This is a genomic window from Streptomyces sp. UW30 (assembly GCF_008042075.1).
In the GTDB taxonomy this organism is placed as follows: Bacteria; Actinomycetota; Actinomycetes; order Streptomycetales; family Streptomycetaceae; genus Streptomyces.
Genome location: NZ_RDBN01000037.1, coordinates 1,879,842 through 1,936,257 on the forward strand (window position 1 = coordinate 1,879,842; position 56,416 = coordinate 1,936,257).

51 protein-coding genes and 4 pseudogenes (1 of these 55 running past the window's edge) are annotated in these 56,416 nt (G+C 71.6%); 28 read left to right on the forward strand and 27 right to left on the reverse strand.

Features of this window, described 5'->3' with window-relative positions; all coding sequences use genetic code 11:
• Nucleotides 1–582, reverse strand: a pseudogene (locus tag EAO75_RS46075) (peptidoglycan-binding protein); the annotation flags it as partial.
• Between the two features lie 133 nt (nt 583–715).
• Nucleotides 716–2,026 (reverse strand): phosphoribosyltransferase family protein, encoded by a 1,311-nt coding sequence (locus tag EAO75_RS27345; protein WP_147997661.1) that lies wholly within the window; start codon nt 2,024–2,026, stop codon nt 716–718.
• A gap of 183 nt (nt 2,027–2,209) precedes the next feature.
• On the opposite strand from EAO75_RS27345, the gene EAO75_RS27350 reads away from it, so the two are divergent.
• The 3 genes from EAO75_RS27350 to pqqB all read left to right on the forward strand — a co-directional run bounded on the left by EAO75_RS27350 (nt 2,210) and on the right by pqqB (nt 5,073).
• Nucleotides 2,210–3,451, forward strand: a complete 1,242-nt coding sequence (locus EAO75_RS27350; RefSeq protein ID WP_147997662.1) for an acyl-CoA dehydrogenase family protein — start codon at nt 2,210–2,212, stop codon at nt 3,449–3,451.
• Between the two features lie 148 nt (nt 3,452–3,599).
• Entirely contained in the window at nt 3,600–4,001 is a 402-nt protein-coding gene (locus EAO75_RS27355) for an SseB family protein (protein WP_147997663.1), read from the forward strand.
• 220 nt (nt 4,002–4,221) lie between these two features.
• Nucleotides 4,222–5,073 carry a pyrroloquinoline quinone biosynthesis protein PqqB gene (pqqB, locus tag EAO75_RS27360; protein WP_147997664.1) on the forward strand — a complete coding sequence of 284 codons (852 nt, stop codon included), beginning with the start codon at nt 4,222–4,224 and terminating at the stop codon, nt 5,071–5,073.
• 94 nt (nt 5,074–5,167) lie between these two features.
• On the opposite strand, the gene EAO75_RS27365 is transcribed toward pqqB, so the two are convergent.
• The 6 genes from EAO75_RS27365 to EAO75_RS27390 form a co-directional block, all read right to left on the reverse strand.
• A complete protein-coding gene (locus EAO75_RS27365) occupies nt 5,168–5,557 on the reverse strand; it encodes a MarR family winged helix-turn-helix transcriptional regulator (protein ID WP_147997665.1) in 390 nt (129 codons plus the stop codon).
• Nucleotides 5,558–5,642: 85 nt separating this feature from the next.
• Nucleotides 5,643–5,993 carry a VOC family protein gene (locus tag EAO75_RS27370; protein ID WP_147997666.1) on the reverse strand — a complete coding sequence of 117 codons (351 nt, stop codon included), beginning with the start codon at nt 5,991–5,993 and terminating at the stop codon, nt 5,643–5,645.
• Nucleotides 5,994–6,144: 151 nt separating this feature from the next.
• Nucleotides 6,145–7,176, reverse strand: a complete 1,032-nt coding sequence (locus EAO75_RS27375; protein WP_147997667.1) for a LacI family DNA-binding transcriptional regulator — start codon at nt 7,174–7,176, stop codon at nt 6,145–6,147.
• Entirely contained in the window at nt 7,173–8,081 is a 909-nt protein-coding gene (locus tag EAO75_RS27380; RefSeq protein ID WP_147997668.1) for a carbohydrate ABC transporter permease, read from the reverse strand. The genes EAO75_RS27375 and EAO75_RS27380 overlap by 4 nt, the downstream gene beginning before the upstream one ends.
• Nucleotides 8,078–9,001 carry a carbohydrate ABC transporter permease gene (locus EAO75_RS27385; RefSeq protein WP_147997669.1) on the reverse strand — a complete coding sequence of 308 codons (924 nt, stop codon included), beginning with the start codon at nt 8,999–9,001 and terminating at the stop codon, nt 8,078–8,080. Before EAO75_RS27385 ends, EAO75_RS27380 begins: the two co-directional genes overlap by 4 nt.
• Nucleotides 8,998–10,314, reverse strand: a complete 1,317-nt coding sequence (locus EAO75_RS27390; protein WP_147997670.1) for an ABC transporter substrate-binding protein — start codon at nt 10,312–10,314, stop codon at nt 8,998–9,000. The genes EAO75_RS27385 and EAO75_RS27390 overlap by 4 nt, the downstream gene beginning before the upstream one ends.
• Nucleotides 10,315–10,496: 182 nt before the next feature.
• Here EAO75_RS27390 and EAO75_RS27395 point away from each other — a divergent pair, with 182 nt between their 5' ends.
• From EAO75_RS27395 to EAO75_RS27405, 3 genes are all read left to right on the forward strand, one after another.
• A complete protein-coding gene (locus tag EAO75_RS27395) occupies nt 10,497–12,518 on the forward strand; it encodes a beta-galactosidase (protein WP_147997671.1) in 2,022 nt (673 codons plus the stop codon).
• A 123-nt stretch (nt 12,519–12,641) separates the two neighbouring features.
• Nucleotides 12,642–14,210: an arabinogalactan endo-beta-1,4-galactanase gene (locus EAO75_RS27400; protein WP_147997672.1), complete on the forward strand. Its 1,569-nt coding sequence runs from the start codon at nt 12,642–12,644 to the stop codon at nt 14,208–14,210.
• A gap of 182 nt (nt 14,211–14,392) precedes the next feature.
• The gene (locus tag EAO75_RS27405; RefSeq protein ID WP_147997673.1) at nt 14,393–14,680 is read left to right on the forward strand and encodes an ArsR family transcriptional regulator; all 288 of its coding nucleotides are present in this window, start codon (nt 14,393–14,395) and stop codon (nt 14,678–14,680) included.
• Nucleotides 14,681–14,739: 59 nt separating this feature from the next.
• Here the strand turns inward: EAO75_RS27405 and EAO75_RS27410 are convergent, their stop codons facing one another.
• Nucleotides 14,740–15,228, reverse strand: a complete 489-nt coding sequence (locus tag EAO75_RS27410) for an SRPBCC family protein (RefSeq protein ID WP_147997674.1) — start codon at nt 15,226–15,228, stop codon at nt 14,740–14,742.
• Between the two features lie 274 nt (nt 15,229–15,502).
• Between EAO75_RS27410 and crcB (EAO75_RS27415) the strand changes: the two genes are divergently transcribed.
• The 11 genes from crcB (EAO75_RS27415) to EAO75_RS27465 all read left to right on the forward strand — a co-directional run bounded on the left by crcB (EAO75_RS27415) (nt 15,503) and on the right by EAO75_RS27465 (nt 26,458).
• Nucleotides 15,503–15,964, forward strand: a complete 462-nt coding sequence (gene crcB, locus EAO75_RS27415; protein ID WP_147997675.1) for a fluoride efflux transporter CrcB — start codon at nt 15,503–15,505, stop codon at nt 15,962–15,964.
• Nucleotides 15,961–16,341, forward strand: coding sequence for a DUF190 domain-containing protein (locus EAO75_RS27420; RefSeq protein WP_147997676.1), 381 nt, complete (start codon nt 15,961–15,963; stop codon nt 16,339–16,341). The genes crcB (EAO75_RS27415) and EAO75_RS27420 overlap by 4 nt, the downstream gene beginning before the upstream one ends.
• Entirely contained in the window at nt 16,338–16,712 is a 375-nt protein-coding gene (gene crcB / locus EAO75_RS27425; protein WP_147997677.1) for a fluoride efflux transporter CrcB, read from the forward strand. The genes EAO75_RS27420 and crcB (EAO75_RS27425) overlap by 4 nt, the downstream gene beginning before the upstream one ends.
• A 94-nt stretch (nt 16,713–16,806) precedes the next feature.
• On the forward strand, nt 16,807–17,643 hold the full coding sequence (locus tag EAO75_RS27430; RefSeq protein ID WP_147997678.1) for an undecaprenyl-diphosphate phosphatase: 837 nt from the start codon (nt 16,807–16,809) through the stop codon (nt 17,641–17,643).
• Nucleotides 17,644–17,805: 162 nt separating this feature from the next.
• Nucleotides 17,806–18,483: a FadR/GntR family transcriptional regulator gene (locus EAO75_RS27435; protein WP_147997679.1), complete on the forward strand. Its 678-nt coding sequence runs from the start codon at nt 17,806–17,808 to the stop codon at nt 18,481–18,483.
• Entirely contained in the window at nt 18,480–19,919 is a 1,440-nt protein-coding gene (locus EAO75_RS27440; RefSeq protein ID WP_147997680.1) for an amino acid permease, read from the forward strand. Before EAO75_RS27435 ends, EAO75_RS27440 begins: the two co-directional genes overlap by 4 nt.
• A gap of 49 nt (nt 19,920–19,968) precedes the next feature.
• Entirely contained in the window at nt 19,969–20,985 is a 1,017-nt protein-coding gene (locus tag EAO75_RS27445; RefSeq protein WP_147997681.1) for an asparaginase, read from the forward strand.
• A 118-nt stretch (nt 20,986–21,103) separates the two neighbouring features.
• Nucleotides 21,104–22,507 carry an aspartate ammonia-lyase gene (aspA, locus tag EAO75_RS27450; RefSeq protein ID WP_147997682.1) on the forward strand — a complete coding sequence of 468 codons (1,404 nt, stop codon included), beginning with the start codon at nt 21,104–21,106 and terminating at the stop codon, nt 22,505–22,507.
• A gap of 50 nt (nt 22,508–22,557) precedes the next feature.
• The gene (locus tag EAO75_RS27455) at nt 22,558–23,496 is read left to right on the forward strand and encodes a glutaminase (protein WP_147997683.1); all 939 of its coding nucleotides are present in this window, start codon (nt 22,558–22,560) and stop codon (nt 23,494–23,496) included.
• A gap of 218 nt (nt 23,497–23,714) precedes the next feature.
• Nucleotides 23,715–25,109: a polyprenol phosphomannose-dependent alpha 1,6 mannosyltransferase MptB gene (mptB, locus tag EAO75_RS27460; RefSeq protein ID WP_147997684.1), complete on the forward strand. Its 1,395-nt coding sequence runs from the start codon at nt 23,715–23,717 to the stop codon at nt 25,107–25,109.
• The gene (locus EAO75_RS27465) at nt 25,106–26,458 is read left to right on the forward strand and encodes a glycosyltransferase 87 family protein (RefSeq protein WP_147997685.1); all 1,353 of its coding nucleotides are present in this window, start codon (nt 25,106–25,108) and stop codon (nt 26,456–26,458) included. The genes mptB and EAO75_RS27465 overlap by 4 nt, the downstream gene beginning before the upstream one ends.
• Nucleotides 26,459–26,541: 83 nt before the next feature.
• On the opposite strand, the pseudogene EAO75_RS27470 reads toward EAO75_RS27465, so the two are convergent.
• From EAO75_RS27470 to EAO75_RS27485, 4 genes and pseudogenes are all read right to left on the reverse strand, one after another.
• A pseudogene (locus tag EAO75_RS27470) lies at nt 26,542–27,381 on the reverse strand (D-alanyl-D-alanine carboxypeptidase family protein); the annotation flags it as partial.
• Between the two features lie 91 nt (nt 27,382–27,472).
• The gene (gene rho / locus EAO75_RS27475; RefSeq protein ID WP_147997686.1) at nt 27,473–28,609 is read right to left on the reverse strand and encodes a transcription termination factor Rho; all 1,137 of its coding nucleotides are present in this window, start codon (nt 28,607–28,609) and stop codon (nt 27,473–27,475) included.
• Between the two features lie 242 nt (nt 28,610–28,851).
• Nucleotides 28,852–29,679: a class I SAM-dependent methyltransferase gene (locus tag EAO75_RS27480; protein ID WP_147997687.1), complete on the reverse strand. Its 828-nt coding sequence runs from the start codon at nt 29,677–29,679 to the stop codon at nt 28,852–28,854.
• Nucleotides 29,680–29,780: 101 nt separating this feature from the next.
• Nucleotides 29,781–30,179 carry a nuclear transport factor 2 family protein gene (locus tag EAO75_RS27485; RefSeq protein ID WP_147997688.1) on the reverse strand — a complete coding sequence of 133 codons (399 nt, stop codon included), beginning with the start codon at nt 30,177–30,179 and terminating at the stop codon, nt 29,781–29,783.
• A gap of 70 nt (nt 30,180–30,249) precedes the next feature.
• Between EAO75_RS27485 and EAO75_RS27490 the strand changes: the two genes are divergently transcribed.
• The 3 genes from EAO75_RS27490 (at nt 30,250) to EAO75_RS48295 (ending at nt 32,057) form a co-directional block, all read left to right on the forward strand.
• Entirely contained in the window at nt 30,250–30,807 is a 558-nt protein-coding gene (locus EAO75_RS27490) for a PadR family transcriptional regulator (RefSeq protein ID WP_147997689.1), read from the forward strand.
• A 5-nt stretch (nt 30,808–30,812) separates the two neighbouring features.
• A complete protein-coding gene (locus EAO75_RS27495) occupies nt 30,813–31,595 on the forward strand; it encodes a class I SAM-dependent methyltransferase (RefSeq protein ID WP_147997690.1) in 783 nt (260 codons plus the stop codon).
• A gap of 324 nt (nt 31,596–31,919) precedes the next feature.
• Nucleotides 31,920–32,057 (forward strand): hypothetical protein, encoded by a 138-nt coding sequence (locus tag EAO75_RS48295; protein WP_315987411.1) that lies wholly within the window; start codon nt 31,920–31,922, stop codon nt 32,055–32,057.
• On the opposite strand, the gene EAO75_RS27505 is transcribed toward EAO75_RS48295, so the two are convergent.
• The 4 genes from EAO75_RS27505 to EAO75_RS27520 form a co-directional block, all read right to left on the reverse strand.
• Nucleotides 32,027–32,770, reverse strand: a complete 744-nt coding sequence (locus EAO75_RS27505) for a GntR family transcriptional regulator (protein ID WP_147997691.1) — start codon at nt 32,768–32,770, stop codon at nt 32,027–32,029. The two genes, EAO75_RS48295 and EAO75_RS27505, sit on opposite strands and share 31 nt — an antisense overlap.
• A 130-nt stretch (nt 32,771–32,900) precedes the next feature.
• Nucleotides 32,901–34,067 carry a serine hydrolase domain-containing protein gene (locus EAO75_RS27510; RefSeq protein ID WP_147997692.1) on the reverse strand — a complete coding sequence of 389 codons (1,167 nt, stop codon included), beginning with the start codon at nt 34,065–34,067 and terminating at the stop codon, nt 32,901–32,903.
• 109 nt (nt 34,068–34,176) lie between these two features.
• The gene (locus EAO75_RS27515) at nt 34,177–34,581 is read right to left on the reverse strand and encodes a nuclear transport factor 2 family protein (RefSeq protein WP_147997693.1); all 405 of its coding nucleotides are present in this window, start codon (nt 34,579–34,581) and stop codon (nt 34,177–34,179) included.
• Nucleotides 34,582–34,590: 9 nt separating this feature from the next.
• Nucleotides 34,591–35,559 carry an acetylxylan esterase gene (locus tag EAO75_RS27520; RefSeq protein ID WP_147997694.1) on the reverse strand — a complete coding sequence of 323 codons (969 nt, stop codon included), beginning with the start codon at nt 35,557–35,559 and terminating at the stop codon, nt 34,591–34,593.
• A gap of 103 nt (nt 35,560–35,662) precedes the next feature.
• Here EAO75_RS27520 and EAO75_RS27525 point away from each other — a divergent pair, with 103 nt between their 5' ends.
• The gene (locus tag EAO75_RS27525; protein ID WP_147997695.1) at nt 35,663–37,042 is read left to right on the forward strand and encodes an 8-oxoguanine deaminase; all 1,380 of its coding nucleotides are present in this window, start codon (nt 35,663–35,665) and stop codon (nt 37,040–37,042) included.
• A 225-nt stretch (nt 37,043–37,267) separates the two neighbouring features.
• On the opposite strand, the gene EAO75_RS27530 is transcribed toward EAO75_RS27525, so the two are convergent.
• Together EAO75_RS27530 and EAO75_RS27535 are read right to left on the reverse strand one after the other, a co-directional pair.
• On the reverse strand, nt 37,268–38,032 hold the full coding sequence (locus tag EAO75_RS27530) for a ferredoxin reductase (RefSeq protein WP_147997696.1): 765 nt from the start codon (nt 38,030–38,032) through the stop codon (nt 37,268–37,270).
• On the reverse strand, nt 38,025–38,630 hold the full coding sequence (locus EAO75_RS27535) for a sulfite oxidase-like oxidoreductase (protein WP_147997697.1): 606 nt from the start codon (nt 38,628–38,630) through the stop codon (nt 38,025–38,027). The genes EAO75_RS27530 and EAO75_RS27535 overlap by 8 nt, the downstream gene beginning before the upstream one ends.
• A gap of 309 nt (nt 38,631–38,939) precedes the next feature.
• On the opposite strand from EAO75_RS27535, the gene EAO75_RS27540 reads away from it, so the two are divergent.
• Entirely contained in the window at nt 38,940–39,755 is an 816-nt protein-coding gene (locus EAO75_RS27540; protein ID WP_147997698.1) for a putative protein N(5)-glutamine methyltransferase, read from the forward strand.
• A 30-nt stretch (nt 39,756–39,785) separates the two neighbouring features.
• Here EAO75_RS27540 and EAO75_RS27545 read toward each other — a convergent pair whose 3' ends face one another.
• Nucleotides 39,786–40,544, reverse strand: a complete 759-nt coding sequence (locus EAO75_RS27545) for a hypothetical protein (RefSeq protein WP_147997699.1) — start codon at nt 40,542–40,544, stop codon at nt 39,786–39,788.
• A 510-nt stretch (nt 40,545–41,054) separates the two neighbouring features.
• Between EAO75_RS27545 and EAO75_RS27550 the strand changes: the two genes are divergently transcribed.
• Complete coding sequence (locus tag EAO75_RS27550; RefSeq protein ID WP_261989423.1) at nt 41,055–42,446, forward strand: family 2B encapsulin nanocompartment shell protein; 1,392 nt, start codon at nt 41,055–41,057, stop codon at nt 42,444–42,446.
• The gene (locus tag EAO75_RS27555) at nt 42,433–43,719 is read left to right on the forward strand and encodes a cysteine desulfurase (protein ID WP_147997700.1); all 1,287 of its coding nucleotides are present in this window, start codon (nt 42,433–42,435) and stop codon (nt 43,717–43,719) included. The genes EAO75_RS27550 and EAO75_RS27555 overlap by 14 nt, the downstream gene beginning before the upstream one ends.
• A gap of 118 nt (nt 43,720–43,837) precedes the next feature.
• Here the strand turns inward: EAO75_RS27555 and EAO75_RS27560 are convergent, their stop codons facing one another.
• Nucleotides 43,838–45,916 (reverse strand): SpoIIE family protein phosphatase, encoded by a 2,079-nt coding sequence (locus EAO75_RS27560; protein ID WP_147997701.1) that lies wholly within the window; start codon nt 45,914–45,916, stop codon nt 43,838–43,840.
• Between the two features lie 269 nt (nt 45,917–46,185).
• On the opposite strand from EAO75_RS27560, the gene EAO75_RS27565 reads away from it, so the two are divergent.
• Both EAO75_RS27565 and EAO75_RS27570 read left to right on the forward strand, forming a co-directional pair.
• Nucleotides 46,186–47,058, forward strand: a complete 873-nt coding sequence (locus EAO75_RS27565) for a hypothetical protein (RefSeq protein ID WP_147997702.1) — start codon at nt 46,186–46,188, stop codon at nt 47,056–47,058.
• Between the two features lie 121 nt (nt 47,059–47,179).
• Complete coding sequence (locus EAO75_RS27570) at nt 47,180–47,560, forward strand: hypothetical protein (RefSeq protein ID WP_147997703.1); 381 nt, start codon at nt 47,180–47,182, stop codon at nt 47,558–47,560.
• Between the two features lie 40 nt (nt 47,561–47,600).
• Here the strand turns inward: EAO75_RS27570 and EAO75_RS27575 are convergent, their stop codons facing one another.
• Complete coding sequence (locus EAO75_RS27575) at nt 47,601–48,761, reverse strand: M20 family metallopeptidase (protein WP_147997704.1); 1,161 nt, start codon at nt 48,759–48,761, stop codon at nt 47,601–47,603.
• Between the two features lie 178 nt (nt 48,762–48,939).
• Here EAO75_RS27575 and EAO75_RS27580 point away from each other — a divergent pair.
• A pseudogene (locus tag EAO75_RS27580) lies at nt 48,940–50,550 on the forward strand (FAD-dependent oxidoreductase); the annotation flags it as partial.
• A 178-nt stretch (nt 50,551–50,728) separates the two neighbouring features.
• Here EAO75_RS27580 and EAO75_RS47645 read toward each other — a convergent pair.
• The 4 genes and pseudogenes from EAO75_RS47645 to EAO75_RS27600 all read right to left on the reverse strand — a co-directional run.
• Nucleotides 50,729–51,211 (reverse strand): annotated as a pseudogene (locus tag EAO75_RS47645) (universal stress protein); the annotation flags it as partial.
• A 4-nt stretch (nt 51,212–51,215) separates the two neighbouring features.
• On the reverse strand, nt 51,216–52,475 hold the full coding sequence (locus tag EAO75_RS27590) for an SLC13 family permease (RefSeq protein ID WP_147998101.1): 1,260 nt from the start codon (nt 52,473–52,475) through the stop codon (nt 51,216–51,218).
• Between the two features lie 270 nt (nt 52,476–52,745).
• Entirely contained in the window at nt 52,746–53,585 is an 840-nt protein-coding gene (locus EAO75_RS27595) for a DUF2993 domain-containing protein (protein WP_147997705.1), read from the reverse strand.
• 37 nt (nt 53,586–53,622) lie between these two features.
• Complete coding sequence (locus EAO75_RS27600; protein ID WP_147997706.1) at nt 53,623–54,282, reverse strand: TetR/AcrR family transcriptional regulator; 660 nt, start codon at nt 54,280–54,282, stop codon at nt 53,623–53,625.
• A 120-nt stretch (nt 54,283–54,402) separates the two neighbouring features.
• Here EAO75_RS27600 and EAO75_RS27605 point away from each other — a divergent pair, with 120 nt between their 5' ends.
• Nucleotides 54,403–56,163, forward strand: a complete 1,761-nt coding sequence (locus EAO75_RS27605; RefSeq protein ID WP_261989424.1) for an MFS transporter — start codon at nt 54,403–54,405, stop codon at nt 56,161–56,163.
• 125 nt (nt 56,164–56,288) lie between these two features.
• Here EAO75_RS27605 and EAO75_RS27610 read toward each other — a convergent pair whose 3' ends face one another.
• Nucleotides 56,289–56,416: the 3' end of a TetR/AcrR family transcriptional regulator gene (locus tag EAO75_RS27610; RefSeq protein ID WP_147997707.1), read on the reverse strand. 514 nt of this gene lie beyond the right edge of the window; the window shows 128 of its 642 coding nt (coding positions 515–642); its start codon lies beyond the right edge, outside the window; its stop codon occupies nt 56,289–56,291.

Sequence of the window (56,416 nt, forward strand, 5' to 3'; positions counted from 1 at the left end):
GGGCGTACCGGGGGAGGGCGTCGAGGTGCGTGACGGCGATGCGGCGGGCACGGCGGCGGAGCGGCCTTCCGGGGATGTGCCGTCCTCCACGGTGCCGTCCGGGACGGGTGCGCGGACGTCGTCGGACACCGAGCCGTCCCGCGTGGGGCTCTCGTACGTGAACAGTCCGCCCAGGAAAGCGCCCGTCAGCAGGACGGCCAGGGTCACGCCCGCCCCGGAGACCAGAAGGGTGCGGTGCCTGCGCCGGGAGCCCCCGTGGGCGTCCGTGTCGGCGAGGTCCGTCTCGCCAGGTGTCTGTTGCGCGGAGGGCGGGTGCGGTTGCGTGGGTATGGGGTCCGTGGCGGCCAAGTCCCCTTGTTCCCGCGGCACTTCGTCCCCGGAGCGGTCTGCCCCTGTGTCCTCGCCGAGCTCCACGAACGGCCGTATCCGCACCGGATCGAAGTCCTCCGCGGCCGCCCGCTCCGCCGCGCGCGCGTCGCGGCGGGCGTCGGAGGCCCGGCGAGCGCACGAGCAGGCGGGGGTGGCGTCGGCTGCCCGGGGTGTCCCGCACTCCGGGCAGACGGGGCCGTTCGGTTCACTCACGTAGGGGTCCCTCTCCATGCAGGATCCAGAGTCTAGGCATAAGTTGAACACTCAATCTCCATGGCCCCGGAGGTTGACGGAACAGGCGCCCCAAGGCCGTCCGAAACCGGTCGCACCGGCCCGGGTACGTCCCTCACGCCGAGCGACGTGGCGGCGTCCCCGTGGTGGGCCGGCCGAGGTGGGCGGTGAACCAGTCGCGGGCCAGTTCCGCGACGGTCGTGAGAGTGCCGGGCTCCTCGAAGAGATGGGTGGCGCCCGGGACCACGGCGATCCGGTGCTCGCAGTGCATCCGGTCCGCGGCCAGGCGGTTGAGGCTGAGCACCTGTGTGTCACGGCTGCCGACGATGAGCAGGGTCGGCGCCCGCAGCCGCGCCAGCGCCGCCGGCGTGGCCAGGTCGGGGCGACCGCCGCGCGAGACGACCGAGCGGACGTCGGAGCCGGACAGAGCGGCCGCCTCCAGCGCGGCAGCGGCCCCGGTGCTGGCCCCGAAGTAGGCGACGGGCAAGCCGGTTTCCTCGCGCAGCCACACCGACGCGGCATGCAGACGCCGGGCGAGCAGCAGGATGTCGAAGACGTTGTGCCGGTCGTGCGCCTCGCCGTCGGTGAGCAGGTCGAGCAGCAGCGTGGCCAGCCGGGCCCGGTTGAGGGCGGTGGCGACGTACTGGTTGCGGGGGCTGAGCCGGCTGCTGCCACTGCCGTGCGCGAACGCCACCGCCGCCGCGGCCCCGTCGGGCACGACCAGCCGGGCACCCACCCGCGCTCCCGCCGCCGGGATCAGCACCTCACGGTCCGACGGCGACGCCGATCCGGATCCCGCAGCCGCGGCGAGCAACGAGGTGACCTCGGAGTCCGGCACCTGACCGAAGTCCCGGTACCAGGCACCCACCGAGCCGAGGATCTGATGCGTCTGCGGGCAGACGACGTCGTCGGCGACCTGCCGCAGCCGGGCCACGCTGTGCGCCGGTCCGACGGGCACGGCGAGCACGACCCGGGCCGCGCCCTGACCTCGTACGACCCGGCAGGCGGCCTCGGCCGTGGCACCGGTGGCGAGCCCGTCGTCCACCACGAGCGCGGTGCGCCCGGCCACCGGCAGCGCCTCGCGCCCCTGCCGGTAGCCCCGCACCCGCCGTTCCAGCTCGGCACGCTCGGCCGCCTCCACGGTCCCCCGCTCGGCCGAGGTCAGCCCGGCCTCGCCGATCACATCCCGGTTGAGGACGCGCACCCCGTGCTCGCCGATCGCCCCGAACCCCCACTCCGGCTGGTCGGGCACACCCAGCTTCCGCACCACCAGCACATCCAGCGGGGCGTCGAGCCGCCGGGCCACCTCCGCCGCCACGGGCACCCCGCCGCGCGGCAGGCCCAGCACCACCACATCCTGACCGCGCAGCTCCTCAAGCCCCTCGGCCAGCAGCCGCCCGGCCGTCCTGCGGTCGTCGTAACGCATACGTGCCTCCCGTGCCCACGAGGACGGGAGCTGTCCCTTCTCTTCAGGCTACGACTGTTCGCGGGAGGCTTCGGCACTTGGCGATTTCGGGTCGGTACCCCCGAGGCGGTTGCCGTGTTCAATCACTCGTATCGCGTCACGCATCACGGCACGAACGGACGTCCCCACACGTCAGGAGGCATCGTGATCGCCGCTCCCGAGCCCCGACCGACCGAACGCGACATCGTCGAACGCGCCGTGAACCTGCGGCCCGTGCTGATCGAACGACAGCCGGAGACGGAACGGCTGACGCACTACCCCAAGGACACCCACGACGACTTCCTGCGGGCCGGCTTCTACCGGATGCTCCAGCCGCGCCGCTACGGCGGCTACGAGTTCGGCCTGCCCGCCTTCTACCGCGTGGTCACCGAGATCGCCCGCGGCTGCCCCTCCACCGGCTGGGCCCTGTCCCTCACCGCCGCCCACGTCCTGCAGGTCGCCGGCGTCTTCGAGGAGAAGGCACAGGACGAGATCTTCGGCGCCGACGGCGACTTCCGCGCCGCGTCCACGGTCGCGCCCATCGGCGTCGCCCGGCCCGACGGCGACGACCACGTCGTCCTCGACGGCACCTGGCCGTACTCCTCGGGAGCCCCCTACTCCACCCACTACGTCGGCCAGACCCTGCGCGCCCCCGACCGCCCCGGCGGCCCGCCCGGACCACCGGTGCTGTTCGTCGCCCCGCGCTCGGTGTGGACGGTGCTCGACGACTGGCACGGCGTCCTCGGCCTGCGCGGCAGCGGCTCCCACAGCATCCACATGGAGCAGGCCCGCATCCCGGCCCACCTCACCCGTGAGGCGAGCCTGCTCGACCTGCCCGTCGAGGGCGGCAGCGTCGGCTCCGCGCTGCACGGCAACCCCATGTACGCGGGGCGGGCACCGAGCTTCTTCCACGGCGAGCTGGCCGCCATCATGATCGGCACCGCGTATGCCGCCGCCGACGAGTACGCCCGCGTGATCGCCGAGCGCCCCCTCATCCTCGAACCCGACCGCACCCGCGCGGAACTCCACGACTACCAGCGGCATCTCGGCGAGGCCCTCGGCGTGATCCACACGGCCGAGGCGGCGCTGCTGCGCACCGCCGAGGAGTGGATGGAGACCTGCCACCGCAACGCCACCGGCGGCGCCCCCTTCACCCTCGCCGACGACAACCGCCTGGCGCTGATGTTCCTGAACGCCGGCCGCATGACCTGGGACGTTCTCCAGGGCACCCTTTTCCGCACGGCCGGTTCCCGGCACGCCCGCGACGGCGAGCGGATGCAGCGCTACTTCCGGGACGCGGCGACGTACTGGACCCATGTGGGCCCCAGCATGGCCGAGCCGCTCACCCGCCGGGTCGGCCGCGATCGCTTGGGGCTCCCGTCCGATGACATTCCGTTGATCCCCTGACCTGCGGACAACGGATGCCCTGACCTGTGGGGAGCCATAGGAATGCTCCCGTCCGGATCGGGTACGCGAGCAGGGCCGCGCCGGGGCCGAGTACCCCGCGACCATGCCCCGGGCGGACCGCAATACCGTCGCTGACAGGGGATCTGCCATGGACACACCCGCGAACGACTACACCGCCACACCGGCCCGGCGGGCGCTGGACGCGCTGGCCGACAACACGGAGGACAGGGCGGCGCTGGACACGCTCGCGAGCAGCGACGTCCTTGTCCCCGTGCCCGACGACGTGGAGGATCAGGACGCCACCGACCCCGCCGCCGTGGCGCTGCCGGTCATCGAGCGGCCGGGCGGCGAGCCGGTCGTCCCCGTCTTCACCTCCGAGCCCGCGATGGCCGAGCTGCTGCCCTACATCTCCCGCTACCGCCTGGTGCCGCTGGGCGCACTGGCCTCCCAGTGGCCGACCGAGGACCTGGCCCTGACCATAGACGCCGGCTCCGCACACCCCCTGACCCTGACGTCGGAGGGCGTACGGACCCTGCTGGCGCGACCGTAGCGCGACAGAGCGACCCGCGAAGGGGATGAGCGGCCGCAGCCCGGCCGCTCATCCCCTTCGCGCTGTCCGTCCCTCTCCGAGGACGGCCGCCGCGGTCCTGGACCGCCTCGCGGACCATGGGGAAAGGTCGGCCGGAACTGCTCCCCGCCGCAGGGTGGTTCGGCCGTACGGAGAGGGAAGATCCCACCGGGAGGGCCGACGCGAAAGGGTGGGGGTCGTCTTGAGGGTCGTCCTGCTGGGCACCGCAGCCGGAGGCGGTTTCCCCCGCTGGAACTGCGCCTGCGTGCGCTGCGACGCCGCCCGTGACGGGAAGCTGCCCGCGCGCGGCTCGGAGTGCGCGGCCGTCACCGGCAACTCCCGCGACTGGTGGCTGCTCAACGCCTCACCGGACATCCGCGCCCAGCTGGGCGGCGCCGCCGCCCTGTGGCCCGGGCCCCGGCACACCCCGGTGCGGGGCGTGCTGCTGACCGACGCCGAGGCCGACCATGTGGCGGGCCTGGCCGTACTGCGCGACGCCGCCGGACTGAAGACGTACGCCACCGCGCCGGTACTGGCCGCCCTGGCCCCGGCGAGGGCTGGCCTGGACCGCCACGCCCCGTGGGAGTGGGCGGACAGCCTCACGGAGGGCGGGTTCGTGCTGGCCGGAGGGCTGGTCGTCACGGCACATCCGGTTCCGGGGAAGGCACCGGCGTACGTGCCGGGCAAGAGCACGGACCGCCGCTGGGTGACGGTGTACCGCGTCGAGGACCTGGCCACCGGACGCGTCCTCGTCTACGCACCCCGCGTGCGGGCCTGGTCCCCGCTGCTGGAGGACCTGGTCGCCACGGCGGACTGCGTCGTCCTGGACGGCACGCACTTCGCGGCCGGCGAGTCGACGGACGCCGGACGGCACCTGCCCGTCTGCGGACCGGCCGGCAGCCTCACCGCCCTGGCCCGCCACCCGCACGCCCGCCGGATCTACACCCACCTCGCCGACACGAACCCGCTGCTCGATCCGGCCTCGGCGGCTCGCGCCCAGGTGGCGGAGGCGGGCGTGGAGGTCCTACCGGACGGGGTGGAGTTCGCGCTGTAGGCGGACTGACGGCATCGCCCTCAGGGGCGCGGGGAACCGCGCGACAAGCCACGACGGCGTCGCAGTCGAACGACGACCCGCCGCGGCACTGCCGTCAAGCGCTCAGCATGCGCGCGAGCGCACCCCGCTGCAACGGCAGGACCTCGGCGTGCAGGTCACGGCCCTTGCGGGTCAGGGTGACATACACGCCGCGCCGGTCCTCCACACAGACGGAACGCTCCAGCAGTCCGTCCTTCTCCAGCCGGCCGATGAGCCGGGACAGCGCGCTCTGGCTGAGATGGACCCGTCCGACGAGGTTCTGCACCCGACACTGCTCGCCCTCCTTGGGCGTCGCCGACGCGAGGATGTCGAGCACCTCGAAGTCGCTCGCGCCCAAACCGTGCGGGTGCAGTACGCGGTCGATCTCGCACATCGTGCGCGCGTGCACGGACAGGATGTCCCGCCACCGTTCCTCGAGCCCCGCGTCGGCCGTCTTCACTGCCATACCGGCACCGTAGCACCGATTCGGCCAATTGTTGTACGTGCAACTAGTGCGCGCGCAACAGAGGCGTCACCGACGGGGCGGGCCCTCAGCCGGTCGGGTCCTGGAGCAGCCCGACGAGATTGCCGTCCGCGTCCTTGACGGAGGCGATCAGCCTGCCGCCGCCCACGTCGTGGATGTCCTGGAGCGCCTCGGCACCCGCTGCCAGCAGGGCCGCGTGGGACGCCCTGATGTCGGTCACGTGCCAGTAGGGGACCGGGCCGGTCAAGCCCTTGGAGTGCCCGTTGGGGTCCAGACCGACGTCCTGCCCGGCGTCCTTGAAGCCGACGTAGTACGGCTCGTCCGCATACGGCTCCGTCTCCAGCAGGGCGCTGAACAGGGCCTTCGCCCGGGCGAGGTCCTTGACGGGGTAGATGATCGTGCTGACTCCGGCGGTCATGACGTCCTCCTTGGTGAACCGGGGGCCGGCGGTTTCGCCGGTGGTCTCACGCTAGGACGGGGGAGCGGCTCATGACTTCTCGAATCCTGACCGTTCGCGAGCCGAGGGCGCGCCGCCGGCCGGATCGCCGCACCCTCCTGCCCTCAAGTCGTCACGTCGACTGCCGTTTCACCAGCTCCGTCGGCAGGATCACCGCCGCCGGGTCCTCACCGCCGATCTGGGCGAGCAGCAGCCGCACCATCTCGGCGCTGATCCGGTCGTAGGGCTGGTGGATCGTCGTCAGGGCGGGTGTGGCCTCCGTCGCCGCGGCGGAGTCGTCGAAGCCGCCGACGGACACGTCCTCGGGCACCCGGCGCCCCGCCCGGTGCAGCGCCACCAGGGCACCCTGTGCCATCAGGTCGGACGCCACGAACAGGGCGTCCATGTCCGGCGCCTGCGCCAGTAGCCGCTGGGTGCCCGCCTCGCCGCTGGCCCGGCTGTAGTCGCCGGAGACGATCAGCTGCTCGTCGATCTCGACGCCCGCCTCCGTGAGCACCTCCTTGTACCCGGCGAGGCGGTCGACACCGCCCGGGGTGTCCAGCGGACCGCTCACCACGCCGATCCGGCGCCGGCCCAGCGACAGCAGGTGGCGCACCATGTCGCGGGCGCCGTCCCGGTCGTCCGCCGCCACGTAACTCACCTTGGAGCCGGGCCCCATGGGCTTGCCGCACTGGACGAGGGGCACACCCGCCTCGCGCAGCTCCTCGGCGACCCGGTCACCGGAGTGACTGGACACCAGCAGCACCCCGTCGACATGACCGGCGGTGATGTAGCGCGTGATGCGCCGCCGTTCGTCCTTCGTGCCCGCCAGCATCAGCAGCAGCGGGATGTCGTGCGCGGCGAGGGCCTGGGTGCAGCCGCTCAGCAGGACGTTGAAGTTGGGGTCCTCGAAGAACCTCTCCTGCGGCTCGGTCAGCAGGAAGCCGATCGAGTCCGAACGCCCCGTGATCAGCGAGCGGGCATGCCGGTTGACGACGTAACCGGTCTTGCGGATCGCCGCGTTGACCGCCTCCTGGGCGGTGGGGCTGACGTAGTGCCCGCCGTTGAGCACGCGCGAGACGGTGCCCCGTGAGACTCCGGCCTCGCGCGCCACGTCGTGGATCGTCGGCGGTCTGCGTCGGCCCCCCGTGTTGCTCATGGTCATGACTTTACGGCTCCGGAGAGCAGATCCAGACTCCAGAACCGCTGGATGACCAGGAAGAGCGCGACCAGCGGAATCACCGCGAGGAACGCGCCGGTGATCACCAGCGTGTACAGCGCCGGGGTGTTGGCGCCCTGTTCGAGGAGCGTGTACAGGCCGAGCGTGATCGGGAACCGCTCGTCGTCGCTGAGCATGATGTACGGCAGCAGGAAGTTGTTCCAGATCGCCACGAACTGGAACAGGAACACCGTCACCATGCCGGGCACCATCATCGGCAGTGCGATCCGGGTGAAGATCCGCCACTCGCTCGCCCCGTCCATCCGCCCGGCCTCGACCACATCGGCCGGGACGGCGGCGGTCGCGTAGATCCGCGAGAGGTAGACGCCGTACGGCGACAGGAGCTGCGGCAGCAGCACGGACAGGTACGAGTCCGTCAGATCGGCCTTCGCCAGCAGCAGGTACTGCGGGATGGCGAGGATGACCGGCGGCATCAGCACGCCCGCCAGCAGGACATTGAAGATCGTCTCGCGGCCCGGGAAGCGGTAGATCGCCAGCGCGTAGCCGCTGAACGCCGAGACGACCGTCGACAACAGGGCGCCGAGACCGGCGTACAGGGCGGAGTTGCCCATCCACTGCCAGTAGACGCCGTCGCGATAGGCGCTGAGGTCCGCGACGTTGTCGGCGAACCCCGTGCCCGGCAGGAAGGTGAACGTGGAGAACAGTTCGCTGCCGGACTTCGTCGCCGCGATCACCACCCAGGCCACCGGCAGCAGGCAGTAGAGCGCGCCGAGCAGCAGTGTGACCGTCGGGATCAGTGCGATCCGGCGGCGCAGCGGCGGGCGGTTCCGAACGGTCCCGGGCCTGCTGCCCGTCGCCGTCTCGGCCTTGCTCACGGCAAGAGAACTCACGGTGCCGCCTCCTGCTTGTTGCGTCGGTTCGCGGCCCGCAGGAAGCCGAAGGACAGCAGCAGCGTGGCCAGGGCGATGATCGTCGCCTGGGCGGCCGCCGCGTAGATGTCGCCCTTGCCGAAGGCGTCCTGGTACACCTTCATCAGCGGACTCCACGTCGTGGACACGGAGTTGGTGAGCGGCTTCAGGGTGGTCGGCTCGTTGAACACCTGGAGCGTGGCGATGATCGAGAAGAAGAAGGTCAGCACCAGGGAGGGTGCCACCATCGGGATCTTGATCCTGAGCGCGATCTGCAGCGGCGTGGCACCGTCCAGCTTGGCCGCCTCGTACACCTCGGCCGGGATGGCCTGGAGCGAGGTGTAGATGACGATCATGTTGAAGCCGGTGCCGCCCCAGACCGCGATGTTGGAGAGAGCGAGATACAGCGGACCGCCGTCGAGCAGGTCCGGCTGCGGCAGGCCCAGCTTCTCCAGCACGAAGTAGAACGGGCTGACGTCCGGCAGGTACAGGAAGCCCCACAGCAGCGCGGCCACCACACCGGGGATGGCGTACGGCAGGAAGATCGCGAGCCGCGTGACCGGCGCCAGCCGCACCTTCTCGGAGTCCAGCATCAGCGCGAACAGCAGGGCGAGGCCCAGCATCACCGGCACCACGATGCAGCCGTAGCCGAGCACACGCAGCGCGCCGTCGACCAGTTCGCTGTCGGTGAGGGCGTCGGTGTAGTTCTCCAGCCCGGCCCAGACCTCCTTGCGGGCACCCGCCCCGAGGCCGAGCCCGGAGACCTGCACCTTGCGGAAGCTGAGCCAGACCGCGTAGCCGATCGGTAGCGCGAAGAACAGTGCGAAGAGGATCGTCGCGGGGAGGAGGAAGGCGTACGGGGCCCCCTTCACCCAGTACGCCTTCCGGCTTGTGCTGGTCACTCGGAGACCTCGAAGCCCTGCTTCTTCAGGTCGGCGACCGTGTCGTCCTGCATGGTGTTCAGGGCGGCGACGAAGTCCGACTTGTCCTTGGCGGCCTTGCCGAAGGCGTCCTTGAAGGTCGTGTAGGCGACGTTCACGTTCGGGCCCCAGGCGGACGGGGCGGTGGTCTTCGCGATCTCGGCGGCCCCGGTGTAGAAGTCCGACTGGTTCGAGAAGTAGTCCGGCGGGGTGGCGAAGGCGCCGCTGGTCTGGGCGTTCGTGGCGGCCGGGTAGATGCCGCTCTCCTTGGCCAGGGCCTGCAGGGCGTCGCCGTCGGTGTTCAGCCAGGCGGCGAACTTCGCGGCGGCGGCCTTGTGCTCGGAGTCCGTGGTGACGGCGGTGGAGGAGCCGCCCCAGCTGCCGGTGACGTTCTCCGACGGCGACCACTGGGGGAGCGGGGCCATGGCCCACTTGCCCTTGGTGTCGGGCGCGGCCGTGGTCAGCGTGCCCGGGGCCCACACCGCGGAGACCCAGGCGATCTGCTTGCCGGTGTTGAGCGCCTTGTTCCAGGCAGGGGTGTACATCGGCTGGTTGTCGACGGCGCCCTCCTTGACGAGGTCGCCCCAGAACTCGGCGACCTTCTGCGAGGCCGCGTCATTGATGCCGACCTGCCACTTGTCGCCGGAGGTCGTCCACCACTTCGCGCCGGCCTGCTGGGCGAGGCCCGCGAAGAGACCGGAGTCGTTGGCGGAGAAGGTCGTCAGATCCGTGTCCGGGGCCTTCTTCTTGAGCGCGCGGGCCGTCTGCGCGAACTGCTCCCAGGTGGTCGGGACCGTCAGGCCGTACTTCTTGAACAGGTCCTCGCGGTAGTAGAACATCATCGGCCCGATGTCCTGCGGGACCGCGTAGACCGCGTCCGTGCCCAGCGTGGTCTGCTGCCAGACTCCGTCGGCGAACTTGCCCTTCGCGTCGCCCACTTCACCGGCTATGTCCGCGACGGCGTCATTGCTGACCAGCGTCGGCAGCGCCTGGTACTCGGCCTGGACCAGGTCGGGGGCCTTGCCCGCCTTGTGCGCGGTGAGGATCTTGGTGACCAGTGTGTCGCCGGACGCCTGCTTCTTCACCGTGACCGTGATCCGGTCCTTCTTGCCCGGACCCTTGTTCCACAGGTCGACGACCTTGTCCATGCCGGGCGTCCAGGTCCAGTACGTCAGCGAGACCGGCCCCGACGGGTCGTCGCTCGCGTCTTCGGTGCCGCAAGCGGCGAGGGCGGTGGCGCAAAGAGCCACGGCGATGGTGGATGCCACGAGGCGAACGCGCTTCGTGTTGGGCATGGATCTCTCCCCTGACCTGGGTCCCCGCCCGCTGCGAGGACCTGCCACGCTTCTGTGAGCGTTCACAGTAGAGAAACATCCCGGACACTTGTCAATGGTTGTTGCTGTGCGGTTATGTTGGGCTCGCACCGCCGATTGTGTGTGTGCACGTTCCCAAATGATCAACAAAACGGGAGAGATCCATGCCGGAGACCAACCCCAGGGGCCTCACCCGGCTCGCCTTCGGTGGGGACTACAACCCCGAGCAGTGGCCGGAAAGCGTCTGGCAGGAGGACGTCCGGCTGATGCGGGAGGCCGGCGTCACGATGGTGAGCGTCGGGATCTTCTCCTGGGCCCTGCTGGAGCCCTCACCGGGCGTGTACGACTTCGGCTGGCTGGACCGCGTGTTGGACCTGCTCCACGAGCACGGCATCCGCGTCGACCTGGGCACCCCCACCGTCTGCCCGCCGGTCTGGTTCTACCGCGCCCACCCCGAGGCCCTGCCCGTCACGGCCGAGGGCGTGCGCCACGAGTTCGGCTCGCGCGCCGCGATCTGTCACAGCAACGCCGACTACCGCACGGCCGCCGCGGCCATCACCACCAAGCTCGCCGAACGCTACGGCGACCACCCGGCGCTTGCGATGTGGCACGTGCACAACGAGTACGGCGTCCCCGTCTCTGCCTGCTACTGCGACTCGTGCGCCGCGCACTTCCGCCGCTGGCTGGCGTCGACGTACGGGACCGTCGAGTCCGTCAACGAGGCCTGGGGCACGGCCTTCTGGGGGCAGCGCTACTCCGACTTCGACGAGATCAACCCGCCGCGGCTGACGCCGACGGCCGTCAACCCGGCCCAGGCGCTGGACTACAAGCGCTTCGCCGACGCCACCATGCGCGAGAACTTCCGTATGGAGCGGGACATCCTGCACCGCCTCGCGCCCGGGGTCCCGGTCACCACCAACTTCATGACCGCCCTCAGTCAGTGCGACTCCGTCGACTACTGGGCCTGGGGCCGCGAGGTCGACATCGTCACCAACGACCACTATCTGATCACCGACGGCCGCCGCACCCACGTCAACCTCGCCATGGCCGCCGACCTCACCCGTTCGGTGGCCGGGGGAGCGCCCTGGATCCTCCTGGAGCACTCCACCTCGGGCGTCAACTGGCAGCCCCGCAACCCCGCCAAGGCCCCCGGCCAGATGGCCCGCAACTCCCTCGCCCATGTGGCGCGGGGCTCCGAGGGCGCCATGTTCTTCCAGTGGCGCCAGTCCCGGCGCGGCGCCGAGAAGTTCCACTCGGCGATGGTCCCGCACGGCGGCACCGACACACGCGTGTGGCGCGAGGTCGTCGAACTCGGCGCCGCCCTCGACTCGTTGAACCCCGTGCGCGGCACCCGCACCCGGGCCGACGTGGCGATGCTGTGGGACTGGCACTCCTGGTGGGCGCAGAACCTCGACTGGCGCCCGAGCCAGGACCACGACCCGCGCGAACGCGCCGACGCCTTCTACGAGGTGCTCTACGACCGCCACCTCACCGTCGACTTCGCCCACCCGGAAGCCGACTTGTCGAGGTATCCCCTTGTCGTCGTGCCGGCCCTGTATCTGATGACCGAGGCGGCCGGGAACAACCTCAGGGAGTACGTCGGACACGGCGGCACCCTCGTCGTGTCGTACTTCTCCGGCATCGTCGACGAGCACGACGCCGTGCACGAGGGCGCCTGCCCCGGACCGCTGCGGGACGTCCTCGGCCTCACGGTCGAGGAGTTCTCGCCGCTGCTCCAGGACCAGTTGGTGCGGATCACCGGACCCGACGGCTCCGAGCTCAGCGGCGACGTCTGGACCGAGTTCGTCGTCCCGCGCGGCGCCGAGACCGTCTGGACCTACGCCGACGGACTGACCGCCGGCCACCCCGCCGTCACCCGGCACCGCCTCGGGGAGGGGACCGCCTGGTACGTCTCCACCCGCCTGGGCGCCGAGGGCCTGGACGCCCTGCTCGGCTGGGCGATCGAGGACGCGCAGGTGGCACCGCGTGTCGACCTGCCCCGGGACGTCGAAGTGGTGCACCGCGTCGGCGAGTCGGGCAGCTATCTGTTCGTGATCAACCACACCGCGTCGGACGCCAAGGTGCCGCTGGAGGCACCCGGCACCGAGCTGCTGACCGGTGAACGCGCCGCGGGCCGCCTGGCGGTCCCCGCGGGAGCCGTCCGGGTCGTACGACTCGACGGCTGAGCCGACTCCCCTCCGCCCGCGCGTGCCACGAGCCGCGGGCGGAGGGGCTCCTCACCGCAGCGGTTCCCCACCGCGCCGGTGAGGCATCCCCATCCCCATACGTCGAAGGGACGACGGACGAAGATGTTCCATCCCAGACGCACCCTCCGAGTCCTGCTGATACCGCTCGCCGCCGGACTCGCCCTCACCGCCCTGCCCGCGCAGACCGCCTCGGCGGCAAGCACGGTCACCAACGGCGGCTTCGAATCCGACGGGACCGGCACCGCGACCCCGGCCGGCTGGTCGACCTACTCGGCGGCCGGTCAGAACTCCGCCTCCTTCGCCGAGGCCGGTGGCCACGGCGGCAGTTACCGCCTGACGCACTGGTCGTCGTCGGCGTACAAGGTGGAGACCTACCAGTACCTGTCCGGGCTGACCAACGGGAACTACAGGCTCACCGCCTGGGTCCGCTCCGGCGGTGGCCAGAACTCTGCGTACATAGCGCTGAAGAACTGCGGCGGCGCCGAGCAGCGCACCGACCTCCCCGTCTCGGCGAGCGGCTGGATCCGCATCGTCGTGCCGGTCAGCGTGACCACCAACCAGTGCACGATCAGCATCAACAGCGACGCGAACGCGGGCAACTGGATCAACGTGGACGACCTGACCTTCGCCTCGGGCACGGGAGGCACGTCGATCCACGGCGCCGACATCTCCTCCCTCGCCAAGAGCGAGGCCAAGGGCGGCCTCTACAAGTCGAGTTCCGGCGCGACCGGCGACGCGGTCACCATCCTGAAGAACGCCGGCATGAACTACGCCCGCCTGAAGGTCTGGGTCAACCCGGCCGACGGCTACAACAACAAGGCGCGCGTCCTGGCCACCGCCAAGCGCGTCAAGGCCGCCGGCATGAAGCTGCTGGTCGACTTCCACTACTCGGACACCTGGGCCGACCCGGGCGCCCAGAGCAAGCCGGCCGCGTGGTCCGGACACTCCTACAGCCAGCTGAAGACCGACGTCTACAACCACACGTACGACGTGCTCAACGCCCTCAAGGCGCAGGGCACCACCGCCGACATGGTCCAGGTCGGCAACGAGATCAACGGCGGGATGCTGTGGTCCGAGGGCTCCACCGACAACTGGTCGCAGCTCGCCGGCCTGCTCAACTCCGGCTACGACGCGGTCAAGGCGGTCAGCTCGTCCACCACCGTCGCGCTGCACCTGGCCAAGGGCGGCGATCTGTCCGGCACCCGCTGGTGGTTCGACAACGCGGTCGCCGACGGCGTGAAGTTCGACGTGATCGGCCTGTCGTACTACGGCTACTGGCACGGCTCGCTGTACGACTTCCAGACGACCCTCGACGATGCGGCTTCCCGCTACGGCAAGCCGGTCTACGTCGCCGAGACGGCCTACCCGTTCCGCCTGGACAGCGAGGACTCGCACGAGAACATCATCAACACCACCGATGAACTCGTCGCCGGCTACCCCGCCACCGTGGCCGGGCAGACCCGGTGGATGAACGACGTGACGAGCATCGTGGAGGCCGTCCCGGGCGGCCGTGGCCTCGGCGTCTTCTACTGGGAGGCGACCTGGACCGCCGTCACCGGCAACGGCTGGGACCCGACCGACGCCTCCTCCGGCAACGGCTGGGAGAACCAGGCCCTGTTCGGCTACGACGACAAGGCCCTGTCATCGACGGCGTGGTTCAGCCACCGATGAGTGAGTGACGAAAGGGCCCGGTCGCACCCTCGCGGCCGGGCCCCGGCGCCTGAGTCGCGAACCGCCCTGTGTCGTACGGCCGTTCGGTACCGGACAACGGTCGAAGAGTCGCGGACACGGCGGCTTCCACTGCGGGACAGTGGGAGCACGTGTGACGACGCGGCCCGACGGAGGGAGACGAGATGCTGAGGACTCCTGCCGGCCGGCGGCGCCTGGAGATCCTGGAATGGCTCAAGGATCCGCTCGCGCACTTCCCGGACGGGTGCCACGGAGACCCGGTCGAAGACGGTGTCACCGCGGACGCCGTCGCCGCCAAGCTCGGCGTGTCACCCGAGGTGGCCGAGACCCACCTCGGCCTCCTCGTGAACATCGGCGTGCTGCGCACCAAGCTGATCCGGCAGCACGCGCACTACCGGCGGGACGAGATGCGGATCGCCGAGGTGGCGCGCATGTTCGAGAAGGGCTGGTAGTCGCGGGGGAGCGGGTTGACCGTCCTGCACCTGCCAGGCACCCCGTCCCGGTCCCGCTCCTAGCCCGCGCCGCGCCCCGCCCCAGCGCTTGAGCCGGCCGTCGGACTCGGCTCGTGATGCTCGCGTACGGCGATCCGGGCCAGCTTGGTCAGCATCATGCCGTTGCGGATCGCGACGACGTAGTCGACGGGCAGCCCGTGCATGCGGGTGCCGGGGCCCCGCAGGGGATGCCAGTCGAGCATGAAGAGGGTGTGCTCGCCCCAGGGGATCAGCCTCATGGCGATACGGGCCGCCCCGAAGGGCTCCGCCTTCGCCTCCAGTTCCAGCCGTTGCAGCGGCTCGCAGATGCGGACGACGCAGGTGTCCTCCAGGACCAGCGGGCCGAGACCGACGCGGACCCGCAGCCGTGCGCCCACCTGCGGCCAGTGCGGGTCCGCGGACAGGACCTGCTGGGTTCCGGTGACCCATTCCCCGTAACGATGTCCGTCGGACAGCAGGCTCCAGACCTCGGACGGCGAGCTCAGGATCAGACGGCGATTGCGTGCCACACCCACCACGCTCCTTCTCCTCGGCCGCTCAGCAGGCTCTTCGACCGTAGCCGCGCGGTGCGTCACGGGCCTGCCGAGCGGTGGGGGCCCCGGTCCCCGAAATGCCCCCTCCGGACGCCCGGAGTTACCCTGTTGACCGGCCGCGACCCCGTGCGCGGCGCGGCGGTGGGGCCCGCCGTACCCGAACCGCGGCAGTGCCGCCGCCAACGGTCCCTACTTGCAACCGCGAGGCCCGCATGCCCGGGCCGCCCAGGCGAGTAGGAGACGTACGACCATGACAGCCCCGGAAACCGAGAGCCTGCGCGCCCCCGCCGGCACCGCGTGGCAGCCGGTCTGGCGGGGGCAAGGACCGGTCGTCGCCGTGGTCGCGCTCGGCGGGGCCATCGGCGCCACGGCCCGGTATGCGGTCTCCCTGTGGTGGCCGGCCCAGCCCGGCGGCTTCCCCTGGGCGACCTTCTGGACCAATGTCGTCGGCTGCGCCGTGATCGGCGTGTTCATGGTGGTCATCACCGACGTACGGTCCGCCCACAGACTCGTCCGCCCCTTCTTCGGCACCGGCGTCCTCGGCGGCTTCACCACCTTCTCCACCTACGCCGTCGACATCCAGAAGCTGGTGGACGGCGGCCATCCGCGCACGGGGCTGGCCTACCTCGCCGCCACCCTGATCGCGGCACTCACGGCGGTCTGGCTCGCGACGGCGGCCACCCGTCGCGTCCTGAAGTGGAGGCGGCGATGACCGGGCTGACCGGCAGGGCCCTGCGCCTGACCGTGTTCGTCGGCGAGCACGACACCTGGCACCACAAGCCGCTGTACTCCGAGATCGTGCACCGTGCCCACGCGGCCGGCCTCGCGGGCGCCAGCGTCTTCCGCGGTATCGAGGGCTTCGGCGCCTCCTCGCTGATCCACACCTCGCGGTTGCTGTCCCTGAGCGAGGACCTGCCGGTCGCGATCGTGATCGTCGACACCGAGCAGCGCGTACGGGCCTTCCTGCCGCAGCTCGACGAACTCGTCACGGAGGGACTCGTCACCCTCGATGACTGCGACGTCATCCGGTACACCGGCCGCGACGATACTCCGGGCGAATCGGACAGGGAAGGTAAGAAGTCGCCGTGAACTGGCTTCTGGTCGTCGCGGGCGCCCTCGTCGGCGCGCCCCTGCGCTATCTCACCGACCGCGCGGTGCAGTCCCGGCACGACTCCGTGTTCCCCTGGGGCACCTTCCTCGTCAATGTCACCGGCTGCCTGATCCTCGGCCTGCTCACCGGCGCGGCGGCCTCGGGTGCCGCGAGTTCCCACCTCCAGCTGCTGCTCGGCACCGGACTGTGCGGCGCCCTGACCACCTACTCGACCTTCTCCTACGAGACCCTGCGGCTGACCGGGACGGGCGCCGGGCTCTACGCCGTGGGCAATGTCGTCGGGAGCGTGATCGTGGGCCTCGGTGCGGCCTTCCTCGGCGTGTCGGTGGCCGAGGCGGTGTGGTCGTAGGCCGCCACGGCCGCGGCGATGGCGCCGGAGCCACACCCGCACCTGGTAGGACAGTGCGCACCACATGTCCCGCCGACCCCCGGAACTGGATCACATGAGCGCCATCAGCGTCGGTCAGGCCGTCGTCCTCGGAGCCGTCGAGGGGGTGACCGAGTTCCTGCCCGTCTCCTCGACCGGCCATCTGAAGATCGTCGAGGGTTTGATGGGCATCCCCGTCGACGACGACGCGGTCGTCGGGTTCTCGGCCGTCATCCAGGTCGGCGCGATCGCCGCCGTTCTCGTGTACTTCTTCAAGGACATCGTGCGCATCGTCTCCGCGTGGCTGCGCGGGCTGCGGGACAAGGAGGAGCGGTACCACCACGACTACCAGTTCGCCTGGTGGGTGATCTTCGCGACCATCCCGATCGTCGCCGTGGGTCTGGCCGCCAAGCCGCTCATCCAGGGGCCGCTCGCCTCGCTGTGGGTGGTCGCGGGCTCGCTGATCGTGGGCAGCGGGGTGATGTGGGCGGCGGACCGGATGGGCCGGCACAAGCGAGGGGAGGACGACACCTCCTTCAAGGACGCCATGCTCGTCGGCAGCTCCCAGATCCTCGCCCTGCTCTTCCCCGGCTTCTCGCGCTCGGGCGCCACGATGTCCACGGCGCTGATGCTGGACCTCGACCGGGTCGCCGCCACCCGTCTGTCGTTCTTCCTCGGCATCCCCGCCCTGACCGGCGCCGGCATCTACGAGCTCAAGGACGCCCTCGGCACGGGCACGGCAGTGCTGCCGCTGGCTGTCGGCACCGCCGTCTCCTTCGCTGTCGCCTACGCCTCCATCGCCTGGCTGCTCAGGTTCGTCGCCAAGCACTCCTTCAACGCCTTCGTGATCTACCGGATCGTCGTCGGCGTGCTGCTGTTCGGGCTGCTGGGCGCGGGGGTCGTCAACAGCTGACCCGGTCCGGGTGCGGCGTCGGCAGCGGGCCGTCCGGCGCCACACCCGGTGAATCTTTCCTTAAGGGTCTCTTGACACCACCCTCCGCTCACCCGGAGTATCGCTCCCGTGAACCTGTCAGACAGCCGGACAGCCAGTCAGCCTCCGCGACGCGTCAGCGCCATGGAGGCGGTTCTGGCGCACCTGCGCAGCGCCATCGAGCGCGGCGAGTACGCCGTGGGCGACAAGCTCCCCTCCGAGGCGGAGCTGTGCCGCACCCTGGAGATCAGCAGGCCCGTCCTGCGCGAGGCCCTGCGGGCCCTGCAGACGATGGGCCTGACCGTCTCCAAGACCGGCAAGGGCACCTTCGTCGTCGCCAGCGCCGTCGAGGACCCCACCTTCGGTGACTACTCGGCCAGCGACCTGCTGGAGGTGCGCCGGCACGTCGAGATCCCGGTCGCCGGGTACGCGGCGCTGCGCCGCACCCCGGAGAACCTCGACCACCTGGCTCATCTGCTCGACCGCATGGAGCGGGAGACGGACACCACCGCGTGGGTCGCGATGGACACCCTCTTCCACCTGGCCGTGGCCGAGGCCGCCCAGAACCCGGTCTTCCGCCGGGTCATCGAGGAGATCCGCGACGCACTGGCGCGTCAGTCGGCCTTCCTCAATGAGCTGGGCGGCCGCCGCGAGCAGTCCAACCGCGAGCACCGGGCGATCGTCGAGGCGCTGATCGACGGTTCCGAACTCGACGCGACCGACGCCATGGCGCACCACCTCGACCGCGTCGAGACGACCCTCACCGACATCGTGCGCCCCCCGCGCACGGACAGCACCACGGAAGGCGGACCCGAGGCGTGAGTGAGCAGTCCCTGCACGAAGGCGTGCAGAAACGTTCCAGCCATGTCGACGCAGGCGACGAGGGGTACAGCAAGTCCCTGAAGTCCCGGCACGTCAACATGATCGCCATCGGCGGGGCCATCGGCACCGGCCTGTTCCTCGGCGCCGGCGGCCGACTCGCCGACGCCGGCCCGTCCCTGTTCATCGCCTACGCGGTCTGCGGCGTCTTCGCCTTCCTCGTCGTGCGGGCCCTCGGCGAACTCGTCCTGTACCGGCCTTCCTCCGGCGCCTTCGTGTCGTACGCCCGGGAGTTCATGGGAGAGAAGGGCGCGTACACCGCGGGCTGGATGTACTTCCTGAACTGGGCCACCACCGGCATCGCCGACATCACCGCGGTCGCCACCTACACCCACTACTGGGGCATGTTCTCCGACATCCCGCAGTGGGTGATCGCGCTCATAGCGCTCGCCGTCGTCCTGACCGTGAACCTGATCTCGGTGAAGTTCTTCGGCGAACTGGAGTTCTGGTTCGCGATCATCAAGGTCGGCGCGCTCGTCGTCTTCATGCTCATCGGCATCTTCCTGCTGGTCACCCAGCAGCCCGTGGACGGCCACACCCCCGGCCCGTCCCTGATCACCGACAACGGCGGCCTCTTCCCCAACGGCCTGCTGCCCATGCTGCTGATCGTCCAGGGCGTCGTCTTCGCCTACGCCTCCGTCGAGCTGGTCGGCGTCGCCGCCGGTGAGACCGAGAACCCCGAGAAGATCATGCCGAAGGCGATCAACTCGATCATGTGGCGCGTGGGCCTCTTCTACGTCGGCTCCGTCCTCCTTCTCTCGATGCTGCTGCCCTGGTCGTCGTACAAGGCCGGTGAGAGCCCCTTCGTCACCGTGCTGTCCAACATCGGCATCCCGGCAGCGGGCGGCGTCATGAACCTGGTCGTGATGACCGCGGCCATGTCCTCGCTCAACTCCGGCCTGTACTCCACCGGCCGCATCCTGCGCTCCATGGCGATGTCCGGCTCCGCCCCGAAGTTCACCTCGGTGATGAGCCGCAGCCAGGTCCCGTACGGCGGCATCCTGCTGACCAGCGGGATCTGTGTCCTCGGCGTCGGACTCAACTTCGTCGTCCCGGCCGATGCGTTCGAGATCGTGCTGAACTTCGCGGCGATCGGCATCCTCGCCACCTGGGGCATGATCATGATCTGTCACCTGCTCTTCTGGCAGAAGACCCAGAAGGGCGAACTCGACCGGCCCGGCTACCGACTGCCGGGCTCCCCCTGGACCGAACTCGTGACGCTGGCCTTCCTCGCCTCCGTCCTGGTCCTCATGTACGCCGACGGAGGCGCCGGCCGCACCACCGTGCTGTGCCTGCCGCTGATCGTCGGGGTGCTGGTCGCGGGCTGGTACGGCATCCGAAGCCGTGTGGCGCGCACCTCCGTCAAGGCCGACACGTGAGACCCGTGTCGGTCGACGACCCCTCATCGACCCACGAAAACAGGCAGTGATGTACAGCAGTTCCATAGCGGACGCACCCCTTGTCCGCGAACCTCTCCACGCCCCCGTCGCCCACCTCATACGCGGCGGAATGATCGAAGGCATCCACTACGGCTCCGTCGTCGTCCTCGGCGGCGACGGGGACGTCCGGTTCCAGCTCGGTGACATCGAGGCCGCCTTCTACCCGCGCTCGGCGCTCAAGCCGGTCCAGGCCGTCGCCATGGCCCGGGCCGGGCTCCCGCTCGACGGTGAGCTGCTCTCGCTCACCGCGGCGAGCCACTCCGGCGAGGAACGCCACCTCGCCGGAACCCGGCGCATCCTCGAACTCGCCGGGCTCACCGAGGATCATCTGCGCAACGTCCCGGACATGCCGTACGACCCGGTCGTCCGGGACGCCTGGGTACGGGCGGGCCGCCTGCCCTCCCGGCTCGCCCAGAACTGCTCCGGCAAGCACGCGGCGATGCTCTACACCTGCCGGCTCAACGGCTGGTCCCTGGAGGACTACCTCGACCCCGGGCACCCCCTTCAGCAGGCCATAGCCGAGATCGTCGAGGACCTCACGGGGCAGCGGATCGCACGCGTGACCGTCGACGGGTGCGGGGCTCCTTTGTTCTCCGTGTCCTTGCACGGCCTTGCCCGCGCCGCCGCCCGGATCACCACCGCGGTGCCGGGCACGCCCGAGGCGCGGGTCGCCGACGCGATGCGGGAGCACGCCGAGATGGCCTCCGGCTCCGGGCGGGATGTGGCCGCGCTGATGCGGGCCGTGCCCGGGCTGCTCGCCAAGGACGGGTTCGAGGGCGTGCAGGTCGCTGCGCTGGCGGACGGGCGGGCCGTTGCCGTGAAGATCGCCGACGGGGCGAATCGGGCGCGGGTGCCGGTCGCTGCCGCCGCTCTTGCCTGGGCCGGGGTCGATCCGGCGTTGCTCACCGAGTTCCAAGGAGAGGCGCTTCTCGGGGGCGGTCAAGCGGTCGGGTGCGTGCGGCCCGTTCGTTCGCTGGAGCCGGTCGCGGTTTCGGCCTGCGCCTGACGATGTGCCGGACTTCTCGTACGGCGGCCGCGAGCCGGATGTGGCTGGTCGCGCGGTTCCCCGCGCCCCTGAAGGGGCGCTCACCCTCATGTCCCTCAGAAAGAGGACCCGTTCCCTCATGACCACCCGCAGCGAGCACGATCTGCTCGGCGACCGTGATGTCCCCGCCGACGCGTACTGGGGTGTCCACACCCTGCGTGCCACCGAGAACTTCGCCATCACCGGCACGCCGATCTCCGCCTACCCGCACCTCATCGACGCCCTCGCCGCCGTCAAGGAGGCCGCCGCCCTCGCCAACGAGGAGCTCGGGCTGCTGGACCCGAAGAAGGCCGCCGCGATCGTCGCCGCCTGCCGGGAGATCCGGTCCGGCGAGCTGCACGGCCAGTTCGTCGTCGACGTCATCCAGGGCGGCGCCGGCACCTCGACCAACATGAACGCCAACGAGGTCGTCGCCAACCGTGCGTTGGAGCTGCTGGGCCACGACAAGGGGCAGTACCAGTACCTGCACCCCAACGAGGACGTCAACCTCGGTCAGTCGACCAACGACGTCTACCCGACCGCCGTCAAGATCGCGACCGTCTTCGCCGTGCGCGGGCTGCTCAAGGCGATGGCCGTGCTCCAGGACGCGTTCGCCCGCAAGGCCGTCGAGTTCCGCGACGTGCTCAAGATGGGCCGCACCCAGCTTCAGGACGCGGTGCCGATGACGCTCGGGCAGGAGTTCTCCGCCTACGCCGTCATGATCGACGAGGACCGGTCCCGGCTCGCCGAGGCCGTCGAGCTGATCCACGAGATCAACCTGGGTGCCACCGCCATCGGCACCGGCCTCAACGCCCCGGCCGGATACGCCGAGTCGGCCCGCCGTCACCTCGCCGAGATCACCGGGCTGCCGCTGGTGACCGCCGCCAACCTGGTCGAAGCGACCCAGGACTGCGGCGCGTTCGTCCAGATGTCCGGCGTGCTGAAGCGCATCGCCGTGAAGCTGTCCAAGAGCTGCAACGACCTGCGCCTGCTGTCGTCCGGGCCGCGCGCCGGCTTCGGCGAGATCAACCTGCCGCCCGTGCAGGCCGGTTCGTCGATCATGCCCGGCAAGGTCAACCCGGTGATCCCCGAGGTCGTCAACCAGGTCGCCTTCGAGGTGATCGGCAACGACGTCGCCATCACCATGGCCGCCGAGGCCGGACAGCTCCAGCTCAACGCCTTCGAGCCGATCATCCTGCACTCCCTCTCGGAGAGCATCACGCACCTGCGCAACGCCTGCGTGACCCTCGCCGAGCGCTGCGTGGTCGGCATCACCGCCAACACCGAGGCACTGCGCCGTTCCGTGGAGAACTCCATCGGCCTGGTCACCGCCCTCAACCCGCACATCGGGTACACGGCCGCGACCGACATCGCCAAGGAAGCCCTCGTCAGCGGCCGGGGTGTGGCCGAACTCGTCCTGGAGAAGGGCCTGTTGCCGGCCGACACCCTGGCCGACCTGCTGCGCCCGGAGGTCGTCGCGGGCAGCGGCCAGGCCCTGGCCTGACCAGCGCAAACCCCACCTCGGATGCGCGAAGGGACCGGCCGGGAGGCACAATGGTGATCATGGCAGCGTCGACGTCATTGACCTTCCAGCCGATCCTGGAGCGCATCGCGGAGGAGATCGAGCGGACCCCCGGCCGAGGCCGGCCCGCCGACTACATCCCGGCGCTCGCGGCCTGCGACCCCCGCAGCTTCGGCATGGCCGTCGCCGAACTCGACGGCACGGTGTACGGCGTGGGGGACTGGCGCGAGCCGTTCTCCACGCAGTCCATCACCAAGGTCTTCACCCTCGCGCTCGACCTGGCCCGCGAGGGCGACGAACTCTGGGAGCACGTGGGCCGCGAGCCCTCCGGCAACCCTTTCAACTCCCTGATCCAGCTGGAGTACGAGAACGGCATCCCCCGCAACCCGTTCATCAACGCGGGCGCCCTCGTCGTCACCGACCGCCTCCAGACCCGTACCGGCGACGCGGCGGGGGAGTTGCGCTCCTTCCTCCGCGCGGAGAGCGGCAACCCGACCCTGGATTTCGACCAGGACGTCGCCGCCTCCGAGACGGCGAACGGCGACCGGAACGCCGCACTCGCCCACTTCATGGCGTCCTACGGCAACATCGACAACCCCGTGCCGGCCCTGCTCGACCAGTACTTCCGCCAGTGCTCCGTCAAGGCGTCCTGCGCCGACCTGGCGCTGGCCACGTCCTTCCTGGCCCGCCACGGCGTCCGGGCCGACGGCACCCGCCTGCTCACCCTTAGCCAGGCCAAACAGATCAACGCGGTCATGCTGACGTGCGGCACGTACGACGCGGCCGGCGACTTCGCGTATCGGGTGGGTCTCCCAGGGAAGAGTGGTGTGGGCGGCGGCATCATCGCGGTGGTCCCGGGCCGCTGCACCCTGTGCGTGTGGAGTCCCGGTCTGGACGAACGGGGCAATTCGGTGGCAGGAGTGGCGGCCCTGGACAGATTTACCACCTTGACGGGCCTGTCAGTGTTTTAGGAGGGGTGCGCGAAGCGCGCCCCCTCACGGGCGCAGGGAGCTGCGCGTTCAGCCACAACGCTCCCGCAGCCTGCGATCCACCGCACCAGGCAGACGCGTCGCAGCCTTCAACTCACGGCCACAATCGATCACCGGCCGGTCACATCCCGGCTTCCCCCCGGAGGGAACGCCGTCAACTGACGGCTACCCCACGTTGACAGGCTGACCGAGTGTTGGCCATGGCTTTCCCCGTCGATCTCCGCCGCTGCCAGATACTCGGTCTGGCCGGTACCGCCTTTCTCGCCCTGGGCGGTGAGACGTCCGGCGCGCTGCCGGTTCGGGAACTCCTGGCCCCGAGCTCGGCGCACGCCGCCCTCGGCCTGGTCGGCGTGTACTTCGGTGTCGTCCTGCTGATAGCGGCATGGCTGCTGCTCGGCCGGCTCGTGCGCAGCGCCGACCCGCCGACCCCGCGCGCCCTGCTGCTGGTCCTGGCCGTCTGGGCCACCCCGCTGCTGATCGCGCCGCCGCTGTTCAGCCGGGACGTGTACAGCTACCTGGCCCAAGGGGCCATGGTCGACGCGCACCTCGACGTCTACGCGTACGGCCCCTCCCACCTCGGCGGCCCGCTCGCGGACGAGGTCGCCCCGTTGTGGCGGCACACGGCGGCCCCCTACGGCCCGGTGTTCCTCGGTGTCGCCTCCGTGCTGTCCGGTGCGACCCGGGGCGAACTGCCCGCGGGGCTCATCGGCATGAGGCTGATAGCGCTGCTCGGAGTGGGGTTGATGGCGGCCGCGCTGCCGCGCCTGGCCCGGCACAGCGGAGCCGACCCGGCGGCCGCGCTGTGGCTGGGTGCGCTGAACCCGCTCGTACTGCTGCACCTGGTGGCGGGCGCCCACAACGACGCCATCATGCTGGGCCTGCTCGGCGCGGGTCTGGTCGCGGCGCTCGGCCGGTGGCCCATCCTGGGGGCCGTACTCGTGACGCTGGCAGCCCTCGTCAAGGCGCCCGCCGCGCTCGGCCTCGTCGCCGTCGTACTGCTCCAGATGCGGTCCGGCCACCACCCGGTGAAGGCCGTCCTGAGCACGGCGGCCGCGTCCGCCGCCACCACGGTCGCCGCCACGGCCGTGGCGGGCACGGGATACGGCTGGATAGGCGCCCTCGACACACCGGTCTCCTCGCAGAACTGGGCGCTCACCAGTCTGCTCGGCCGGGCCACCGAATCGATGCTGGAGCAGGCCGGCAGCGGTCTGGCACCGCTGGCCGTGCCGGTGTGGCACACCTTCGGCCTGATCCTCACCGGGGTCCTCGTGCTCCTCATATGGTGGCGCTGGCGTCCGCGCCCCGTGTACGCGCTCGGCCTGAGCCTGGCGGCCGTGGCCGCCTTCGGCCCGGCGATCCGCCCCTGGTACGCGCTGTGGGGCCTGTTCCTCATAGCGGCCGCGGCGCCCAGCACCTCGGTACGGCACCGCGTGGCGGCCCTCACCGGAGTGCTCGCGCTCGCGGTGCTGCCCAGCGGCAGCGCCGCGGACATCGGCCAGCTCGTGCTGGCGATCTCGGGCGGCGCGCTCGCGGTGGTCGTTCTGTGGCAGGCACATCTGGCCGCGCAGGCCCCGGCGTTGGAGCGCACCGCATGAAGCTGCCCCGCACCGATCGCGGCCGGCTCGCGCTCGTACTCGTGCTCGCCGCCGCCGTGATCGTCTTCACCGCGACCGTGCCGTTGCTGCGCGACTGGTTCGACCTGCGTGTCTACTACGGCACCATCGACAGCTGGATCCACCACAACGGCCGTATCTACGACTACCGGGTGCCCGGCACGACGTACGGCTTCACCTACCCGCCGTTCGCCGCGGTCGTGATGCTGCCCATGGCCCTCATGGATCTGCACGTCGCCATCGCGGTGGCGCTGCTGCTCAACCTGGCGGCGCTGGCCTTCGCGCTGCGCGTGCTGGCCGGGCGGGCCTGGCGGCGCTACGGCTGGTACGGCTGTGCGCTGGCCGTCTGCGGCCTGGCCCTGTTCGAGCCGCTGCGGGACACCTTCAGCTTCGGCCAGGTGAACATCCTGCTGCTGGCCCTCGTGCTCCTCGACTGCTGGTTGCTGGCGACGGGCCGGGAGCGCTGGGCGGGTGTGGGCATAGGCCTCGCGGCCGCGATCAAGCTGACGCCGGCCGCCTTCATCGGTCTGCTGCTGGTGGCCCGGCGTTGGCGCGCCGCCGCCGTGGCGACGGCCGTCGCAGCCGCGGCGACGGCCCTGGCGGCCTGGATCACGCCCGGCGCGTCCCGCTTCTACTGGACGCACGCCATGTGGGACACCACCCGGGTGGGTCGCCTCGACTATGTCTCCAACCAGTCGCTGCAAGGCATCCTGGCCCGGCTGGACGTGTCGAGCCGGGCCGTCTGGGCGGTCGTGGTGCTGGTCGTCCTGGGCGTCTGGGTGGCGCGCACCCGCCGGGCGGTCGTGGCGGGGGACTGGACGGCGGCGTTCGCCCTCACCGGGCTGACCGCCTGTCTGGTCAGCCCGATCACCTGGGTCCACCACCTGGTGTGGCTGCTGCCGTCGTTCGCCGTCCTCGTCCGCGCCGGGCACCGGCGGGTCGCCGCCGCCCTGTACGCGGCGCTGTGCACCAGCGTGGTGTGGCTGTGGTTCGACGACGCGTCCGGTGTCGACGGCTTCCTCGGCAGCAACACCTACGCGTGGATCACCCTCGGCCTGCTCCTGTGGCTGCCGGTCGGTCAGCTCGGCGCAGACCGCTCCACCCTGCCGCGCGTCACGAGCGACACGGCGCCGGCCCCCACCCCGGCGGCGCCCGCGATCGCGCAGGCCACCGCCCAGCCCGGCTCGCCCTCGGGCGCCACCGCCGCCACCACGGGCACCGTGCTGGGCCCCGGCCTCGGTCTGGCCCGCAAGCCGTCGAGCGACCCGACCGGCTCGACCCGCCCGGCCGCGCCGAACCCCCAGTCGAGCAGTTCGCCCGCCTCCTCGTAGACGGCGTGTCCGCCGCCCGACCGGGGGTTCAGCACCGTCACGACGAGGGTGCGACCGCCCCGGCGGGCGGCGGCCACGAGGGTGTTGCCGGCCTTGCTGGTGTAGCCGTTCTTGATGCCGATCAGGCCCGGGTACGGGTCGACGCCGTCCGCGCCGGTCAGCAGCCGGTTGGTGTTGCGGATCGGGTAGGCCCAGCCGCCCTTGCCCGGGAACGTCGCCTCGGCCGTGCCGCAGTACCGCGCGAACTCCGCGTTGCGCAGCCCCGCGCGGCCGAACACCGCCAGGTCGTACGCCGAGGACACCTGGCCGGGTGTGTCGTACCCGTCGGGCGACACCACCCGCGTGTCGAGGGCGCCCAGCGCACGCGCCTTGGCCTGCATCCGGGCGGCCGTGGCACGCCAGCCGCCGTTCAGCGAGGCCAGCACCCGCACGGCGTCGTTGCCGGAGCTGAGGAACACCCCACGCCACAGATCGGCGATCCGGTACGTACGTCCCTCGGCGACCCCGACCAGACTGCTGCCGGCCCCGATCCCGGCCAGCTCCTGCGCGCGCACGGTGTGCGGGACGCCGACGGGCATGGTCGGCAGCAGTGTGAGGGCGAACAGCGTCTTCAGGGTGCTGGCGGGCGGCAGCCTGCGGTGCGCGTCGTACGCGGCGAGCACATCGCCGGAGTCGGCGTCGGCCACCAGCCACGACAGCGCGGAGACACGGGGGAGCAGCGGCGCCCCGGAGTGGGGACGCAGCTGAGTGCCGGACCGGTACAGCAGCGCGGGTCGTGGGGGCGCCGCCGCTCGGGGCGCGCCGGGCGTGTCGGGGTCGTGCCCGTCGCGGGCGACCGCGGTGGCGGGCGCGAGCGCCAGCAGTCCGGCGGCGCAGAGCGCGCAGGTGGCCACGAGAGCCCGGAAAGTAAATCCGATCTTCATACTGCCAACGTAGGAACGGAGCCGCCTCAGACCGCGCTGCCCGGGCCGGTCGGGACGCGCGGGCACCCGGACGGGCGATACTCCGGACGGGTCACTCGCCGGGCAGCGTCGGCTGGATCCGCCGAAGGAACGTGGCGTTGTCGGGCGTCTCGCGCATGCGCTCCAGGAGCGTCTCCAGGTTGGTCTGGCCGTCCCGGGTCTGCAGCGCCCGGCGCAGGCCGCGGACGGTCGTCAACTCGGCCGGGGGCAGCAGGAGTTCCTCGCGGCGGGTGCCGGAGGGGTTGATGTCGACGGCCGGGAAGACACGGCGGAAGGCCAGATCCCGGTTCAGGCGCAGCTCCATGTTGCCGGTGCCCTTGAGCTCCTCGAAGTAGAAGTCGTCGGCACGCGAGCCGGTCTCCACCAGGGCCGTGGCGAGAATGGTGAGCGAGCCGCCCTCCTCGGCGAGGCGCGCGGCGCCGAAGAACCGCTTCGGCCCGTGCAGCGCCGCCGCGTCGACGCCGCCGCTCAGGGTGCGGCCACCGGACGCGGCCGCGTTGTTGTGGGCCCGGCACAGCCGGGTCAGGGAGTCGAGCAGGATGACGATGTCCTCACCCGCCTCGACGAGCCGCTTGGCCCGCTCGATGACGAGCTCGGCCAGCGCGATGTGCTGCTTGGGCGCCCGGTCGAAGGTCGAGGCGTACACCTCGCCCCGCACCGAGCGCCGCATGTCGGTGACTTCCTCGGGGCGCTCGTCGAGGAGCACCACCATCAGCCGGCACTCGGGGTGATTGCCCGCGACGGCGGCAGCGATCTGCTGGAGGAGGACCGTCTTGCCGGTCTTGGGCGGGGCCACGATCAGACCGCGCTGGCCCTTGCCCACGGGGGCGATCAGGTCGGCGACCCGGCCGGTCAGACCGGATGCCGGGTGCTCCAGGCGGATCCGCTCACGCGGGTGAAGCGGCGTCAGGTCGCCGAAGCGGCGGCGGTTCTTGTCCGGGGTGCGCCCGTTGACACGGGCGACGTCGGTGAGGGTGCGTCCCTCGCCGCGTACGGCGTCGACCAGGTCGCCCTTGCGCAGGCCGTAGTGGCGGATCAGCGCGGGGGAGACCGGAAGGTCGGTGGGGGAGGGGTGCAGGTGCTCGGCGCGCAGGTGTCCCTTGCCGTTCGCGTCGATGTCGAGCACGCCCGTGACGGCACGGACCGGGGGCTGCTGTTGTACTGGGGGGTTTTCGAGAGTGGTGGTCATGGTGGTGGGTCCTTTCAAGGACGGAAGGCATGAGACATGCGAAGGAAGGGATGAGCCGCGGACTTCGGGAAGGCGGACAGAGCGCCTTCGGGCGGCGGAAACAGCACGTCGAAAGCAGCGGAACGCTGGTCACGAGGTGGTGATGAGAAGCCGGTACACCGACCGGCGAACTGAGCGAGTAACTGGCACCGGCGCCCTGAACCGGGCGTACACAGGTGCTAACGGGACGGTACCACGGTGCTTCAGCGCGTGGCGAGCAGTCCGTAGAGGAGCGGGATGCGCGGCTCGGGCAGCCGCCACCAGCCGGAAGGAGTGCGCTCCATCCGCGGCCAGCGCTGCCAGGGCAGCTCGTCGCTCTCCGTGAGGCGCCGGATGGTCAGTCCCGCATGCGTCAACGCGCCCAGGACCTCTCCTATTCCGTGCATCCACTCGTAGCTGTCGGTGGCGCCCGTCACGGCCGGGCCGTCCGTGTAGGTGTGCGTCGCGTCCCGGCGCACGGCACCGTCGCCGCCCAGGTAGTCGTGGCGCAGGAGCAGCTCCGGCCCCTCGCCCGGGCCCGGCTTGGGGCCGAGGGAGTTGAGCAGCGGATGGAACTCCGCGATGTACAACCGCCCACCCGGACGCAGGAGTCGGGCCACCACACCCGCCCAGCGGTCCAGGTCGGGCAGGTAGCACAGCGCGCCCTTGCCGGTGTAGACGACGTCGAACTGCCGCCCGTCCAGGGCCGCTACGGCGTCGTACACGTTCGCCTGTACGTACGTGACGTCCAGCCCCGCCTGCTGGGCGATGCCCCGCGCGGCGGCCACCGACGCCGCGGAGAAGTCCAGGCCGACGACCCGTGCCCCGCGCTGCGCGAAGGCGATCGTCTCGGTGCCGAGGTGGCACTGGAGATGGAGCATGTCACGGCCGGCCAGCTCACCGAGGTCGTCCCACTCGAAGGAGGCGAACCAGCGGGCGGGGTCGAGGTCCTGCTCGATGCCGTAGAACCGGCTGGCGACGTGGACGGGTGTGCGGGCGTCCCAGTTCGCCTGGTTGGCCGACATCATCCGCGCGTGCTCGTCGGTGGTCATGAGGACATCCAACCGTGCCCGGCCCGCGCCGGGTGGCAGAAATACCGGTACGGGGACGCCCCGGACGTCGATTCGGGCCGGCCCCGCTCGCCGGTCGGTCCTCACACGGACCGGGCCTGCGCCTCCTTCTCGATCTGCTCGAACTGCGCGCCCATCGCCTCGGCCAGTGCGTGCGCGCCCGACAGCGGCCGGACCATGACCATGAAGTCCTCGATGAGCCCCTCCTCGTCCACCCGGAGGAAGTCGCAGCCGGTGATCTCCCGGTCACCCACCCGCGCGGTGAAGACCAGCGCGTGATCACGGCCGTCCGGGTCGTTGATCTCCCGCACATAGCGGAAGTCCTCGAAGACCCGCACGACACCGCGCAGGATCGCCGCCGTGATCGCCTTGCCGACGTACGGCTTGAACACGACCGGGCTGGTGAAGACGACGTCCTGCGCCAGCAGGACCTCCATGGCATCGGCGTCGCCCGCCTCGACCGCCTCGCGGAACGCGCGCATCGGATCACCTCATAGTCAATTAGTTGAGTAGGTGCGGAAGAGAATAATCACCTGCTGTTACGGTGTCCACATGTCCCTCAAGTACGCCGTGCTGGCCGCCCTCCTGGAGGGGGAGGCCTCGGGCTACGAGCTGTCCAAGGTCTTCGACATCTCGTTCGCCAACTTCTGGCCCGCGACCCCGCAACAGCTCTACCGGGAGCTGGAACGTCTCGCGCAGGACGGCCTCGTCGAGGCCCGTTTCGTGCAGCAGGAGCGGCGGCCCAACAAGCGGATGTTCACGCTCACCGAGGCCGGACGGGAGGACCTGCGGACCTTCGCCGCCGAGCCGCCCCGGCGGCCCACCGCCATCCGCGACGAGCTCCTGATCAAGCTCCAGGCGATGGAGGACCCCGAGGCCACCCGCGCCATGATCGAGGAGCGCATGACGTGGGCGCGCGGCAAGCTCGGCCGCTACGAACGCGTCCGCGAGCGTCTGCTCGACGGCCGGACCGAGGAGGAGTACCTGCGCCGGTCGGACCGCGTCGGCCCGTATCTGACGCTGCTGGCCGGCATCTCCTTCGAGGAGCAGATCCTGAGCTGGTGCGAGCGGGTCCTCATTGTCCTGAAGCAGCGCGTGGCGCAGGGGTGACGCGCATGTTCAGCCCCGAAGGCCCCTCCCTGCGCGAACTCGCCGTCCAGGCCCTGTCGTCGGTCGAGCGCGGATACGACCTGCTGGCCCCGAAGTTCGACCACACGCCGTTCCGTACGCCTGACGCGGTGCTCGACGCCGTCACGTCGTCGCTCGCGCGCAGCGGCCCGTACGACGACGGTCTCGACCTGTGCTGCGGGACGGGCGCCGGCGTGGAGGTGCTGGCCGAGCTGTGCCGGCGCAGCGTCGTCGGCGTCGATTTCAGCGGCGGCATGCTGGAGGTCGCGCGGCGGCGGGTGGGGGCCGGGGAGCGACGTGCCGGGGAGTCGGATGCGGGGGAGCCGTCTGTCGGCTGGGTCCGTGCGGACGCACGTGCCCTGCCTTTCGCCTCCGCCTTCGACCTGGTGGTGAGCTTCGGGGCGTTCGGGCACTTCCTGCCCCGCGAGCTGCCGGGTCTGTTCGCGCAGGTCCACTCCGTCCTGCGGCCCGGCGGCCGTTTCGCCTTCCCGGTGGTGGCCCCGCCGAGTCCCGGGTCGGTCGCCTACTGGATGCTGCTGGGCTTCGACGCGGTGATGCGGGTGCGCAATGCCGTGTGGCGGCCGCCGTTCGTCATGTACTACCGGGCCTTCCGGCTCGGGGAGGTGCGCCGCGAGCTGGCCCGTGCCGGGTTCGAGGTGGAGCTGCGGTCCCTGCCCGAGTTCGGGCGGCGGGGCGACGGGAGCCCGCGGGTGCGGATGGTCGTGGCGCGGCGCCCTTCGCGGGTGGAGCCCACCCGGTCCGGATGCTGACCGCGCACTACCTGGCTCCGGTCGACGACAGTCCCCTGCACTTCTCCGGCGCCGCCCCCGGTGCCGTCGCACGACGGGCACCCCGTCCCGCGGGTTCCCGGGCCCCAGGACTGCCGCGAGCTTGAGCTGCCGGTCGAACTGGCGCCGTTCGCCCGGCAGTTGGAGATCCGTCCCGCCGCGGAGACCTGCCGCTCGCCGGAGGGGACCGGGCCGAGCTGACGGCATGGCTCCGCTTCCGGGACGGCCGCGCTCCGACGCTCTTGCGGTCGTCACGCTCACCGACACCCTGCCACCCGCGCTCACGAAGGCTGGGCCCTCGTCCGGATCCGTACCGAACACGCGGGCAGCGGCTGGGCGATCGACGACAGTGCCGTCCGGTCGGAGGACGGACGGCTGCTCGCGCTCGCCCGGCAGCCCCGGGTGGTGCGCGCTCAGCCCGCCGCGGGCAGCGTGAACTCGTAGACCAGGGCGTCCTGTTGGGCGTCCACGACGAGGTCCGTGATCTCCAGGGGGCGGGCGTACTGGTCGTGGACCCGCCGGGTGACGCGCACCGCTGACGCGCCGGGGAGCCGGGTGATGGCATCGCGGTGGTGCAGGCAGAGGCCCGCCCTGCGCATCCAGTCGTAGGCGCGGCGCAGTTGGGCCGAACCGGCGCTGTCCGTGCGGTCGCGGTAGCGGGCCAGCTCCGCCACCTCGGCGAGCGCCACCGCCGAGAACGACGTCACGGCTGTGCGCCGGCCACGTCCGTCGGCGTCCGCGGACTCGTAGCGGTGCACCAGGGTCCGGCAGCGCGGGGCGAGCCCCAGGGCCTCGGCGTGCTCGGGCGAGGGGGTCTCCCAGGCGACCGTGGCGCGGTCCGCGGCGCCCGGACCCGCGGACCGGGCGCCGACCGGGAAGGTGAGCGAGGTCGCGGTCTCGACCGGCAGGCCGGGCAGCGTGGCATGGCTGCCCCGCCGGTCGGTGGCGACGAGGCCGCTGCGGCGCAGCACCTCCAGCGCCTGTCGAACGGTCTCCCTGCTGACCCCGAAGTGCTCCGCCAACTGCCGTTCTCCCGGCAGTCGTTCGCCGGGCGGGACCGTCCCGTCGCGCAGCTCGCCGAGCAGTTGGGTGGCGATCCGCCAGTACAGCGGCTGTTCCTCGGTGAGCGGGCGCTCGTGCGGGGTGGTGCGGGCCATGCCGCGCCTCCTGTTGGTGACATGTTGTAGCCGTGCGGGCTCCTTGCGTCACCAGATCTAAGCAGTGGTCTAAACCACCAGGGAAGGGCGGCCTCTCACTTCGGCCGAAACCGCCCGCGCCGACGGGTCGTCACAGGGCGCTGTACACGGCGTCGATCAGCGCCATCTTCCGCGGGTCGTCCGCTATATGAGGCCCCATCCGGTTCATCGTGTAACCCAGCGACACCCCGGCCTCCGGGTCCGCCAGGCCGCACGAGCCGCCGAAGCCGTCGTGTCCGAAAGCCCGCGGGTTGGGTCCGTACGAGCCGTTCGGCCCGCTCAGCCACAGGCCGAGGCCGATCTCGGTGTCGTTCGCGAACCCGGCGCCGAGCACCAGATCACGGCAGCCGCCCTGCCCCTCGCGCACCCGCTCGGCCGCCTCGGGGGACAGGACACGGTGGCCGTCGTACGACCCTCGCCCGGCGAAGATCCCGTACAGCGCCGCGACCGCCCGCGCGGTCCCGTGCCCGTTCGCGGCGGGGATCTCGGCGGCCCGCCACTCGGGCGAGTTGGCCTGTGCCGCCCCCAGGATCGGGTTGGTCAGCGCGGCCAGGGCGACGGGCGCCAACTGGCTGAAGATCGCCGCCTGTTCACTGGTCCGCTCGACCGCCGGCTGCACCAGCTCGGCCACCCGCCCGGCCTCCTTGCCCGGCAACCCGATCGCGAAGTCGATGCCGAGCGGCCCCGTCACCTCCCGCTCCAGGAAGGCCCCCGGGAGCAGCCCCGACACCCGTCGTACGACCTCTCCGACCAGGAAGCCGTACGTGAACGCGTGATACCCGGACCGCGTCCCCGGCGCCCACCAGGGCTCCATCGCCGCGAGCCGCCGAGTCGTCAGGTCCCAGTCGCAGAGCTGCTCGAACGAGTGCGGCTCCCGCAGCCCGGACAGACCGGCGCGGTGCGACAGAAGATGCCGCACGAGGATCTGCTCCTTGCCTGCGGCGGCGAACTCCGGCCAGTACCTGGCCACCGGCGCGTCGAGGTCGAGCAGGCCCCGGTCGGCGAGGATGTGTGCGCACAGCGCCGTCGGGCCCTTGGACGTAGACCACACGTTGACCAGCGTGTCGCGCTCCCAAGGCCGGTCGTGCGCCGGCTCGGCCCACCCGCCCCACAGGTCCACGACCGTCCGGCCGTCGATCGTGACGCAGACCGCGGCGCCCAGCTCTTCGCGCTCCAGGAAGTTCGCCTCGAACGCCGTCCGCACCGCCGCGAACCGCGGATCGCACTGCCCCTGCACCTCTGCCACGTGCTGCGCCATCGGTCCACCCCTTGTCGTCCGCCGGAAGCCCGGGCCACGACACCGCGCCGCGGGCTCCCCGAACGTACCGACTGGTCGGACTGGACGGAAGGAGTGCGGACGGCCGAAGTCACCCGAGGAACAGCGTGTCCTCCGGTTCCCGGTGCCCCTCGACCGTGTGCCAGTAGTCGCGGGTCTCCACCGCCAGCCCCGCGGCGTCGAAACGCGCGAGGACACAGCCGGCGAGCGTGATCGGCGCGCCCTCCTCCTCGGCGAGCACCCGGAACTCGGCCACGGCCACGCCGCCCGCGCCGACGACCGGGGCGGAGAAGCGCACGTCGGTCACCCGCTCGGCCGCGAACGACCAGCGCAGATACTCGGCCAGTTCGGCGCGCCCCCGATGCGGCTCGCGAAACGGCATCGAGCGGTGGACGCAGCTCTCGGCGTACAGCTCCAGCAGCGCGTCCACGTCGTGCTCGGCCCAGGCCCGCCGCCAGACGCGGACGAACCGCTCCGCAGCCTCGCGTGTCTCCATGGCGAACCCTCAGGCGTGCGTGCGCAGCCAGTCCAGCTTGGCCGCCTCGTGGAACGGGCCGCCGCCCTCGTGGTCGTTGAAGTCGTACACCTCGATGGCCTTCTCGTCGTGGGCCCAGGCGTTGAAGGCCGCGAAGACGGTGGAGGGCGGGCAGGTCTGGTCCTCCAGGGCCGCCGAGAAGAGGGCGGGTGCCCGGCCACGGGCCGCGAAGTGGACGCCGTCGAAGTAGGACAAGGTGCGCAGGGCGTCCCCGGTGCGGCCCCGGTGCGTCTTGAGGTAGAGGCCGATCTCGCGGTACGGGTGACGGTCCGTGAGAGTCGCCGCGCGCGGGAAGTCGCACAGGAACGGCACGTCCGGGGCGATCGCCGTCAGGTCGGGGACCAGGCCGCCGACCGCGATCGTGATGCCGCCGCCCTGGCTCGCGCCCAGCGCGATCGTGCGGGAGGCGTCGGTGAGGGGATGCGAGCGGGCGGCCTCGACGGCACGGACCGCGTCCGTGAGCACCCGGCGGTAGTAGTAGTTCTCGGGCGCTTCGATGCCCCGCGTCATGTACCCGGGGTACGCCGGCGCGGCTCCCACCGGGTCCGGTGTCCCGCCGCCACCGCCCCACGCGCTGCCCTGGCCGCGCGTGTCCATCATGAAGTGCGCCCGGCCCGTGGAGGCCCACAGCAGGTTCTCGTGGGGCAGGCCGCGCCCGCCGCCGTAGCCGATGAACTCCACGACCAGCGGCAGCGGCTCGGTGGCTCCGGCCGGCAGCCGCAGCCAGCCCTTCACGGGGTGCCCGCCGAACCCGGCGAACGTCACGTCGAACACCCGCACCGTGGACAGCCCCGCGTCGACCGGCTCGAAACGGGCGTCCAGGTCGTGCTCGCGCGCTTCCGAGAGGGTCTTGGACCAGAACGAGTCGAAGTCCTCGGGCTCGACGGACTCACTGCGGTACTCGCGCAGTTCGTCGAGCGGAAGGTCGAACAGTGCCATGACGGACCGCCTTTGCGGAGAGTGACTGCGGGTGATCACACCGTACGTGGGTGATCGGAGGACTCGCCAGATCTTCGCCGTGCCGTGTGCCTACGATGGCGCCATGACGTCTGCCGTCGATCCTCCGGTCAAGGTCGCGGACCTGCTGGTCAGGGATGCCGCACTGCTCGTCGTGGACGGAGGGCGGGAGATCCCGGGCGGCTGGCTGGCCGTCACCGATGGTCGGGTGACCGATGTCGGCCCCGCCGGGAGCGAGCCCGACGCCCGCACGACCGTCTCGGCGGCCGGACGGCTCGTCACCCCGGGCCTGATCAACACGCACCATCACATCTACCAGAACCTCACCCGCTCCTACGCGCCCGCCGTGAACGGCTCGCTGTTCGACTGGCTCACCACCCTCTACCCGCTCTGGGCGCGTCTCGACGAGGAGGCCGCGTACGTGTCGGCCTACGTCGGTATGGCCGAACTCCTCATGGGCGGCTGCACCACGTCCGCCGACCACCTCTACGTCCATCCCCGCCCGCACCTGGTCGACGCCGAGATCCGCGCCGCCCGCGACATCGGCTTCCGCTTCCATGCCACCCGCGGCTCCATGACCCGCTCGGTCGAGGACGGAGGGCTTCCGCCGCGGAGCGTCACGCAGACGGAGGACGAGGTCCTCGCCGACAGCGAACGGCTGATCACGACGTACCACGACCCCGGGGCGGGCGCCCTGGTGCGCGTCGCGCTCGCGCCCTGCTCGCCCTTCTCGGTCACCAAGTCCCTGATGACCGCCACCGCCGAACTCGCCGAGCGGCACGACGTACGACTGCACACCCACCTCGCCGAGGACCACGACGAGGACGTCTACTGTCTCGAGACCTACGGCTGCCGTCCCGTCGAGTACTTCGAGCAGACGGGGTGGATGAGCGACCGCAGCTGGGTCGCGCACTGCATCTACCCGACCGGCGACGAGCTGCGCCGCCTCGCCGCCGCGGGCGTCGGCGTGGCGCACTGCCCCAGCTCCAACATGCTCATCGGCGGCGGCACCGCGCGCGTGACCGAGATGCGCGAACTGGGTCTGCCCGTCGGCATCGGCTGTGACGGCTCCGCCTCGACGGACCACGCCTCCCTCTGGATGGAGACCCGGGCCGCACTGCTCCTGGGCCGCTACCGCGGCGGCCCCGGCGCGATGACCGCCCGCGACGCCCTCGACATCGCCACCCGAGGCTCGGCACGCTGCCTGGGCCGGGACGACGAACTCGGCCATCTGCGCCCCGGCGCCTGCGCCGACCTGGTCGTCTGGGACCAGCACGAGGTCGCCCTGGCCGGCGCACTGAGCGACCCGGTGGAGGCCTGGCTGCGATGCGGGCCCGCCCGGGCCTGGACGACCGTGGTGGGCGGCCGGATCCTGGTCGACCGCGGTGAGCCCCGGCTGCCGGGGCTGGCGGACGCGTTGCGGGTGCACGGCGGGGTGGCACGGGGGATGCAAGGGGACCGATAGCGGGAGGCTGCGGGGCGGACGGCGGGCGAGGCGTGAGGGGCGCGCGGCTCCGAGGAACCGACGGGGTGACACGGGGGCGCGGCAAGCGGTCGGCACGGGACAGGGCACCCGGGTGCCGCCAGGCAGGGCGAACGGCACCGCGGGTCGCGGGTCAGGTCGGACGGCAGTCAACGGCGGCACCAACCGGACGCAGCAAACTCATCCGGCTCAGCACCGGACCGCCGATCAGCCGAAGCGCTCTATCCGGATCCGTCCCACCGGCTGGCCCGCCGCCACGAGCAGCCGCGAGGCATGCTCGGCGAATCCGTTGGAGCCGCACACATAGGCCTCCCACCCACCAGGAGGCTGCTCGGCCAGGAGCGGCGCCACATGTGCGGCGGCCATACGTCCCACGGCCACACCCTCCGGTGCCCTCCGCGTGAACACCGGCGTCGTCTCCACGCCGTACTCCCGCGCGTAGATCAGCTCCTCGGGGCTGCGCGCCGACACCAGCAGCCGCAGCGGCACGTCCAGTCCCCGCGTCCGGTGGTGCCGCACCATCGACATCAGCGGTACGACGCCGGACCCGGCACCGACCAGCAGTGCCGGCCGGTCCCCGGGCCAGGCGAAGAAGCCGCTGAGCGGGCCGCGCACCTCGACCGTGTCACCGGGCTCGGCCACGGTGTGGAACCAGCCGGAGACCTCACCGCCGTCCACATGGTCGATGGTCAGCTCGATGTGCCCGGAATCGTCGGGCGCCGACGCGATCGAGTAGTGGCGCCCGGCCACATAGCCGTCCTCGGCGGTGAGCCGCAGCATCAGGTGCTGGCCGGGCAGATGGCCCGCCCAGTCGGGCACCGCGAGCCGGAAGGTCGCGGCATGCGGGGTCTCACGGCGGATCTCGGTGATCGTGGCCGTCTGCCACAGCGCCGCGGCCTGCTCGCTGACGGCGATCCGCCCGGGCACGGCGAACCGGGTCTGCGGAGTGTACGTTTCGGCTGCCTCAGTCACCGGAGTACCGCTGCTCCTCCCAGGGGTTGCCGCGGGCGTGGTAGCCGTTGCGCTCCCAGAACCCCGGCTCGTCGTGGTCGAGGATGCGCAGACCCGCGATCCACTTCGCGCTCTTCCAGAAGTACAGGTGCGGCACCAGCAGCCGCGCCGGACCACCGTGCTCCGGAGCGAGCGGCCGCCCGTCGTACTCCCAGGCGATCCAGGCCCGCCCACCGGTCACGTCGGCCAGCGGAAGGTTGGTGGTGTAGCCGGTGTGCGAATAGGCGACGACATGTGTGGCCGACACATGGGGCCGGACCACACTGAGGAAGGAGTCCAGCGACACACCTGCGAACCGCACACCGAACTTCGACCAGCTCGTCACGCAGTGAATGTCGCCCTCGTACACCGAGGACGGCAGCGCGTGGGCCTCGTCCCAGCCCCAGCTGTGCGGCTCCTCGACCAGCCCGTCCACGCGGAACGACCACTCGGCCGGCGTGAGCTCGGGGGTGACCTCGGCGGACAGGACGGGCCAGTCGTCGCCCGCGTCGTACTGACCGGGCGGCAGCGCGTCGTTGCGGACGCGTGCGCGCCCGGTGAAGCCTCGGGTGACGTTCATGCGGGTGGTGCCTCCAGGCCGTCGTGGGCGACGGCCCGCGGGTCGAGCGTGATCGGTACGTGCTCCGTACAACCGTACGCGCTCCGGCGGGGTCGTCCCACGGAGGGCCGGGAACTGCCTGCCGGCGACCGTGATCGTTGGGGTAATGTTGCTGTCCGGCCGGGACAGCCCCGGCCTTGGGAGAGACCCGGGAGGTGAGACCCATTACCGCTGTGTCAGGTCGGGTGCTCTCACCTCGGATCGGCGCGGATCACCGCCGGTAGGCGGCCGCGAGAGCACCCTTCGGCTTCCGAAAGGCTCTCGGCTTCCATGCCCCCTCTGTCTCCTTCCTCGCCCGTTTCCCCCTTGCCACTCCCGTACGACGCCGTCGTGGGCGCGCTGCGCGCCGCAGGCTGTGTCTTCGCCGAGGACGAGGCCCGGCTGATCCGGGCCGCCGCCCGCACCCCCGACGAGCTGGCCGCCATGGTGGACCGGCGCGTCACGGGCCTGCCCCTCGAACTCGTCCTCGGCCGGGCCGAGTTCCGCGGCCTGCGCATAGCCGTCGAACCCGGTGTCTTCGTGCCCCGCCGCCGTACCGAGTTCCTGGTCGAGCAGGCCCTCGCCACCGCACCCGACGCGTCCGTCGTCGTGGACCTGTGCTGCGGCTCGGGCGCGGTCGGCGCGGCCCTGGCCGACGCACTCGGCACCCGCGGCCCGATCGAGCTGCACGCCGCCGACATCGACCCGGCGGCCGTGCGCTGCGCCCGCCGCAACATCGCCGCCTACGGCGGTCAGGTACACACGGGCGACCTGTTCGAGGCGCTCCCTGACAGCCTGGCCGGACGGGTCGGCATCCTCGCGGCGAACGTGCCGTACGTGCCCACCGGCGAAGTCGGTCTCCTCCCCGCGGAGGCCCGCGATCACGAACCGCGCGTAGCCCTCGACGGAGGCCCGGACGGCCTGGACGTCCTGCGCCGGGTGGCCGCCGAGGCGCCCCGCTGGCTGGCCCCCGGCGGCTGTCTGCTGATCGAGACGAGCGAACGGCAGGCGCCGACGGCCCTGGATGCCTTCATCGGCAGCGGGCTGTCGGCGCGCCTGGTCGTTTCCGAGGAGCTGTACGCGAATGTCGTGATCGGCCGCAACTGAGCCTGCCGACGGGCGGGGCGCAGGGCCGGGTCAGGTCGTGGCGCCGCTGTGCGACCGACTCTCCGAGGGGCCGGAACCGGGCCGGTCCCAGTGACGAGGTCCGGGGAACTTGCCCCGCCAGTCACCCGGCCCTGCGTCCCGGTCCTTGCCCTTCTCCCTCTTCCACTCCTCCCAGTTGCCCGCGAGAACACGCGAGGCCGTCCTGGTGTCGTCGTCGGACCGCGTGCCGACGAGGAAGATGTCGTCGCCCTTCTTGAGGTCACCGGTGCCGGAGCCCTTGTCCCCGTCGTGCCGCACGGTGGTGTCCGAGCCGACGGTCCACGTCCACTCGGCGCCGTCCTCGCTCTTCACCGTGACCTCGTCGCCGTCGACCTTCTCGACGGTGCCGCGCTGCCAGATCCGTACGACCCACTCGTCGCTGTCGGGGTCCTTGACCGTCGACTCGCCGTGCACGCCGCCTCCGCCGAGGCCGAACCACCGGCCGGGCCCGTGCCGTTCGCCCGGCGTGCCCGGTGACGGCGATGCCGGCCCGGACGCGGCAGGTGAGGGCCCGTCCCCGGAGCCCGAGGAGGTCGCGGCGTAGGCGACCGTACCGCCGAGGGCCAGCGCGGCGACCGTGGCCGCCGCGGTCACCGCCCTGGCACGGCCGGACCGCCGCTGCCACAGCCCGCGCGGCGCCGCCCCGCGCGGCTGCTCCCGCCCCGGGCCGCCCGGTCCCGTCAGGACCTCGAAGTCGGTGCCGGCCGGTTCGCCGCCGTCCTGGTGTTCGTGATCCGGATCGTGTGTCACCGCTCGCTCCTCTCGGTCACGCCACCCGGCATCCCCATGCCATGCCTTGCTGTGATTGTGGGGTGCGAACCATAAGGAACCAGTAATCAGTTCCTGTGAAAAGGGGCGTCCGCTCCTGAGCGTGCGGTCGGAGTTCGGCCGTCCTGGCCGATTCACGAGTACTTTCCGATTCACCTAAACGTGCCCCGAAATGGGTCCGTATAAGCGCTGCTTTGGGAAGTCGAAAGCTTCCATACGGGGCCAAATCGAGACCTCTGTACGGCGAATGAACGGGCATCGGGCCGTCGGTCCTCGCCGCACCTCGGAACACCGTCCTCGGCTCCGCCACTGGTCGCGCCACAAGTCCGAGCGGGCGGGCGAGGCGCGCTCGCTCCGCTCCGGGTCGCAGGTTTCGGCCCGGGGCGCACCGAGCGGTGCCCTGCGCACCTTGTGAGGGGCGGTTGCTGGCTGCACGATCGGCGTCGCTCGAACGAAAGTCCACTCCGGAGCGATCGACCAGAGGAGACCCCTGTGACGACCGACCGCATCAGCCTCAGCCCCGAGGCCGCCCGGCAGCTAGCGACCACGACGAAGACGACACCGCAGATGCGTGGTGTCACACCGCGCTATCTGCTGCGGGCTCTTCCCTGGGTCGATGTGGAATCAGGTGTCTACCGCGTCAACCGGCGCCGCACCTACGTCCTCGGCGACGACCGCATCAGCACCCACGCCGACGACGAAGGTTCGCGCGTCATTCCCGGCGACTTACGCGAGATCTCGTATCTCCGCGACACCGATGACGCGCTGCTCGGCCAACTCGCCGATGCCTTCACGGAGATGAGCTTCGAGCCCGGTCAGGTGCTGGTGCGCGAGGGCGACACCGCCGAGCACCTCTGGGTGATCGTCCGGGGTCGCGCCGAGAAGCGGACCACCGGACGGTACGGCGACGAAGCGCTCATCCAGGTCATCGGCGACGGGCAGTACTTCGACCTGGAGGCGTGGACCAAGGGTGAGCCCATGCCGTACGCCGTGAAGGCCGTCACGCCGGGCGTCGCCCTGCGCGCCGAGCGTTCGGCGCTCGCCGGGCTCATGGACCGCGACGAGACTCTGCGCGGGGCCGTGGACTCGTACGCGGCGGGCGGCATGCCCACACCCGGCGCCGAGGCGCCGATCGACCTGAGCGGCGGCCATGTGGGGGAGGTCGACCTGCCGAGCACCTACGTGGACTACGAGGACGCGCCGCGTGAGTACCACATGACGCTCGCGCAGACCCGGATGATGGTGCACTCCCGCGTCGCCGACCTCTACAACGGGCCGATGGACCAGACGCGTACGCAGGCCAATCTGACCGTCCAGGCCCTGCGTGAGCGGCAGGAGAACCTGATGCTCAACCACCCCGAGTTCGGGCTCCTCCACAACGTGCCGGCCGGCCAGCGCGTGCAGGCGCGCACCGGTGCGCCCACCCCTGACGACCTGGACGAGCTGCTCGCGAAGGTGTGGAAGCAGCCCGCCTACTTCCTCGCGCACCCGCGGGCGATCGCCGCGTTCGGGCGCGAATGTACGCGGCGGGGAGTGCCCCCGGTGACGGACAGCCGGTTCGGCAGCCCCCTGCTGACCTGGCGGGGTGTGCCGCTCCTTCCCTCCGACAAGGTGCCCTGCCCGAACGGCTCCGGCGACGTCGCGGGGACCACCGAGATCCTGCTGATGCGGACCGGCGAGGCGGAGCAGGGTGTGGTGGGGCTGCGTCCCGCGGGGGTGCCGGACGAGGTCGAACCGGGCCTGTCCATGCGGAACATGGGCATGGACCAGAAGGGCATCACGTCGTACCTGATGACGGCCTACTTCAACACCGCAGTGCTGGTGGACGACGCCATCGCCGTGCTCCAGAACGTCGAGGTGTCCAAGTACCATGACTACTCCTGACGTCACGGCGTGGCCGGACGGGTCGGCGGACCCGGCCTCCCGGTTGCGTCAACCGGGCGGGTTCAGCGCCGAGTTGGTGCGACAGGACTTCCCGATCCTGCACCGCACCGTCAACGGCCGTCCCCTGGTCTGGCTGGACAACGCGGCCACGACCCAGAAGCCGCGTCAGGTCATCGAGGCGCTCGCCGCCTACTACGGCGCCGCCAACTCCAACATCCACCGCGGCGCCCACACCATGGCGCGGGAGGCCACCGAGGCGTACGAGGCGGGCAGGGCGGCCGTCGCCGACTTCCTCGGCGCCGCGGACCCGGGCGACATCGTCTTCGTACGCGGCACCACGGAGGCCATCAATCTCGTCGCCCAGAGCTGGGGCCCGGCCAACCTCGGGCCCGGGGACGATGTCCTGGTGCCGGTCCTCGAGCACCACTCGGACATCGTGCCCTGGCAGATGATCGCCCGGCAGACCGGCGCGCGGCTCGTGCCGATCCCTCTCACGAAGGACGGGGAGATCGACCAGGACGCGTACCGCGACCTGCTGTCCTCGCGGACCCAACTCGTCGCGATCAGCCATGCGTCGAACGTCCTCGGCACCGTCCCGCCGGTCAAGGAGATGACGGCACTCGCGCACCGCTACAACGCCAAGGTGCTGGTGGACGGCGCCCAGGCGGTCGCTCATTTCCCCGTCGACGTTACTGACCTGGACGCGGACTTCTATGCGTTCTCGGGCCACAAGCTGTTCGCGCCGACCGGCATCGGCGCCCTGTACGTGAAGCCGGACGTCCTCGCGGGGATGGCACCGTGGCAGGGCGGCGGCAACATGATCGAATCCGTGGCCTTCGGGGAGACCACCTTCGCGCCGGTCCCGCACAGGATGGAAGCCGGCACCGGCCACATCGGCGGAGTCGTCGGACTGCTCGCCGCCCTGAACTGGCTGACGTCCCTCGACCGCGAGGCCGTCGCGGTCTACGAGGGGGACCTCATGGCGTATGCGCGGGAGGCCCTCGCCACGGTTCCCGGGCTCGAGTTGATCGGCTCGGCGCCCGATCGGATCGCGGTGCTCACCTTCACGCTCGCCGGGCAGGACCCGGCCGCCGTCGCGGACTGGCTCGACCGTGACGGGATCGCCGTCCGTGCCGGTCATCACTGTGCCCAGCCGGCTCTCGCCCACTACGGACTTCAGTCGGCGGCGCGCGCCTCGCTCGCGCTCTACAACACCTACGGGGAGGTGGACCAGCTCGTCGCCTCGCTGCGCAGACTGCAAGAGGCCGGCTGACGACGGGAGCCGGAACTGATCCGGGTTCGGGGCCGCGCGACCGGAGACGGCCGCACGGCCCCGGATTCTGCGCGTCCGGGCCGGTGTCCGCGGCGGGCGAGAGGATCGTTCGGTTCGCTCAACCCGTGGGCAGCACACGTGCGATGAGCAGTGCCACGTCGTCGGAGTTGTCGGGCTGGTGCAGGGTGCGCAGGAGCAGGTCGCAGCACTCCTCCAGCGGGCGGTCGGGGTCGTCGAGGAGCTCCAGGAGGGCGTCGAGGCGCTCGTCGAGGGGATGCTGGCGGGTCTCGACGAGCCCGTCGGTGTAGAACACCAGCTGGTCGCCCTGTTCGAGGGCCACGGTCGTCGTCGAGAAGGCGACGCCGCCGACGCCCAGGGGCGCCCCCGTGGGCAGTTCGAGGAGCTCCGGAGCGTGGCCGTGGCGGACGCGCACGGGCGGCAGGTGCCCGGCGTTGGCGATCCGGCACTGCCGCAGCCGCGGGTCGTAGACGGCGTAGACGCAGGTGGCGATGGAGTGGTCGAGGCCCTCGGTGATCTTGTCGAGGTGCTCCAGGAGCCGCGTCGGTTCGAGGTCCAGGGAGGCCAGCGTGTGGGTCGCGGTGCGCAGCCGGCCCATCGTCGTGGCGGCGTCGATGCCGCTGCCCATCACGTCACCGACGACGAGCGCGGTCTTGCCGTCCTCCAGCGGGATCACGTCGAACCAGTCGCCGCCGACCTCCGCGCCGGCGCCCGCCGGCTGGTAGCGGGAGGCGACCTCCAGGCCGCCGGTCACCGCGGGGTGGCTGGGCAGCAGGCTGCGCTGGAGGGTCAGGGCGGTGTCGCGGGCGTTCTGGTACCAGCGGGCGTTGTCGATCTGCACAGCCGCGCGGGCCGCCAGTTCCCGGGCGAGCAGCATGTCGTCCTCGCTGAACGGCAGCGGATTGCGGGTGCGCTTGAGGTCGAGGGCGCCGAGCACCTCGCCCCGCGCGATCAGCGGCACCGCCAGATAGGAGTGCACGCCCGCGCGGCCCAGCTGCACCGCGGCCTCGGGGGAGCGGGCGATGCGCGGCAGGTCCTGCTCCTCGACATGGGCGACCAGGACGGGACTGCCGGTCCGTACGCACTCGGTGACGAGGCGGTCCGGCCCGTAGCGGGCGACCTCGCCTGGCGGGTCGGCGGCGTCGAGCGCCTCCGTGGCGTGGTCGGCCTGGACGGCCAGGGCGCGGATCACCGCGGACTCGGCGGGGCCGAGGCTGCTGCGTCTGCCCACCACCACGGCCTCGAGCAGGTCGACCGCCGCGATGTCGGCGAGCTCCGGCACGGCCACGTCGGCCAGCTCGCGTGCCGTGCGGTCCAGGTCCAGCGTGGTGCCGATCCGCGCCGAGGCGTCGGCGATGAGTGCCAGTCGCCGGCGTGCCGTCTCGGCCTCCAGAGCGGCCTCGTGCTGCATGGTGATGTCCACGGCCATCCCGGCGACACCGAGCACCGTCCCGGCCGTGTCCTCCAGCCGGTACAGCGAGACGGACCAGTAGTGCTCCCGGTCGGGATCCGCCGGGGTCCGGCCCACGATGCGCTGGTTGACCCGCGGATTCCCCGTCCGCAGCACGTCCAGCAGCGCCGCCTCGATCGCGTCTGCGTCGACATCGGGCAGCAGCTCACGCGGTGTGTGGCCGATGTGGTCCTCGGCGGGGATGCCGTTGAGCAGCGCCAGGGCCGCGTTGACCGAGACGTACCGCAGCTCGGTGTCCAGGACGGCGAGCCCGACCGGAGCCTGGGCGATCGTGCGCGTGGAAAGGGCGACGTCCCGCTCCAGCCGGCGGACGGTCGTCTGGTCGGCGCACAGGCCCAGCGCGTAGATGTCCCCCTGGTCGTCCAGCAGCCGCATGTTGCGGAACTCCACCAGGCGCGTGCCGCCGTCCTTGCGCCGAATCGGGAACGCACCGGCCCAGCCCTCACCGGTCTTCATGACGTCGGCGAACAGTTTGACGACCAGGTCCACGTGCTGTTCGTGAACCATGATCTGGGCCGCGTACTGGCCCAGCGCCTCCTGCGCCGAGTAGCCGAACAACTCCTCGGCCTGCGGGCTCCACAGCACGATGCGCCCCTCGATGTCCAGCACCACCGAGGCCACGCCGAGCACGTCGAGCAACCCGCTCGGGCCCATGGGCCCGCGCACCGGCTCGCCGCCCTCGGCGCCGGGAAATTCGGCTGGAGACATCCCACGCACCGCCTTCGCCGCTCCTTGCGGCACGCCGTTCCCCCGTGCCGACTCCCCTTGTTCTATCGCGTTCAACCGTCTCCGGGCCCCCTCGGTCGCTCACCTCCACCATCCCTCAACACGACGGCGAACGTCCGATGAAGTCAGCACCGGGGCACGCGACTGTGGCCGATCAGACAGCGGGCGTTCTTTCTTTGGTCTGTACATGACCACATCGCCCGGCCAGACTGTCCGCCGACACACCCCCACCCCCCTGAGGAGTCGCTCCCATGGCCCTGCGTGCCCGGCAACGTTGTCATGCCGCTCTCACCGGCCTCGTCGCCCTCGCCTCCGCAGCCGTGCTGTCCTCCGCGGCGCCCGCGCAGGCCGCCGACACCTGGACGGAGGCGGGTTCCGACCGAGCCGACCCGCTGACCGAGAGTCAGGGTCTGACCTCCGTCGAGGTCCCGGCGAACAGCCCCAACCGCTACACCGGCATCGGCACCATCCCCGTCTCCGTGTCCAGCCGCGGCTGGAACCACGTGGGCGACCCCGACGCCTCCTACAACGGCTACTACGTCGAGCCGTACCAGGCGGACTCGGGCACCGCGAAGATGTTCCGGGTGCAGGCGCCGAACGGGACCTGGTCGGAATACGTCCACGCGCTGGGCTCGGGCGAGGCGCTGAACAACTCGTTCGTCGCGATCTCTCCGGGCGGCCAGTGGATGGTCTCGGGCGAGTGGGGCACCATGACCCGCCTGCTGGTCCACCCCACCCCCGGCGTCAACCCGAGCACCTCGCCCTCGGCGAACCTCCCCTGGACCTCCAGCATCCGGCTCGACCACGCCGTACGTGACGTGCAGGGCTGCGACTTCCTGAGCGCCACGACCCTGCTGTGCTCCTCCGACGACCCGGCGGGCACCCTTTTCGGCATGACCAAGCCGCTGCTGCAGATCGACCTCTCCGCCGAGCCCGGCAGCTCCGACGTGACCGGCCATGTCACGGCCCTGCGCCAGCTCCCGCTGCGCAGCTCCTGCTCGGGCGGGTTCGAGACGGAGGGCATCGACTACGACCGCCGTACCGGCACTCTGCGCGTGATCGTGATCTCGCCGGGCTTCTGCGTGCTGACCGACAGCAAGACGTACAAGTTCACGCGCGGCTGAGGCTCGCACGGGCGGGCTCCGCCGGTAGTGCTCCGGCGCGGGTGGTGCTTTTCTTGGGTTGGGGTCCGGTTCCGCGGGCTACTCGTGGCACCGCGGCGCGGCCACGAGAGGAGCGGTCACGATGCGACGTGAACGACTGCACGAGGAGCCCGTCTCCGTCGAGATCAGCGGATGCAGCAAGGAAGACGCCCGGATCGTGTTCGACGCGCTGTGCACGTGCTTCGAGTCCGACCGGGCCCCCGAGGACGTGCCGCAGCAGCTCCATGAGACGCGCCCGATGGTGTGGCTCGGCACGTTCGAGGTGACGGACGCCCAGGAGTGCCCGGCGCCGGCCCGGCTCTCGTCGTCCGTCGAGGCCGACGCGCAGGGCGGCTACTGGGCCATCGAACGGCTGCGTACGACCCTGGACTCCCTGTTCACGGTGCATGACCTCACCTCGGCGTCGGGTGACCAGGAGCGGGAGCTGCACGTGGTGCTGAAGAGCCGCCCCGGCCTTGCGTGAGCGGGTCCGGCGTGACCGAGTCCGGCAAGGGCGAGCTCGGTCATGACGGGCCCAGCAGGGCGAGCAGGGCGCGCCGGTAGGCGGCGTGGACGGCGGGCAGGTCCTCGAGACAGGCCCGCTCGTCCACGCCGTGCAGCCCCGCGTAGCGCACCCCGAAGCCCGCTGTGGCCGGGATGCCCTCGCCTGCGAGCAGGTTGCCGATGTTCGAGGGGCCCGCGGTCCTGGGCCGGACGGTCAGCCCCTCCCGCACCGCGGCGTCCAGGAGCGCCGCCGCGGGCTGCTGCCCTTCGGCCAGCCGATACGGCGGCCAGGACGCGACCGCATCGATCGAGGTCGGCCGCGGCGAGGGCACGTCGGCGTCCAGCTCGCCCACCGCCTCGCGGACCAGCCGTTCGGCGGCGCGGGCACCGAAGCCGGGAGTGGTGCGGATGTCGATGCCCAGCTCGCACAGGTCGGGCACGACCGAGAAGCCCTGGCCACCGTGGCAGGACGTCACCGTCAGCTTCGGCGGCAGCGGGAACTCACCCTCGGCGCCCGGAAGCTCGGCCTCCTCCAGCAGTCGTACGAGACGCGCCGCGCGCGAGACCGCACCCGGCGTCGTGCGGCGGGACCCCGAGTGGCCCGAGGCCGCGTGCACGGCGATCGTGGCGCGCCACAGGCCGCGCCCGCCCACCACGACCTCGTCGAGCCCCGGGTAGCCGATCATCACGCCGGACGGACGGACCGCCGCGGCATCCGCCAGGTAGGCGCGGGCACCGCCGAAGCCGCCCGTGTGCTCGTCGACGTCGAGGAGCACCGCGAGCCCGCCGTGCAGGTCGGCGGCCCGGCCGTGCAGTTCTGCCGCGATGGCGCAGAACAGCGCCGCGGCGAGCTTGGAGTCCGCGGCGCCCCTGCCGCGCAGCCAGCCGTCGACGACGTCGCCGCAGTCCGGCGGGAACGACCAGGCAGCCTCGTCCCCGTACGGCGCGGTGTCGACGCAGGCGTCCAGCGCCCACCAGGGGCCGGGCCGGCCGCCCGCGACCTCGATCAGCAGACCGACGGTGCCGCCCCGGTCGCCGCGGAGGCGGCGATACGCCAGCCCGCGCCCGGCGAGCCAGTCCTCCAGGACGCCGAGGACGGGGCCGTAGTCGTCGATCCCGGCGCGGCTGGAGCGGCGGATCAGTCGCTGGGCGAGATCGATCACGTCGGCGTGTGCGGTCATGGGGCCACTGTGCCCGAAGGCGGCCGGTGCCCGAGGGCGGGTGTCCGGTGGGCGGTGCCCTGGGGTGGCCGGTGTCAGTGGCCGGTGTCACCCTCCCCCGGTTGTGCAACTAGTTGCATAAACGTCCCGCGGTCCTCTACAACTACGTCAAGCACGACACCGCGCACGGAGGGGCCCGATGAGCCGTTACCCGCACCTGCTGAGCCCGCTGGACCTCGGCTTCACCACGCTGCCCAACCGCGTCCTCATGGGCTCCATGCACGTGGGCCTGGAGGAGGCCGAGCGCGGCTTCGAGCGCATGGCGGCCTTCTACGCCGAGCGGGCGCGCGGGGGAGTGGGCCTCATCGTCACCGGCGGCATCGCCCCCAACGACGAGGGACGGCCCTACGAGGGCGGCGCCAAGCTCACCACCGAGGCGGAGGCCGAGCAGCACCGGGTCATCACCGAGGCCGTGCACCGCGAGGGCGGCCGGATCGCGATGCAGATCCTGCACTTCGGCCGGTACGCCTACCACCAGGACCTCGTCGCCCCGAGCCCGCTCCAGGCGCCGATCAGCCCCTTCCCGCCGCGCGAGCTCACCGACGCCGACGTCGAGCGGACCATCGACGACTACGCCCGAGCCGCCCGCCTCGCCCGGCAGGCCGGCTACGACGGCGTCGAGATCATGGGCTCCGAGGGCTACCTCATCAACGAGTTCATCGCCACCCAGACCAACCGGCGCACCGATCGCTGGGGCGGCGCGTACGAGAACCGCATGCGTTTCCCCGTCGAGATCGTCCGCCGGGTGCGCGAGGCGGTCGGCGCGGACTTCATCATCGTCTACCGGCTCTCCATGCTGGACCTCGTCCCCGGCGGCTCCACGCTGGACGAGGTGGTCACGCTGGCGAAGGCCGTCGAGGCCGCCGGGGCGACGATCATCAACACCGGAATCGGCTGGCACGAGGCGCGCATCCCGACCATCGCCACCTCGGTGCCGCGCGGCGCCTACACCTGGGTCACCAAGCGGCTGATGGGTGAGGTGTCGGTCCCGCTCGTCACCACCAACCGCATCAACACCCCCGAGCTGGCCGAGGAGTTGCTGGCCGACGGCTGCGCGGACATGGTGTCGATGGCCCGCCCGATGCTCGCCGACCCCGACTTCGTCGCCAAGGCCGCCGCCGGTAAGCCGGAGGCCATCAACACCTGCATCGGCTGCAACCAGGCCTGCCTCGACCACACCTTCAGCGGCAAGATCACGTCCTGCCTGGTCAACCCGCGCGCCTGCCACGAGACCGAGCTGACGTTGTCCCCGACCCGGCGGCGCCTGCGCGTCGCGGTCGTGGGCGCCGGACCCGCCGGTCTGGCCTGCGCCGTCAGCGCGGCCGAACGCGGCCACGACGTCACGCTCTTCGACGCCGCGAACGAGATCGGCGGCCAGCTCAACGTCGCCCGCAAGGTCCCCGGCAAGCAGGAGTTCGACGAGACACTGCGCTACTTCCGCCACCAACTCGACTGGCAGGCCGTCGACGTACGCCTGAACACCTGGGTTTCGGCCGAGGACCTCGCCGCGTACGACGAGGTCGTGGTCGCCACCGGCGTCAGCCCGCRCACCCCGGACATCCCCGGCATCGACCACCCGAGCGTCGTGGGCTACCTCGACGTCCTGCGCGACGAGGTCCCCGTCGGCCGGCGCGTCGCCGTCCTCGGCGCGGGCGGCATCGGCTTCGACGTCGCCGAGTTCCTGACCGACGGCGKCGACAAGGCGAGCGAGGACCCCGAGACGTACTTCCGGCACTGGGGCGCCGACCTTGGTGGTCTTGCGCTGGAGCAGGTAGACGGTGCGCGAGGCGGTCGGCGCGGACTTCATCATCGTCTACCGGCTCTCCATGCTGGACCTCGTCCCCGGCGGCTCCACGCTGGACGAGGTGGTCACGCTGGCGAAGGCCGTCGAGGCGGACGGCGCCGACCTGCTGGTCCTGGCCCGCGACGGTGACCGCGCCCGGCTCGGGCCAGACCAGCAGCAGCGGGCAGGCGGCATGGTCGACGACGAACCGGCTCGCCGGGCCGAGGCTGTGCGGGCCGAGCCGGGCGCGGTCACCGTCGCGGGCCAGGACCAGCAGGTCGGCGCCGTCCGTCGCGGCGACGACCTCCCGCTCGACGCGGCCGGTGCGCTCGACGCGGCTGCAGGGGCGGGCGAGCCGCTCGGCGGCCGCTTGCAGGAGGCTCTGGGCGGAGGCTGCGGCGAGGTGTTCGACGCGGGTGCCGGGGTCACTCCCCCAGCCTTCGGCCGGGCGGTGCCCCCACGGGTGGCCCCGGCCGAGCAGCCCGGCGAACGCGCCGTGCGCGGCGTCCGCGACATCGTGCCCGGTGACATGCAGCAGGACGATCTCGGCGTCCTCGGGCGCGTGCGCACGCGCGGCATCCACACAGGCGGGCCAGGTGCCCTCGACGACCCAGACGACCACCGCCATGGGATCAGCCTCCTCCGATCACGGCCAGTGAGGCCCACAGTGCCAGTACGGCGGCACACAGGCTCGCGGGTACGGCGTACAGGCCGAGCCGGGTGAACTCCCGCAGCTCCACCTCCGCGTCATGGGCGTGGACGATACGCCGCCACAGCAGCGTCGCCAGCGATCCGGCATAGGTGAGATTGGGGCCGATGTTCACCCCGAGCAGCACGGCGAGGACGGCGCCCGGGCCGGAGCCGGAGGCCAGCGGCAGCAGCACCAGCACCGCCGGCAGGTTGTTGATGACGTTGGCCAGTACGGCGGCCAGCGCGGCGATCCCGAACAGCGCCGCGAGCCCGGTGCCGTCGGGGATCAGGTGCCCGAGGGCCGTGTCGAGCCCGTTGTCCACGACCGCGCGGACCACGACCCCGAGCGCCAGCACGAAGGCCAGGAACGGCGCCGACGCGGAACCCACCAGCGCCTTCGGCGTCGTACGGCGTCGCACCAGCGCCCGCACGGCGAGCACCGTCGCGCCGGCCAGGGCCGCCCAGGCCGGGTCGACGCCGACGGCCGAGGTCAGCACGAACCCGGCGAGTGTGCCCGCCACGGTCAGCAGGGCGAACAGCGGCAGTTCGGGGGCGTCGCCGGTGGACGGGGCCTGTGCACCGGCGTCCAGGTCGGAGGCGAAGAAGCGCCGGAAGACCGCGTACTCGACGGCGATCGCGGCCAGCCACGGCAGCGCCATCAGCGCGGCGAACCGGGTGAAGCTCAGCCCGCTGGCCGCGAACGCCAGCAGGTTCGTCAGGTTGGACACCGGCAGGAGCAGGGAGGCCGTGTTCGACAGATGGGTGCAGGCGTAGACGTGCGGCTTGGGGCGGGCGCCGATCCGGGCCGCGGTGGCGAACACCACCGGGGTGAGCAGTACGACGGTGGCGTCCAGGCTCAGTACGGCCGTGATCGCCGACGCGGCCAGGAACACCTGCGCCAGCAGCCGGCGCGGCCGGCCCGCCGCCGTACGCGCCATCCAGGCCCCGCACGCCTGGAACAGCCCCTCGTTGTCGCAGAGTTGGGCGAGGACGAGTACGGCGGCCAGGAAGCCGATCACCGGCCCGAGCCGTTCGGCCTCGTCCAGCGCGTCGCCGAACGAGATCGCCCCGGTCGCCACTACCAGCGCCGCGGCCGGCACGGCGAACACGGCCTCCGGCCGGCCGAAGGGACGGACGACGGCACAGACCAGCACGAGCACGAGCATGGCCACGGACAGGGTCTCCGCGAGCGGGGTGTTCAGCTTCGGGTCCTTCCGGGCATGACGGGTCCTTGCGAGCGGCGACGACACGCCACCGGTGACTCTCGCCGCACGGTACTCCGCCGAGCGGCTGCCGCCCGGTCAAGGGTGGGACGGCCTCTTCCCCCACCCCCACCAACTGGCGACGGTCCGCGACATCCTCAAGGAATGCCAGGGCGTGGTGGCTTGGGCGGAGACTTCCGCCGCCCGAACGACTCCCACTTCCGGATCGACGTGCGCCCTCCCTCGCGGTTGAGGCCCCATGACAACCGGCTAGGTGTCCTCCCGTGCCGTGTCCTGCGGTCGGAACGTGACCGAGCGGCCCGTGAAGTCGGCGTCGAGGCCGTCGGTCGTGGTGGTGACCGAGCGCAGGTGCAGGCCGTCGGGGATGTTCCGCAGCGGGATCGGCCGTTCGAAGACCCTGTCCAGGATCATGCTTCCGGCGGCGGGCAGCGAACCGCCCGTGACCTCGAAGTCCTTGAAGGCGATGCGGTTGCCGGAGACGGCCGAGACCGACGTCTCCACGGTGACCTCCCCGCCCAGCGGCAGCACGACGACCGCGCTCACCCGACCCGGGCGGCTGCCCTGGGAGATCTCCAGACCGAGCGTGTCGGAGACGTCCGGGTACGACAGGGAGGCGGTCGCCCGCGCGCTGCGGGCCCGGGCCTCGCTGTCGTCGTCGGACTTCGTCAACCCGTCCAGCCGGAGGGAGAGTTCGGACACCGGCAGGGGGCGGGTGGTGCCCTGCGCCGGTATGTCGTGGGCGGTGATGTCGACCCGGCGCAGGGTGCCGGAGGCCGCCTGCGTCACGACCGGGAAGCCGCGCACCTGGACCTCCGGCGGCAGGGGTGTGTCCATGCCCTGCTGGAACGCCTTCGCCGTACGCGACTCGATGCGGGCGGCCACGGCCCGGTCGACGACGACGGGGAGGAGGGCCAGGGTGACGAGACCGGCGGCGAGGAGGGCGAGCGTTCGCCGTCGGCGGCGGGGCTCGCCGGACTCTTCGTCTGCGCCCGCGTATGCGTTCTCCCGTTCGTGGTCGTAGCCGTGGCCGTAGCCGTGGCCGTGTTCGTCGTAGGCGTAGTCGTCGTGTCCGTGCTGGATTCGGCGCATGGGCCTGCCCTCCTGCGTGGGGTCGGTGGGTCGGTCGTCAGGGATGTGGGTGGGGCGGTCGGGTCGTCGAGAGGTGGCGCACCGTCGCGGCGGCGGCGGCGCTGTCGACCCCGGCGGCGATCAGGGCGGAGGTGGCGGCGGCCGAACCGTCGTCCGCCCAGATCCCGGTGTTGACGGTGTCGAGGAGGGCGAGCAGGTGGGCCTCGATGGCGGCGCTGAGCGGGCCGGGCGGGACGACGGTGTGGAAGACGCCCCGGCGCTGCCCCTCGGCGAGGATGCCGGCGACCGTCTCGCGGGCCGGGGCGAGGAGTTCGCTGACCTGCGCGGGGCCCAGGTCCTGGCGGGCGAGGCCGATCAGCGTGCGATAGGCGTCACCGACCGGCCAGAGGGTGAGGACGAAGCGGGCGAGGGCACCCGTAGGGCCGCGGTCGGCGCCCGGGCCGGGAGGGCTCGCGTCGGCCACCGCCCGTCGTATCGCCCGTACCGCGTCCTCGGCGAGGCCCGTCACCAGCGCCGCCCGTCCCGCGAAGTGCGTGTACAGGGTGCGCCGCGCCACCCCGGCGGCCTCGGCGATGTCACCGAGGCTGCTGTCGGGGTTGCGGCCCAGTTCCCGCAGGGCCGCGTCCAGGATGCGGGCGCGCGTGACCCGCGTCGTACGGCGGGTTCGTGCGGGTGGCTGGGGCGTCGGGCTGCTCACGGCGGCACCTCGGTGCGGAGGGGAGTTCAGGGAAGCTGACCGAGATATTTGCACATTGACGAGCAAGAAACTAGTCTGCTCATCGATGTGCAAATAACTCGCAGCCCCCTGGGAGTCCCCGTGCCCTTCCTTGCCAACACACCCGTCGAGAAGATGACCGGCCCGTACGCGCGGCGCTGGTGGGCACTGCTCGTGCTCTGCCTGAGCCTGCTGATCGTCGTCATGGCGAACACGTCGCTCATCGTGGCCGCGCCCGACATGACCCGGGATCTGGACCTGAGCAGCAGCGACCTGCAGTGGGTCATCGACGGCTACACCGTCCCGTACGCCGCGCTGATGCTCGTCCTGGGCGCGATCGGCGACAAGTACAGCCGTCGCGGCGCCCTCATCACCGGTCTGCTGATCTTCGCGGCCGGTTCGGTGATGGGCAGCCTCGTCGACGAGACCGGCCTGGTCATCACCGCCCGCGCGGTCATGGGCGTCGGCGCCGCCGTCGTCATGCCGGCCACCCTGTCCCTGCTGGTCGCGATCTTCCCCCGCGAGGAGCGCGCCAAGGCCATCACCGGCTGGACCGCCACCTCGGGCCTGGCCATCGCCGTGGGCCCGCTGGTCGCCGGCTGGCTCCTGGAGGACCACGCCTGGGGCTCGACCTTCCTGATCAACGTGCCCATCGCGATCGTCGCCGCCGTCGGCGCGCTGGCGCTCGTGCCGCCGTCGAAGGCGCAGGGCATGGGCCGGATCGACTACGTCGGCGGGCTGCTGTCCATCGTCTCCGTCGGCTCGCTGGTCTACGCGGCCATCGAGGGCCCGCACTTCGGCTGGGGCGCCGGCCCGGTCGCCGCGGCCGTGGTCGCCGGAGTCGGCCTGCTGGCCTTCGTCGTCTGGGAGCTGCGTCACCCGCACCCCATGCTGGACGTGCGCAAGTTCGCCCAGCGGCCGTTCAGCGGCTCGATGCTCGCGGTGCTGTTCTTCTTCTTCGGCACCTTCGGCGCGCTGTACTACGCGACCCAGTACCTCCAGTTCGTCCTCGGCTACGACGCGCTGGAGACCGGCGTACGGCTGCTGCCGCTGGCCGGTGCCGTCTTCGTCGGCGCCGCGGTGACCGGGCGGCTGACCCCGAAGCTCGGGGTGAAGGCCATGGTCGGCACCGGCATGCTGATCGGCACGGTGGGCGTCTTCCTGCTCACGCGGGTCGAGTCGGGCTCGACGTACACCGACTTCCTGCCGTCGCTGCTGATGCTGGGCTTCGCGATCGGCCTGAGCGTGTCCCCGGCCACCGACACGATCATGAGCTCCTTCCCCGAGTCCGAGCTGGGCGTCGGGGGCGGCGCCAACGACACCTCGCTGGAGCTGGGCGGCGCCCTGGGCATCGCGATCCTCGGCTCGCTGCTGGGCACCGCATACCGCGACAAGCTCACGGACCTGGTCGGCGGTCAGCTCCCGCACGCGGCGCTGGAGACGGCCAAGGACTCGGTGGGCGGCGGTCTCGCGGTCGCCGAGGAGATCGCGAAGAACCCCGCCGGCGGCGCCCAGCAGGCGCAGGCCCTCGTCGACGCGGTGCACGAGTCCTTCGCCCACGGCGTCGCCCAGACCAGCCTGACCGGCGGGATCATCATGGCCGCCGGGACGATGATCGTCCTCGCGGTGCTGCCGGGCCGCCGGGCGGCGGGCAAGCACCGGACGGCTGAGCCGCAGCGGGCGGACGAGACGCAGGTGACGGACGAGGCGCAGGTGACGGACGAGACGCAGGTGACGGACGAGGTCGAGGCGGCGCCGGAGGCCCTGACGGCCACCGATTCGCACGCGACCGATGACTCCCGCAAGCCGCGGGAGTCAGAGCAGTGCCGGGAGTCGGGGGAGGCGCGTTCGGGCACCGCCTGAGCGGCCGCCACCCCGGAACGGGCCGTGCCTTGAGCGGCGCACGGCCCCGGACGGTGCCGGGAGGGGACGCCCGGCGCCGTCCCCTTTTTTATACGTGGACGGGCAATTCGGGAGGGGGCGGCGACTCAGTCGCTGTCTGCCACCGTGGGCGCGACCGCCTCGACCACACCCCGCGCCCGCTCCTCCGGCACCCCGGCCGCGATGAGCGTGGTGACGGCGATCCGGGTTCCGTCGTCCTCCAGCAACCCGGCGT

Coding starts and splice junctions, on each gene's coding strand:
- EAO75_RS27345 (WP_147997661.1), bottom strand. CDS start 2,026: ATGCGTTACGACGACCGCAGGACGGCCGGGCGGCTGCTGGCCGAGGGG.
- EAO75_RS27355 (WP_147997663.1), top strand. CDS start 3,600: ATGGACACACCCGCGAACGACTACACCGCCACACCGGCCCGGCGGGCG.
- EAO75_RS27365 (WP_147997665.1), bottom strand. CDS start 5,557: ATGGCAGTGAAGACGGCCGACGCGGGGCTCGAGGAACGGTGGCGGGAC.
- EAO75_RS27370 (WP_147997666.1), bottom strand. CDS start 5,993: ATGACCGCCGGAGTCAGCACGATCATCTACCCCGTCAAGGACCTCGCC.
- EAO75_RS27375 (WP_147997667.1), bottom strand. CDS start 7,176: ATGACCATGAGCAACACGGGGGGCCGACGCAGACCGCCGACGATCCAC.
- EAO75_RS27390 (WP_147997670.1), bottom strand. CDS start 10,314: ATGCCCAACACGAAGCGCGTTCGCCTCGTGGCATCCACCATCGCCGTG.
- EAO75_RS27395 (WP_147997671.1), top strand. CDS start 10,497: ATGCCGGAGACCAACCCCAGGGGCCTCACCCGGCTCGCCTTCGGTGGG.
- EAO75_RS27400 (WP_147997672.1), top strand. CDS start 12,642: ATGTTCCATCCCAGACGCACCCTCCGAGTCCTGCTGATACCGCTCGCC.
- EAO75_RS27405 (WP_147997673.1), top strand. CDS start 14,393: ATGCTGAGGACTCCTGCCGGCCGGCGGCGCCTGGAGATCCTGGAATGG.
- crcB (WP_147997675.1), top strand. CDS start 15,503: ATGACAGCCCCGGAAACCGAGAGCCTGCGCGCCCCCGCCGGCACCGCG.
- EAO75_RS27420 (WP_147997676.1), top strand. CDS start 15,961: ATGACCGGGCTGACCGGCAGGGCCCTGCGCCTGACCGTGTTCGTCGGC.
- EAO75_RS27430 (WP_147997678.1), top strand. CDS start 16,807: ATGAGCGCCATCAGCGTCGGTCAGGCCGTCGTCCTCGGAGCCGTCGAG.
- EAO75_RS27435 (WP_147997679.1), top strand. CDS start 17,806: ATGGAGGCGGTTCTGGCGCACCTGCGCAGCGCCATCGAGCGCGGCGAG.
- EAO75_RS27445 (WP_147997681.1), top strand. CDS start 19,969: ATGTACAGCAGTTCCATAGCGGACGCACCCCTTGTCCGCGAACCTCTC.
- aspA (WP_147997682.1), top strand. CDS start 21,104: ATGACCACCCGCAGCGAGCACGATCTGCTCGGCGACCGTGATGTCCCC.
- EAO75_RS27455 (WP_147997683.1), top strand. CDS start 22,558: ATGGTGATCATGGCAGCGTCGACGTCATTGACCTTCCAGCCGATCCTG.
- mptB (WP_147997684.1), top strand. CDS start 23,715: ATGGCTTTCCCCGTCGATCTCCGCCGCTGCCAGATACTCGGTCTGGCC.
- EAO75_RS27465 (WP_147997685.1), top strand. CDS start 25,106: ATGAAGCTGCCCCGCACCGATCGCGGCCGGCTCGCGCTCGTACTCGTG.
- rho (WP_147997686.1), bottom strand. CDS start 28,609: ATGACCACCACTCTCGAAAACCCCCCAGTACAACAGCAGCCCCCGGTC.
- EAO75_RS27480 (WP_147997687.1), bottom strand. CDS start 29,679: ATGACCACCGACGAGCACGCGCGGATGATGTCGGCCAACCAGGCGAAC.
- EAO75_RS27485 (WP_147997688.1), bottom strand. CDS start 30,179: ATGCGCGCGTTCCGCGAGGCGGTCGAGGCGGGCGACGCCGATGCCATG.
- EAO75_RS27490 (WP_147997689.1), top strand. CDS start 30,250: ATGTCCCTCAAGTACGCCGTGCTGGCCGCCCTCCTGGAGGGGGAGGCC.
- EAO75_RS27495 (WP_147997690.1), top strand. CDS start 30,813: ATGTTCAGCCCCGAAGGCCCCTCCCTGCGCGAACTCGCCGTCCAGGCC.
- EAO75_RS27505 (WP_147997691.1), bottom strand. CDS start 32,770: ATGGCCCGCACCACCCCGCACGAGCGCCCGCTCACCGAGGAACAGCCG.
- EAO75_RS27510 (WP_147997692.1), bottom strand. CDS start 34,067: ATGGCGCAGCACGTGGCAGAGGTGCAGGGGCAGTGCGATCCGCGGTTC.
- EAO75_RS27515 (WP_147997693.1), bottom strand. CDS start 34,581: ATGGAGACACGCGAGGCTGCGGAGCGGTTCGTCCGCGTCTGGCGGCGG.
- EAO75_RS27520 (WP_147997694.1), bottom strand. CDS start 35,559: ATGGCACTGTTCGACCTTCCGCTCGACGAACTGCGCGAGTACCGCAGT.
- EAO75_RS27525 (WP_147997695.1), top strand. CDS start 35,663: ATGACGTCTGCCGTCGATCCTCCGGTCAAGGTCGCGGACCTGCTGGTC.
- EAO75_RS27535 (WP_147997697.1), bottom strand. CDS start 38,630: ATGAACGTCACCCGAGGCTTCACCGGGCGCGCACGCGTCCGCAACGAC.
- EAO75_RS27540 (WP_147997698.1), top strand. CDS start 38,940: ATGCCCCCTCTGTCTCCTTCCTCGCCCGTTTCCCCCTTGCCACTCCCG.
- EAO75_RS27555 (WP_147997700.1), top strand. CDS start 42,433: ATGACTACTCCTGACGTCACGGCGTGGCCGGACGGGTCGGCGGACCCG.
- EAO75_RS27560 (WP_147997701.1), bottom strand. CDS start 45,916: ATGTCTCCAGCCGAATTTCCCGGCGCCGAGGGCGGCGAGCCGGTGCGC.
- EAO75_RS27565 (WP_147997702.1), top strand. CDS start 46,186: ATGGCCCTGCGTGCCCGGCAACGTTGTCATGCCGCTCTCACCGGCCTC.
- EAO75_RS27570 (WP_147997703.1), top strand. CDS start 47,180: ATGCGACGTGAACGACTGCACGAGGAGCCCGTCTCCGTCGAGATCAGC.
- EAO75_RS27575 (WP_147997704.1), bottom strand. CDS start 48,761: ATGACCGCACACGCCGACGTGATCGATCTCGCCCAGCGACTGATCCGC.
- EAO75_RS27595 (WP_147997705.1), bottom strand. CDS start 53,585: ATGCGCCGAATCCAGCACGGACACGACGACTACGCCTACGACGAACAC.